General features: G+C 34.8%; 40 protein-coding genes (2 of these 40 only partly in view). 15 read left to right on the plus strand and 25 right to left on the minus strand.

Annotated elements, in window-relative coordinates:
- Positions 1-981, plus strand: partial view of a COG1470 family protein gene (locus tag NLG42_RS17665; protein WP_257681740.1) — the 3' portion only. It extends 1,812 nt beyond the left edge of the window; the window shows 981 of its 2,793 coding nt (coding positions 1,813-2,793); the start codon falls outside the window, past its left edge; its stop codon occupies positions 979-981.
- 113 nt (positions 982-1,094) lie between these two features.
- On the opposite strand, the gene NLG42_RS17670 is transcribed toward NLG42_RS17665, so the two are convergent.
- The 5 genes from NLG42_RS17670 to NLG42_RS17690 all read right to left on the minus strand — a co-directional run bounded on the left by NLG42_RS17670 (position 1,095) and on the right by NLG42_RS17690 (position 6,287).
- The gene (locus NLG42_RS17670; protein WP_257681741.1) at positions 1,095-1,934 is read right to left on the minus strand and encodes a DUF4249 domain-containing protein; all 840 of its coding nucleotides are present in this window, start codon (positions 1,932-1,934) and stop codon (positions 1,095-1,097) included.
- Between the two features lie 4 nt (positions 1,935-1,938).
- On the minus strand, positions 1,939-4,551 hold the full coding sequence (locus NLG42_RS17675; RefSeq protein WP_257681742.1) for a TonB-dependent receptor: 2,613 nt from the start codon (positions 4,549-4,551) through the stop codon (positions 1,939-1,941).
- A gap of 99 nt (positions 4,552-4,650) precedes the next feature.
- Positions 4,651-5,496, minus strand: coding sequence for a FecR family protein (locus NLG42_RS17680; protein ID WP_257681743.1), 846 nt, complete (start codon positions 5,494-5,496; stop codon positions 4,651-4,653).
- A 12-nt stretch (positions 5,497-5,508) separates the two neighbouring features.
- Positions 5,509-5,718 (minus strand): hypothetical protein, encoded by a 210-nt coding sequence (locus tag NLG42_RS17685; protein WP_089055026.1) that lies wholly within the window; start codon positions 5,716-5,718, stop codon positions 5,509-5,511.
- 47 nt (positions 5,719-5,765) lie between these two features.
- Entirely contained in the window at positions 5,766-6,287 is a 522-nt protein-coding gene (locus NLG42_RS17690; protein ID WP_099718437.1) for an RNA polymerase sigma factor, read from the minus strand.
- 375 nt (positions 6,288-6,662) lie between these two features.
- Here NLG42_RS17690 and NLG42_RS17695 point away from each other — a divergent pair, with 375 nt between their 5' ends.
- A complete protein-coding gene (locus tag NLG42_RS17695; protein WP_257681744.1) occupies positions 6,663-9,287 on the plus strand; it encodes a phosphatidylglycerol lysyltransferase domain-containing protein in 2,625 nt (874 codons plus the stop codon).
- 352 nt (positions 9,288-9,639) lie between these two features.
- Here NLG42_RS17695 and NLG42_RS17700 read toward each other — a convergent pair whose 3' ends face one another.
- Positions 9,640-10,383: a polysaccharide deacetylase family protein gene (locus NLG42_RS17700; RefSeq protein ID WP_233206976.1), complete on the minus strand. Its 744-nt coding sequence runs from the start codon at positions 10,381-10,383 to the stop codon at positions 9,640-9,642.
- Between the two features lie 233 nt (positions 10,384-10,616).
- On the opposite strand from NLG42_RS17700, the gene NLG42_RS17705 reads away from it, so the two are divergent.
- The 12 genes from NLG42_RS17705 (at position 10,617) to NLG42_RS17760 (ending at position 23,938) form a co-directional block, all read left to right on the plus strand.
- A complete protein-coding gene (locus NLG42_RS17705) occupies positions 10,617-11,534 on the plus strand; it encodes a bestrophin family protein (protein ID WP_257681745.1) in 918 nt (305 codons plus the stop codon).
- Positions 11,535-11,568: 34 nt separating this feature from the next.
- Complete coding sequence (locus NLG42_RS17710; RefSeq protein ID WP_257681746.1) at positions 11,569-12,261, plus strand: response regulator transcription factor; 693 nt, start codon at positions 11,569-11,571, stop codon at positions 12,259-12,261.
- Positions 12,251-13,618, plus strand: a complete 1,368-nt coding sequence (locus NLG42_RS17715) for a sensor histidine kinase (RefSeq protein ID WP_257681747.1) — start codon at positions 12,251-12,253, stop codon at positions 13,616-13,618. The genes NLG42_RS17710 and NLG42_RS17715 overlap by 11 nt, the downstream gene beginning before the upstream one ends.
- 294 nt (positions 13,619-13,912) lie before the next feature.
- Positions 13,913-17,128: a TonB-dependent receptor gene (locus NLG42_RS17720; protein WP_099718443.1), complete on the plus strand. Its 3,216-nt coding sequence runs from the start codon at positions 13,913-13,915 to the stop codon at positions 17,126-17,128.
- 222 nt (positions 17,129-17,350) lie between these two features.
- Positions 17,351-18,478 carry an NAD(P)/FAD-dependent oxidoreductase gene (locus tag NLG42_RS17725; RefSeq protein WP_257681748.1) on the plus strand — a complete coding sequence of 376 codons (1,128 nt, stop codon included), beginning with the start codon at positions 17,351-17,353 and terminating at the stop codon, positions 18,476-18,478.
- Positions 18,479-19,192: a methyltransferase domain-containing protein gene (locus NLG42_RS17730; protein ID WP_257681749.1), complete on the plus strand. Its 714-nt coding sequence runs from the start codon at positions 18,479-18,481 to the stop codon at positions 19,190-19,192.
- Entirely contained in the window at positions 19,189-20,241 is a 1,053-nt protein-coding gene (locus NLG42_RS17735; RefSeq protein WP_089056326.1) for a type III polyketide synthase, read from the plus strand. Before NLG42_RS17730 ends, NLG42_RS17735 begins: the two co-directional genes overlap by 4 nt.
- Positions 20,242-20,491: 250 nt before the next feature.
- Positions 20,492-20,929 carry a 3-hydroxyacyl-ACP dehydratase FabZ family protein gene (locus NLG42_RS17740; RefSeq protein ID WP_089056327.1) on the plus strand — a complete coding sequence of 146 codons (438 nt, stop codon included), beginning with the start codon at positions 20,492-20,494 and terminating at the stop codon, positions 20,927-20,929.
- Entirely contained in the window at positions 20,926-22,197 is a 1,272-nt protein-coding gene (locus tag NLG42_RS17745; RefSeq protein WP_257681750.1) for a beta-ketoacyl-[acyl-carrier-protein] synthase family protein, read from the plus strand. The genes NLG42_RS17740 and NLG42_RS17745 overlap by 4 nt, the downstream gene beginning before the upstream one ends.
- A 69-nt stretch (positions 22,198-22,266) precedes the next feature.
- Complete coding sequence (locus NLG42_RS17750) at positions 22,267-22,521, plus strand: acyl carrier protein (protein ID WP_099718453.1); 255 nt, start codon at positions 22,267-22,269, stop codon at positions 22,519-22,521.
- Positions 22,518-23,015, plus strand: a complete 498-nt coding sequence (locus NLG42_RS17755; protein ID WP_257681751.1) for a 4'-phosphopantetheinyl transferase family protein — start codon at positions 22,518-22,520, stop codon at positions 23,013-23,015. The genes NLG42_RS17750 and NLG42_RS17755 overlap by 4 nt, the downstream gene beginning before the upstream one ends.
- A 233-nt stretch (positions 23,016-23,248) precedes the next feature.
- Positions 23,249-23,938, plus strand: coding sequence for a VIT1/CCC1 transporter family protein (locus tag NLG42_RS17760; protein WP_099718456.1), 690 nt, complete (start codon positions 23,249-23,251; stop codon positions 23,936-23,938).
- 111 nt (positions 23,939-24,049) lie between these two features.
- Here NLG42_RS17760 and NLG42_RS17765 read toward each other — a convergent pair whose 3' ends face one another.
- The 3 genes from NLG42_RS17765 to NLG42_RS17775 all read right to left on the minus strand — a co-directional run bounded on the left by NLG42_RS17765 (position 24,050) and on the right by NLG42_RS17775 (position 29,943).
- Positions 24,050-25,180: an efflux RND transporter periplasmic adaptor subunit gene (locus NLG42_RS17765; RefSeq protein WP_257681752.1), complete on the minus strand. Its 1,131-nt coding sequence runs from the start codon at positions 25,178-25,180 to the stop codon at positions 24,050-24,052.
- Between the two features lie 4 nt (positions 25,181-25,184).
- Positions 25,185-29,564: a CusA/CzcA family heavy metal efflux RND transporter gene (locus NLG42_RS17770; protein WP_257681753.1), complete on the minus strand. Its 4,380-nt coding sequence runs from the start codon at positions 29,562-29,564 to the stop codon at positions 25,185-25,187.
- Positions 29,565-29,649: 85 nt separating this feature from the next.
- A complete protein-coding gene (locus tag NLG42_RS17775; RefSeq protein WP_244281205.1) occupies positions 29,650-29,943 on the minus strand; it encodes a hypothetical protein in 294 nt (97 codons plus the stop codon).
- A gap of 471 nt (positions 29,944-30,414) precedes the next feature.
- On the opposite strand from NLG42_RS17775, the gene NLG42_RS17780 reads away from it, so the two are divergent.
- The gene (locus NLG42_RS17780; RefSeq protein ID WP_257681754.1) at positions 30,415-30,933 is read left to right on the plus strand and encodes an endonuclease V; all 519 of its coding nucleotides are present in this window, start codon (positions 30,415-30,417) and stop codon (positions 30,931-30,933) included.
- Positions 30,934-31,202: 269 nt separating this feature from the next.
- Here NLG42_RS17780 and NLG42_RS17785 read toward each other — a convergent pair whose 3' ends face one another.
- The 16 genes from NLG42_RS17785 to NLG42_RS17860 all read right to left on the minus strand — a co-directional run.
- A complete protein-coding gene (locus NLG42_RS17785) occupies positions 31,203-33,530 on the minus strand; it encodes a glycoside hydrolase family 20 protein (protein WP_257681755.1) in 2,328 nt (775 codons plus the stop codon).
- A gap of 119 nt (positions 33,531-33,649) precedes the next feature.
- The gene (locus tag NLG42_RS17790) at positions 33,650-35,284 is read right to left on the minus strand and encodes a beta-N-acetylhexosaminidase (RefSeq protein ID WP_257681756.1); all 1,635 of its coding nucleotides are present in this window, start codon (positions 35,282-35,284) and stop codon (positions 33,650-33,652) included.
- Positions 35,285-35,541: 257 nt separating this feature from the next.
- Positions 35,542-36,396 carry a fumarylacetoacetate hydrolase family protein gene (locus NLG42_RS17795; protein WP_257681757.1) on the minus strand — a complete coding sequence of 285 codons (855 nt, stop codon included), beginning with the start codon at positions 36,394-36,396 and terminating at the stop codon, positions 35,542-35,544.
- A gap of 59 nt (positions 36,397-36,455) precedes the next feature.
- On the minus strand, positions 36,456-37,040 hold the full coding sequence (locus NLG42_RS17800; protein ID WP_257681758.1) for a LutC/YkgG family protein: 585 nt from the start codon (positions 37,038-37,040) through the stop codon (positions 36,456-36,458).
- Between the two features lie 19 nt (positions 37,041-37,059).
- Complete coding sequence (locus NLG42_RS17805) at positions 37,060-38,433, minus strand: lactate utilization protein B (protein WP_099718468.1); 1,374 nt, start codon at positions 38,431-38,433, stop codon at positions 37,060-37,062.
- A 2-nt stretch (positions 38,434-38,435) separates the two neighbouring features.
- Positions 38,436-40,691 carry a glycoside hydrolase family 95 protein gene (locus NLG42_RS17810; RefSeq protein WP_257681759.1) on the minus strand — a complete coding sequence of 752 codons (2,256 nt, stop codon included), beginning with the start codon at positions 40,689-40,691 and terminating at the stop codon, positions 38,436-38,438.
- A 77-nt stretch (positions 40,692-40,768) separates the two neighbouring features.
- Positions 40,769-41,506: a (Fe-S)-binding protein gene (locus tag NLG42_RS17815; protein WP_257681760.1), complete on the minus strand. Its 738-nt coding sequence runs from the start codon at positions 41,504-41,506 to the stop codon at positions 40,769-40,771.
- Positions 41,507-41,512: 6 nt separating this feature from the next.
- Positions 41,513-42,277, minus strand: coding sequence for an SDR family NAD(P)-dependent oxidoreductase (locus NLG42_RS17820; protein WP_257681761.1), 765 nt, complete (start codon positions 42,275-42,277; stop codon positions 41,513-41,515).
- 294 nt (positions 42,278-42,571) lie between these two features.
- Positions 42,572-44,227: a UxaA family hydrolase gene (locus NLG42_RS17825; RefSeq protein ID WP_257681762.1), complete on the minus strand. Its 1,656-nt coding sequence runs from the start codon at positions 44,225-44,227 to the stop codon at positions 42,572-42,574.
- A gap of 16 nt (positions 44,228-44,243) precedes the next feature.
- Positions 44,244-45,533 carry an L-fucose:H+ symporter permease gene (gene fucP / locus NLG42_RS17830; protein ID WP_257681763.1) on the minus strand — a complete coding sequence of 430 codons (1,290 nt, stop codon included), beginning with the start codon at positions 45,531-45,533 and terminating at the stop codon, positions 44,244-44,246.
- Positions 45,534-45,665: 132 nt separating this feature from the next.
- Positions 45,666-46,571, minus strand: a complete 906-nt coding sequence (locus NLG42_RS17835) for a metallophosphoesterase family protein (protein WP_099718479.1) — start codon at positions 46,569-46,571, stop codon at positions 45,666-45,668.
- A 231-nt stretch (positions 46,572-46,802) separates the two neighbouring features.
- Positions 46,803-49,061: a GH92 family glycosyl hydrolase gene (locus NLG42_RS17840; protein WP_257681764.1), complete on the minus strand. Its 2,259-nt coding sequence runs from the start codon at positions 49,059-49,061 to the stop codon at positions 46,803-46,805.
- A gap of 305 nt (positions 49,062-49,366) precedes the next feature.
- On the minus strand, positions 49,367-51,550 hold the full coding sequence (locus NLG42_RS17845) for a glycoside hydrolase family 3 N-terminal domain-containing protein (protein ID WP_257681765.1): 2,184 nt from the start codon (positions 51,548-51,550) through the stop codon (positions 49,367-49,369).
- A gap of 393 nt (positions 51,551-51,943) precedes the next feature.
- Positions 51,944-53,236: a glucosidase family protein gene (locus NLG42_RS17850; protein WP_257681766.1), complete on the minus strand. Its 1,293-nt coding sequence runs from the start codon at positions 53,234-53,236 to the stop codon at positions 51,944-51,946.
- 264 nt (positions 53,237-53,500) lie between these two features.
- Positions 53,501-55,891 carry a GH92 family glycosyl hydrolase gene (locus NLG42_RS17855; protein WP_257681767.1) on the minus strand — a complete coding sequence of 797 codons (2,391 nt, stop codon included), beginning with the start codon at positions 55,889-55,891 and terminating at the stop codon, positions 53,501-53,503.
- A gap of 366 nt (positions 55,892-56,257) precedes the next feature.
- On the minus strand, positions 56,258-57,671 hold the 3' portion of the coding sequence (locus NLG42_RS17860; RefSeq protein WP_257681768.1) for a glycoside hydrolase family 38 N-terminal domain-containing protein. Its footprint extends 1,931 nt past the window's final position; the window shows 1,414 of its 3,345 coding nt (coding positions 1,932-3,345); its start codon lies beyond the right edge, outside the window — the gene reads right to left on this strand; it ends in the stop codon at positions 56,258-56,260.

Below are 57,671 nucleotides of genomic sequence, written 5' to 3' on the forward strand. Positions count from 1 at the left end.
TTTAAAACCAATTTCATTTACAGCTGGAAATTCTTTAATCTTCTGGCCTTCTATCAATACAATAACTTTTATCTAGGAGAAATCATTGCCAACTCACAGTTAGGCATCAAAGATACATACACCAATTTAACCATCTCTCCTACTTTACAGCACAAGTTTTTTAATGATAAACTGAATGTTAATGTTGGAATGGTTTATTCTAAAAACAGCGTAATAAGTGAATCACTTCAGTTTAACGGACGTTTGGATTATGATGTAACAAAAGATTTTACCATTTTTCTTTACAATTATTACAGCGATTTTTCGACTAGTATAAACACTTTAAATACGATTCAAGTTGGACTTACAAAGCGTTTTAATCCTATAAAAATTGATAACTCAAGAAATGAACTTGAAGTTTATGTTTACTATGAAACGGGAAACAAAAATGAAACAACTGCTAAAAATACACCAGCTGTAAACCAACTTGTAATTATTGAAGGAAAAGCGTTTAGAACTGATAGTAATGGAATTCTAAAATACAGATCGTTACCTGCAGGTTCATATTCTATAAAACCTGTTAATACAAATGAATGGTATGCTGACGAAGTAAAAGTAAATGTAAATGAAGACACTAAAATTGCTATTGGCTTAAATAAAACAGCTGCTATAAAAGGATCAATAACTTATATTACAACTGACAAAAGCTTTGATATAACAAAGAAAAAAGGCGGTCTGCCGCTTATTGCTATTGGCGATAATGGTAAAGCATTTACAACCAAAACAGATGAGAACGGGAACTTTGTGTTGTATGTGCCAAAAGGATCATACACCGTAAGTCTTGAAAAAACGGGTCTTTCAGAATATGTTGAGGTTGAAGACAATAATCAGATTGTAAATGCCGAACCTAATACTATTAAAGAAATAAAATTTACTTTAAATATTAAGGAGAAACGTGTAGAAACAAGAAAATTCAGTTCCAGCGGTTTTAAAAAACAGTAGATTCCTTAAATCAAACTAAAAATTAATTGTTGCGATTTATTGCAAAAAAAAATACACCTGACATTCTATTTAAATGTCAGATGTACATACAAATCAATCTTAAAAACTAATTTTTATTTTACGGTATAGGTCATTCGGTTTGCTTCGCAAACCCTGAAATAACCAAGTGCAAAATTGTTTGCGTCAGTGGTATTAATAATATTTCCTCTTATATTACCCGGTGCCGCAGCAAACGGATTCGAATTTGTTACTTCCAGAATTAAACTCATATAATTAGAGAAGTTTTTAGAAATACCGCGATGTGTAATATTTAAAACTTTTCCCGGCTTTAAGTCAGTATCTGTAAATTTTTCATTTATTTCATTTCCGTTAATAAATTCATCACTTGTAGAAGTATATTCCGGAAAAGGCAGAAAATCAGTTTTATAATCTGTCAGATAATAATTTGCCTGATCAGCAGGGTCCTTATAATAAAATGTTACCACAATAAGGTCTGGTCCTGTAATATCGGCCATAAATTCCTGATCTATTTTGTCAATTGGCGGTACACTAATTAATTTTTCAGTCGCTGTTAAACTCTGTCCATCGACGTCTACAAATAATTTATATTCCATATTAATTGCAGGAACAAAACTAGTACAGACATATAAACCCGGCTCAGATTCATTGAATTTAAAAACAACTCCATTGCTATTCTCCACTCTTACCTGCGCTCCAGAAACCTTTGGCGTAGTGGCACTGTAATAAGGAGCCATTCGGGTTATTTTTATCGATTGCTGGCTGCCGTCAGTTCCTTTTTCCCAAATGATTTCGGCATCAATTACTATTTTCGGATCTCCTGTTTCTAAATCAAGTTCCACAACCTTATCACAAGATGAAAAAAGTAAAACAAAAAGAAGACTGAACAGCGTAAACGCTTTACTTTTAAAATTGTATTGTTTTAATCTCAGCATACTATTAAAATTTAAAATTATAAGAAACTCCAGGAACTAATCCGTAAATAGACAATTGTCTTGACTCGTTCATTCCTGTATCATTATTTTGTGCAAACGTGATCGACGCCGCATTTTGCCTATTGTAAAGATTGTAAATACTAAATACCCAATAGCTTTGCCATCCTTTCTTTTTATCTGGTTTAGGAGTATAAGTTGCGCCAATATCTAAATGATGATAAGTTGGAAGTCTGTTTGAATTTCTCAACGTATAGTTAGGTATATTTCTTCCGCCAAATTCATAATAACCATTTGGATATGTTACAGGCTGACCTGATTGTAAACTGAAATTAGCATTGAAAGACCATTTAGGATTGAATTCGTAATTTGCTGTAATATTCAAATTATGCAATTTATCATATCCAGACAAATACCATTCGCCATTGGCAATACCTGGTTCTTCAGGTGTTCTTCCAGGTGTTTTTTGTTCTGCTTTAGACAAAGTATAAGAAACCCATCCTGTAAAACGACCGGTATTTTTTCTCAATAATAACTCCATACCATAAGATCTGGCTTTTCCATTCAAGATATCTTGTTCAATATTATTGTTGCCTAACAAATTTGCTCCATCAATGTAATCAATACGGTTTTGGATCTTTTTATAAAATAATTCACCTTCAAAAGAGTACTCTTGTTCCTTAAAATTTTTAAAATATCCTACCGCATATTGATCCAGCAATTGTGGTTTTGTAAAAGGTCCGCTTGGCGTCCAGATTGTCATAGGCAAAGGAGCACGAGTATTAGACAACATGTGGATATATTGCGCCATTCTGTTGTAGCTCGCTTTTACAGAAGTTTCGTCATTAAAAGCATATGATAATGCCAATCTTGGTTCAAAATTAGTAAAAGTGCTAATGGTTTTTCCTTTTCCGTAATAAGTACTTCCAATTGGAGTTCCTTCTTCATAAATATGATATAACGGATTATAAACTACTGCTTCTCCATTTTCATAAATATTGATACTTTCGCCTCCCAAACGATTAAACATACTGTAACGAAGTCCGTAACGAAGATTCAATTTTTCTGTAATCTGATTTTCGACATCCAGATATGCAGCAGTTTCTAAAGCATATTTTTTATCTAATTGATTGTAATTATACTGCGAATCAACACCATACGGCTGTACCGTTCCCGGATTAAAATCATAATACAAACCCTCTACACCATAATTAAGTTTAAAATTGTCTGATATTGTGTGGTTCCAATTGTATTTTAATCCATAGTTGGTAATCTTACTATCCCATTCAAGTTTTTGAAAGGGTATTTGCAGATTAAATTTGTAATCACTGTAAAAAAGAGAAAGATTTGTATTTAAGTTGTCCGAAAACCTATGTTTCCAACTAAACGTTCCCATAGTATTGCCGTAGGTACTGGCAAAAAAATTATTAATATCAAATAAATCATTTCCCATATAACCAGAAAAAGCAATAGAATTATTTGTTCCTAAACGATAATTTAACTTGGCATTAATGTCATAAAACATAACAGAACTTTTAATATCAGTAAGTTTTAAAAATAAATGCGCATAAGAAGCACGTCCAGCAATAATAAACGAACCAACATCTTTTTTTAATGGCCCTTGCACTAAAAGTCGGCTTGAAATAAGACCAATGCCCCCGTTTACTTTATAATCAGTAAGATCTCCCGTTTGCTGGCTTACATCAAGAACAGAGGAAACACGACCACCAAATTTAGACGGAATACCTCCTTTATATAAATCTAATCCGCTAACGACATCTGCATTAAAAATAGAAAAGAAACCAAACATGTGTGAATCTCCGTATACCGGAGCGCCATCCAGAAGAATTAAGTTTTGATCAGCGGCACCTCCACGCACGTTAAAACCAGAAGAAGCTTCTCCCGCATTTGTAACACCCGGTAAAGTCAATAGTGATTTTAAAGGATCCGGTTCCCCCATCGCCGTTGGTAATCTTTTAATCTCGGCCATCGAAAGCTTATTAACACTCATTTGCGTATTCCTAACATCAACAGCTTTGTTTCCCGTAATTACAACCTGCTCCAGCTCGTGACTATCTGGCTCCATATTGAATCTTACCTTAGTGTCATCAGAAACAGTAACTTGCTTTTCCTTATTTTTAAAACCAACATAACTGATTACAACCGTATACGTGCCTTTATCCAAATCTATAGAAAACATTCCGTTTGCATCTGTCGAAGCACCTGCAGCAATCTCTTTAATGTAAACATTAGCACCAATAACAGGTTCTTTGTCTTCATCAAGAACTTGTCCTGTCAGCTTATTTTTTTTTTTAGTTGTTTTTACAGCTTTATGTTTTACGAAAATATTATTCCCTACAACCGAAAATTGAACCAATGCAGTCTTATTAAGCTGATTGATAACCTCTTTTACTTCAACATTGTTATAAACACCTTTTTGAGTAAAATATTTCTGATTGGTATTTATCTGATCCGTAAAGGCAAATTTATAATCCGTTTGATTTTCAATTTGCTTAAAAAACTCTTTTAATGTTACTGTCTGATCTACAGTTACGCTTATGTTTTGGGCACATATACACCAACTGAATAAAAAAAAGCATGCTGAAATTATACACTTCATGAAATTTTGTATTTTTGAATATTATTAAATAGACAGCTCCGTGCTGTCTTGACTATGGGAAGGATGTTTAGTTTCGCGGCTAGGACATCCTTTTCTTTTCTACTGAAAAGTAATTTGCTTTAATTTCTCATTTACTTCAAAGTTTAGGTTATACATTTCTGATATTAATTGAACAATTGTTTTTAAATCTTCCTTTTTGTTTATTCGTACTGTAATTCTCTGGCTGCGGTATTCCTCTGGAATAGTCACTTTATAACCATAATTTGTTTCTATATAAGTGCAGACAACGCTGAGTTTTTCGTTCTCAAAATCCGTAAACCTGTTAAAATGAGATACTGAAGCTGTTGTTTCTCCATAAGTAAATTTTTCACCCGGTTTAAGTATCCATTTTTTATCTTGGTTTTTCACACTCATCTCAACACTTCCTTCAAAAAGCTCAACAGTCACTTCTTTTTTAGTATATCCCTCAACTGTAAAAGAAGTTCCTAATACCGTAGTTGTCGTTTCGTTACAAAAAACCTGAAAAGGATGTTTCTTGTCTTTCTTAACTTTAAAATAAGCCTGACCAGTAACTTCAATTTTTCTGTCAACAGCAAAATTATTGGCATACACAATTTTAGAATTTGGGCTCAATTCTACACTTGAACTGTCCGGCAAAGCCACAATTTTTAATATTGAAGTCGAGTTTTCAATTGTAATTCCGGCAAGATTTACAGCATTACCCGTAACATCTTTATTAAAGTAAATTCCAGTACCAATGAAAATAAAAACCAGCACCGCTGCCGCCGCTGCATAATAACGCCATGGCTTAAACTTTTTTACTTTTGAAGGAAATGTTTTTGCCTGAAATGCTTCCCAAGAAGCTTCTTTTTCACTGTCAGAATGCGCAACAGGAGTTTCGTCCCATATTTTTTTCAATTCTTCCTCTAATTTCTTTTCATCCATATCTTTTGAGCGCTAAAGTTTTTGACAATGAAATCCTTGTTTATTAAAAACGCCATAAACCATTTCTTTTATTTCTCTATTGGTTTCAATTCGCAAAATTTTATTAGAATCCTCCAAATCAAAATTCATGATACAATCAGAAATGATAAACTGCAGAAGTGCAACCATAAAGCTTGCATCTTCCTTGCTTTTTACATCTGTTTTATAAGATTCAATATGCATTTTAAGTTCTCTTTTTTTATATATAACAAACGAGAACAGAAAAGTTCCTAATGATCTTCTATTTTTTTTCGAATAAATTTACTGGCGAGATAAATATGATTAGCAATAGTCTTTTCAGAAAGATCTGTAAGCTCTGCAATCTCCTTATAGCTAAGGTTTTCCAGTTTATGTAGTGTAAATATTTTTTGCTGCTGTTCAGGAAGCTGATTTATGAAGTTGTACAGCTTTTCTTTTCTTTCTTCAAAAACTGTGGTATCAGTATCTTCCTCTTCAAATTCAAATCGCAGAGAATCAAGTTGAACTACTTTGTTTTCTCTGTTTACATGATTAATAATAATGTTCTTGCATATGGTAAACAATTGCTTATCAAATAAAACATCTTCATGGAGCAATTCTCTCTTATTATAAAGTCTTAAGAAAGTTTCCTGAATAAAATCCTGCGGAGTAAGAACTGTAAAATCAAATCGTTTTGCAATACTTATCAGCTTATCGTAGTAACTTAGATATGCTTTCTTAAAAGCCTCCTCATTACCATTCTTTAAACTTAATATAAACTTTCTATTGTCCATAATGCAAATACGATAATTAGTCTTAACTCAATGTCTAAAATAATATTGTATCTTAAAATTGGCATCAAAGACTTTTTTACTTAGTTCCTTAAGCTAATCTTAAGCTGCAAAGTACAGGAATTTAATTCGAAAAATGAGCAGACAGAAAAGAAAATAGTACAAAAAAAGTATTCTTTTCAGCTTTATTTATGCTGATAATCCCAAAAAACACAAATTTTTATCTTACAAAAAATAAGCGTATTTTTAACTGTTATTTTCTTTTTAAAATTCAGTTTTACAATTGACAATCATTCTTTAAAAAAAATCGTTAAAAAATACAGAATACAGAACTTATAAATTGTTTTTATAATAAATAAAGTAAATAAGTCCTTTTCTATGAGAGAAATAAACCAAACCGAAACTGCGCTGCACTCGCTTCAAAAAAGAATTGTTGCTTTTTTCTCGAAAAACGGGAAATTGTTAGGTCAGATTACCTTGACTTTAATTTTCTTGACAATTGTTTTTTGGTTTATAAAAGAAGAACAAAGTGAATTGTATCAAATAAAAAACAGTATTGCCACAGCACAGCCAAAATGGGTTCTGATTGCTTTGCTTGTCACAATTCTATATATTTTTCTGCAAGGTTTGTTATATGTAGTTTCATTTTCTGCTATTGGAGCAAATATCAGCTGGAAAGATGCGAATGCTTTATTCATAAAAAGAAACTTTATTAGTGTATTTCTTCCTGCCGGCGGTATCACCTCACTTTTATTCTTTACAGAACGTTTGTCAAAAAAAGGAACAACAAAAACGGAAATTCATTTAGCCTCCGCCCTATACGGATTTGTTGGAATTTTATCAGTTGTACTTCTTGCAATACCTTTGTTTCTTTTTTCTCTATTAAAAGGAAGTATTGGCTATAGCGAATGGCTGGTTTTAGCACTTGTTATCTTTATTCTGCCATTACTTTTTGTTTTAATTAATTCGATAATTCAAAAAGGAAGTTTCTACAAGTTTCTGCTGAAAAGTTTCCCAAAAACAGAACCTTTTATCACCGATTTACAGCAACATAAAATCAATAGAAAAAGCTTTCTTAAAATTGTACTTTGCTCTTTATTAATTGATCTTACAGGAATTATACATATCTACATCGGCATGAAAGCCATACAGCTCGAGGCTTCTATCTTGGCAGCTTCAATTGCATATGTAGTTGCTGTAATCTTTTTAATAGTTTCTCCTTTATTAAGAGGTCTTGGCGCTGTCGAAGTCTCAATGAGCTATATTTTAATTAAATATGGTTTTAATAATATGGAAGCCGTTGCGATAACACTATTTTACCGCGTTTTCGAATTTTGGCTGCCTTTGCTTGCCGCCGTATTTTTGTTTGCATCAAGAATACAAAAACTAATTTTGCGAATAGTCCCTGCACTGCTTTTGTTCATACTTGGTGTTATAAATATTATTTCGGTTGTTACGCCAGCCATTCACAGCAGGCTTTTAACGCTTAAAGATATCCTTCCTATTGAAGCGATACATACCTCAAACTATTTGGTACTCACCACTGGTTTATTTTTATTAGTAACAGCAGCTTTTATGCTGAAAGGACTCCGAATGGCTTGGTGGTTTGCCGTATTATTATCCATAATTTCATTGATTGGAAACCTTACAAAAGCAATTGATTTTGAAGAATCGACTATTGCTTTTTTAGTACTTTGTGTTTTAATTGCAACGCGAAAAGAATATTATATAAAAGCCAACCCAAAACTTGGACTTATTGGCTTACAAACCTCACTATTAAGTATACTTGCTGTCTTAATTTACGGAGTGCTTGGCTTTTATTTCTTCGACAAAAAACACTTTAACATTGATTTTAGTTTTATTGAGTCTGTTCGATATACTCTTCAAAATTATTTTCTAATTAGCAGTGATAATCTGCATCCAACAGGAACATTTGCGATGCATTTTTTACTATCGCTCAAAATCAGCGGATTTCTTTCTTTCGCCTTCTTAATTTTCACATTAGTAAAACCTTCGATTCTAAAAAACACAGTCACTGCACAAGAAAAAGAAATTGCCTCTGCACTTTTAGAAAAATACGGTAATTCAAGTTTAGATTATTTCAAAACCTATTTTGATAAAATGCTTTTTATTTCAAAGAATCAAAATGCGTTTCTTTCTTATAGATTGTCAGGAAACTTTGCAGTTGTACTAGAAAATCCCGTTGGACGTGATGAACAAGAAATCCGTTCCTGCATTCTTGAATTTGACCAATATTGTTATGATTATGGATTAAGAAGCATGTTTTATCGCATACCAGAAGCAAACTTAAAAATGTACACGCAAATGGGCAAAAAATACTTTTTTGTCGGGCAGGCTGCTGTTGTAGATCTTCAGGAGTTTCATCTTGAAGGACAAAACAGAAAATCCTTGCGCAATTCAATAAAAAAGATCACAGATTTAGGTTTGCGCGCTGTAATAAACGAGCCGCCAATAAAAGACAGTTTATTGCAGCAACTAAAAGCCGTAAGCGATCAATGGCTTATTGAAACTTCACGAAAAGAAGTGCTTTTTTCTCAAGGAATTTTTCTTTGGGAGGAACTCAAAAAACAAACCATTATTACAGTAGAAAATAACGAAGGTAAAATTCTTGCGTTCTTAAATATCATTCCCGATTATAAGAAAAATGAAAGCACATACGACTTAATCCGAAAAACAAATGATGCGCCAAATGGTATTATCGATTTTATGATGGTAACACTTTTCAATCATTTAAAAGCACAAAATGTTTCCTTTGTAGATCTTGGTCTTGCGCCAATGAGCGGAATCGAAAATCCGCAGACTATTCAAGAAAAATCAATGAAATACGCTTATGAAAAACTAAAATCATTTTCGCATTACAAAGGTCTTCGAGATTTTAAAGACAAATTCTCTCCTTCATGGCAAAATCAATATATTGTTTTTAATGACGATTATGACCTGCTTCAAATTCCGCAGGTTTTAGCAAAAGTAATTAAAAGTTGAGTCGGAAGTCTTAAAGTTGAAAGTCTTAAAGTCGAAAGTCATAAAGTCATAAAAAAGAAATTATTGGGATTAAATTATATCTTATTCTTTTAAAGCTGTTACTTCTTTGTTTTGTTTACTCGTTGTATTTTTTACATTACTTAAATTGCCTCCAGTTTTAACTGGAGGAGAAAAATAAGTCATAGATTCAGGCTTTAGCCAAATTTAATCTAATACGATTTGACTAAAGTCATTCTCATAATTTACTATTCACATCCAGATAAAGCTGGACGCTATTCATTTTCTTTCTTCTTTTCAAAGTGCCAAAGGACTTCCTTGAAATCTGTGGCAAAAAACAATACTATAATATCTTTTATTTCTTAGGAAGAAGATCATCTAAATCAGACAATTTATAAAATTTAAGATCATTCAGTTTCATGTACTTGCAGATAAACTCTAAAGTTTCAATTTTTACCTGATAATTTTCAGTTACATTTTTCACTGGTTTATGACCGCATAAAAGCAAAATTTTATTGTTTTTCTTTGCATAATCAAGCAATTCTAAAACATATGGAATACTAAAATGTATGTGGCTGTTATCGATATCAAAAGCAAAAACTATTTTAGAATTATTAAAATAGCTATTCTGTTTTTCTGGAACTTCGCCGCCAAAAGATCTTCCTCTAATAATTTTAAAATCGGCAGATAACGCTTTATCAAGCGCATCAGATCTTAAACCGTAAGGATATGCAAATGTAGTCACCTTAAAAGATTTATTTTTCATGGAAACAATCATTGGATCAATTTCCTGCTTCATATATTCATCGATTCCGTTTTTCTTTACAAACTTTACCGCATTATAATGATGATAACCATGACCTGCAATTTCATGACCTTCTTTTTGAAGCTGCAGCAATTTTTTTAGTTCAGGAGCTCCTATAGAATCGATTCTGCAAACATTAAAAGTAGCTTTCCATCCATATTTTTTCAAAGCTTGATCCGCCTCAAACCATTCATCGACATAAGCATCATCAAAAGATAAAATTACGCCTGCTTCATACGGCTTTGGTTCCGGTTTTCCTTTTTTGCTGTCGCAGCCCAAGAAAGTAAGAAACATTAAAAACACCATTATTTTGATAAAAAAAAGCTTCATAAACCGCGATCAATTAGTTAACAGTAAAGTTTTGATTGTTTTGTTGAATGATAAAATTAAGAGTCAAATATAAACTTTTTTTGAAATCATTTACTTACACTAGACATAAATAATATTCTCTCATATTCTCTATTATTTTTCTTGTAACAGGTTGTACTTTTAACTATTTTTATAGTCAATAATTTCTCCGCTTTCAGATGATTATAAAGAAAAAAGACACTTGGTTTAAAATGCTCTTTGAATGGAAAGGTTCTGTTCTGCCTCAGCTCCTTCCCAGACTTCTATTATTACTGTTGTTCTCTTTTACAGTAGTTTATTTTAAGCCATATCTTATACAATACAACTTACATATTAATCCTGCCATTTTTACTTTGTTTGGTATCGCGCTTGCTATTTTCCTTGGATTTAGAAATAGTGTAAGTTATGACAGATTCTGGGAAGGCCGAAAACTTTGGGGCGCACTTCTTAACGACACTCGATCTCTAGCCAGACAAAGCATTACTTTGATCAATGACAATGCTTATGAAGCAAAACGTGATAACTTTCTTAATTTACTAATTGCATTTGTTTACAGTCTGAAACATCAGCTTAGAGAAACAGATTCGGCACAAGACATGACGCGACTGCTTCCAAAAGAACTTACAGAACAACTTAAAGAAGTACAATTTAAACCTGTGATCATTTTACGTGAATTAGGAATTTGGGTAAAAAATGCCAAATCTGAAAACAAGATTGACAGCATTACTCAACTTGCATTCGAAGAAAACCTAAACAAACTCTCCGATATAGTTGGCGGCTGCGAAAGAATCGCGAGCACACCAATTCCGTATACTTATAGTGTATTACTGCATAGAACCGTTTATATTTATTGTTTTTTATTGTCTTTTGGCTTTGTAGAAACAATGGGATGGATTACACCATTTATAATTGTGTTTATTGCATATACTTTTGTAGCACTTGAAGCAATTGCTGATGAATTGGAAAACCCTTTTGGACTTCAGCCCAATGATCTTGCTTTGGACACAATGTCGCAAATGATAGAAAATACACTTTTAGAATTGAACAATAAAAAAGTAACTCCAATAAAAAATTCAAATGACTATTGTATCTTTTAACTTACAATAGCCAGCATTACAATTATATTTAATTATGAATAAAGTATTATTAGTTGAAGACGATCCAAGAGTTGCTTCCTTTATAAAAAGAGGACTTGAAGAACATCTTTATGAAGTTAAAACAATAGCAAAAGGTTTTGAAGCCATAAAAGAAGTTACCGAAAATGAATATAATATTATTATTCTAGATATTATGCTTCCTGATATTGCAGGATTTGAAGTTTGCGAAGCCTTAAGAAGCAGAAAAATAATAGTTCCAATTCTCATTCTAAGCGCACTCGACACACCGCAAGAAAAAATAAAAGGATTACAAGCCGGCGCCGATGATTATCTCTCAAAACCGTTTATGTTTGAAGAACTGCTGGCAAGAATAAATGCTCAGCTTCGTCGTGCGGAATTTAGCAGCGGAATTCTAGATTTTCAATCCTATGCAGGAGTCGAAATTAATATGAAAGAACAAAGTGCTTCAAGAGACGGAAAGGAATTAAATCTTTCGTCGCGAGAGTTAAAGCTTTTAATATTTTTTATGAAGAATCGGGAAAAGGCTTTATCTCGAACTGCAATTGCTCAGGCTGTTTGGAGTATCGATTTTGATTCGACATCAAACACGGTAGACGTTTACATTAATTATCTGCGAAATAAAATAGACAAAAACTTCGCAGTCCCATTAATTCATACTATAAAAGGAACGGGATATATGCTCAAACAAAAGAGTCATGAATCTTAAAAACAAACTATCTTTAAATTCTACTCTGCTTTTTGCCTTTACGGTGGGACTTCTTATGGCGGGTGCTTTTTTCTTGTTTAGAAGTCACATGAAAGATTTGTACATCGATACGTTGGAAGATCACGCCATGACTACTGCCCTTTTTTACTTTGAAAAAGATGAAATTAAGGAAATCAACAATGAACGTTATCGACAGATTGAAATTCAATACAATAAAATCGACAACGAATCTATTCGCGTTTACGATGCCAAAACAAAACAGCTTTATGTACGCGACAATATTAATATGGATTTAAATGATCAATATTTAGATCATATAATCAAAAACAAAATGGCGTCGTTTACTATAAATGACCGACAATTTGTTGGGTTATTCTATAAAGACAACCAAGGAGATTTTATAATTGTTGTTTCAGGAATTGATCGCGCCGGCAACAGACAGCTTGAAACATTGGGACTGATGTTCTTACTGTTCTATTTAATTGGCATACCTTTAAATTACTTTTTAGGAACTTTTTTGTCACGAAAAACATTTCGCCCTTTTGAAGAAGTTATTGCCAAAGTAAATACCATAACTACAGAAAATCTTCATTCTAGATTAGAAATTCCGCAAACCAGCGATAAAGACGAAATTAAAGAACTCGCGACCACATTCAATTATCTGTTAGAAAGATTAGAAAGTGGTATTATGATTCAGAAAAACTTTCTCAAAAATGCTTCTCACGAATTAAAAACACCGCTTACTATTATTATTGGTGATATTGATGTTTCACTTCAACAGCCAAGAACAAACGAACAATATCAAGATATTCTAAAATCGCTTCGAAATGATACTTTACACTTGAAAGCTACATTAGAAGGTTTATTAGTATTATCTGGACTTGAACTTTCTGAGCCGCAGCAAATGGAAACGGTGAGAATAGATGAAATTCTGTGGAATGTTCTGGAGAAAAAAGCGATTGAATATCCTGAATCTAAAGTTTCTGTAAATTTAAATGCCGTTGCAAATCATGAAGATCTTCTTTCTGTTTACGTCAATAAACACATGATATTTATTGCCTTGTACAATATTTTAGATAATGCCATTAAATTTTCATCACCTGCACAAGTAACTGTTTTTGCGTCTGCAGAAAATGATAAACTTCTAATAAAAATTACAGATCAAGGACCTGGAATTTCAAATCATGATAAAGAGGCTATTTTTGATCTTTTTTTTAGAAGCGATAATACACGTCATATACAAGGACAAGGATTAGGACTTTTTATTACCATGCAAATACTAAAACTTCATAATATAAAAATTACGGTAGATTCTGAGCTCCAAAAAGGCACTTCATTTTCTCTTTTGTTTCCTTAAAAAATTCTTCATTTTTAAGGAAACCAGCATTAACTTACTTCACTCTTTTTTGCAATCCGTAACACTAGCTTAACACTCTAATCTTTTTCTAATCTACTTTAAACCTAACTCTAATCTATTAATTTTCATTGTTTTACATAAAGCATTGATTTTAAAGAGTTAAATCATTTTCATTAATATAACACCTTAGTAATTTTAAGATAACACTGAATAGTTTTATGATTTTAAGTTAACAAAAGCGTTAAATCCGATCGAAACAAACTGAGTTTCTTTGTCAAATAAAAACTAAAAATAATGACAAAACTAAAACTCTTTTTTTCGGCTTTAATGCTCCTTACCGTAGGAAACATTTTTGCTCAAATTACAACTTCATCTTTAACTGCAAAAGTTAATGACGGAACAGGTCCTTTAATTGAGGCCGAAGTTACTCTTACTCATTTACCTACAAACTCAGTTTACAAAGCTGTAACTGACAAACAAGGCCGATTCAGTTTCGAGAATTTAAGTGCTGGAGGTCCTTATGAATTAGAAATTAAAAGTGCAGACACTAAAGATTATTCAAATGCAAATATACATTTAGCTCTTGGTGACAACGATTTACCTGCTATTGTGGTAAATAAAGCAGATAATACTGTATTGGCAGAAGTTGTTATTACAAGCTCAAAACCTTCTTCTAAAAATAACGGAACTAATATTAACGAAAAACAAGTAAATGGTCTTCCGTTAATCAACAGAGGAATTCAGGATGTTACAAAACTAGTTCCTCAAAGTTCAAACAACTCATTTGCAGGAACCAATTTTAGATACAACAACGTAACTATAGATGGTTCTATCAATAATGATGCAATTGGTTTCAGTCCATCATTAGGCGGTCAATCTGGTACTTCTGGTATGCCGGGAAGCAGTACACGCTCAAACTCAATAAGTTTAGATGCAATACAAGATATTCAAGTTTATATTGCTCCTTATGATATTAAACTAGGAAACTTTTTAGGAGGAAGCGTAAATGCCGTTACTCGCAGCGGTACAAATACAGTAAGCGGATCTATTTACAGCTACGGAAGAAGCGCCGCAATCACGGGACCTAATAATGCAGGCGACGGCTCAAAAATGCCAAGTGCTTTTGGAGATTACCAAGTTGGTTTTAGATTAGGTCTTCCAATTGTAAAAGACAAACTATTCTTCTTTACCAATATGGAATATGCAGAGAGAACTGATCCTTTATTTTACAATGCAGGACAAACAGATGCAAACGGAAAAGTAACTTCGTTGATCGATAATGCGACCGCAGAACAAATATCAAATTTTGTTAAAACCAATTATGGTTTTGATCCAGGAACATATGGTTCTTACAACAACTTTTCTAAAAGTCAAAAATTCTTCAATAAATTAGACTGGAAAATCAGCAATAAACACTCTCTTTCATTAAGAAATAATACAGTAGTTTCTCAAGCTTCAAACCTAGAACGTGATGCGGCAAACTTTAGATTCTCTAGTATGGATTTTACACAAAAAAATCAAGCTGTCAGTACTGTTTTAGAATTCAAAAGTCATTTCAACAGCCAATGGTCAAACTCCTTCATTGCAAGTTATTCAGCTATTAAAGATTATCGTGATCCAAAATCAAGCAATATTATGTTTCCCCAAACAGAAATTGGTTATAATGGAGGAACAATATTCTTAGGAAATGATCGTGAAGCGACTGTTTTTAATATGAAACAAAACACAACTGAAATTACTGACAACCTAACGTACAAAACAGGAAATCATACTTTATTGTTTGGAACACACAACGAATTCTACGATATTAACTACGGTTTTGTAAATGCTCTTAACGGAAGAGTTTCTTATAAATCTCTTGCAGATTTCTATAACAAACTGCCTACTCGTGTTCGTGGTACTTATCCGTTCGACGGTTCAACAAGAGATGAGATCTTTAATAATCCTTATGCAAAATTCAAAGTAAACCTTTACAGTGTTTATGTACAAGATGAAATTAGAATTGGAAGTAAATTAAAAGTTACTCCAGGAGTAAGAGTTGATTATACAGATATGCCGACTAAGCCAAACTTAAGCCCGCAAGTTCAAAACTCTCCTGCCGATCCAAACTATGGAACTACATATTCTTACACGCCTTTAAGTCAAATAAAAAACAACTTCTTCAGCACAGCATTAATTTCGCCAAGAGTTGGATTTACTTATAATGTAGACGAAGACAAAACTCTAGTTATAAGAGGTGGTTCTGGAGTATTTACAGGAAGAGTTCCTTTTGCATGGTTAGGATATGCTTATTATAATGATGGTGTAGGTTACGGAAGCTACGATAAAAACAATCTAACTCCAGCTCAGGTAGCTGCTGCAGGAGATCCTTTAAAAGCTAATGGTTTAAACGGTTATCACGATGCAACACCAAAAGTACAAGCAGATTTAATTGATAATAAATTTAAAATGCCTGCAGTTTTAAGAAATACACTTGCAATTGATAAAATTATCGACGGTTATAAATTTACTACTGAAGGAATGTATACAAAAGTAATTCGTGACCTAGAGTTTCAACAAGTAAATAAAACAGATAATCCGTATTATTTCTCATACGATACAAATCATCAAATGCCTATTTACGCAGCAAACATCAATCCTGCATTTTCAAATGCTTACTTACTTTCAAATACAAGTAAAGGATATCGATACAGCATTACTGAAATGATTACAAAAACTTACGACTTTGGTCTTAACTTCATGGTAGCTTATACTTACGGAGATTCTAAAGATGTTACAAACGGAATTCGTAACTCAATGGAAAGTAACTTTCAAATGAACCAATCATTAACGCCAAATGATCCACAATTAGCAACTTCGAATTTCAATATTAAACACCGAATTGTTTCTAATGTTGGATATGCTGTAAAACTTGCTGATAATAATACTTTCTCTGCAAACGTGTATTTTAATGCACAATCAGGAAATCCATTCTCTTGGGGATTTGTAAACTCTACAATTGCAGGAACAGGACAAGCAGCAGGATTGGCTTATATTTTTAAAGATGCAGCGGAAGCAGCGAAATATATTGGAGTAAATGCAGCAGGAGTTCCTTCAGCTACAGCGGCACAGCAAGTTGCAGACTACGAAGCTTTCATTAACGGACATGATTATTTGAAAAGCAGAAGAGGAACATTCACACAAAGAAATGGCGATACTACACCATGGAACATTCAAGCTGATTTGAAATTAATGGACGAAATCAAAGTTAACAAAGTTGGTACATTCCAAATTTCTTTCAGCATGGCAAACGTTGGAAATCTAATCAACAAAGATTGGGGAAGAAGCTATTTTGTTCCAAATACCTATAATTCAACAGCAAGTCTTGGGTTAACAAAATCAGGAAATATTGGCGGAACTGCTACTGGCGATCCTACTTATACTTTCCAAAAACCTACGTCAGCACCATATACTGTAGATCAATTAGCCTCAAGATTCCAAGGACAGCTTGGACTTAGATATTCGTTCTAAAAGATTTTGTTTGATTTTTTTTGATTATCCTTCAGTTCCACCTTTAATGGAACTGAGGGATTTTTTTTTATCTAAATATGCGTCAAATTGAAGTAATCATTTAAAATACGTTTCAATCAGCGTTTTTGCGAAAGCGAATCAGTATTATCAGCTTCTAAAGTTAAGTCGAAATAAATTTAACACCTCCATCATTATTTAAGATTTAATGCTTAAATTGGTGATATGGAAACAAATCCGGATGTACTCATTATTGGCGGCGGACTAGCCGGTTTGACTGCGGCTATACATTTGTCTCAAAAGAAACTAAGAGTAATCTTGATCGAAAAATCCAGTTATCCTAGACACAAAGTCTGCGGTGAATATATCTCTAATGAAATCCTTCCCTATTTGCAATGGCTTGGCGCCGATGTTTCAGAACTAAATCCCACCAGCATTTCAAAATTTGAATTTACTGCCAGTAACGCGAAAAAAGCTTCTGCACCACTTCCACTAGGAGGTTTTGGCGTAAGCCGATATACACTCGATAATTTCTTATATCAAAAAGCATCAGCCCAAAATTGTACTATTATTAATGAGACTGTTACTAACGTATCTTTCAACGACGATACATTTACTATAAATACTTCAAATCAAACTTTTAATACTAAAATAGTTTTAGGTGCTTTTGGAAAAAGATCAAACATAGATCAAGTTTTGACAAGAAGCTTTATTCATAAAAAATCGCCTTGGTTAGCTGTAAAAGCACACTATTCTGGAAGTTTAGACGATGATCTTGTTGCGCTTCACAACTTTAAAGGAGGTTATTGCGGAGTTTCTAAAGTCGAAAATAACGTCATAAACATCTGTTATCTGGCAGATTATAAAACCTTCAAACAATACAAAAACATTGACGATTATCAGCAAAATGTACTTTATAAAAACAAACATCTTAAAGCCATTTTTGAAAACAGTAAAATACTCTTTGACAAACCGTTAACCATCAGTCAAATCTCGTTTGATAAAAAACAAGCTGTTGAAAACCATATTTTAATGATTGGCGATACAGCCGGACTTATTCATCCGCTTTGCGGCAACGGAATGGCGATGGCAATTCACAGTGCCAAAATAGCATCAGAATTAATCTTAGAATATTTTTCGGGACAGCAGATGTCTCGTGAAATATTAGAAAAAAAATATACCAAAGAATGGAATATTCATTTTGGAAAAAGAATGCTTTGGGGCCGATTTCTAGCCCAAATCTTAACTCATAAAACGATTACAAACATACTTGTTACAATAGCTGCAACGTTTCCTAAAGTAATATCAAGAATAATAAAACAAACACATGGCAAAACAATAGCAATTCAGTAAATGGCCGTAAGCACTCAATATAGAACACTCGCTCCTGAGATTATGGATGATTTTTCTCTTCAAGGAGAAGAACTTCAAGCTGCACTTGACCAAATTGCACGTATAAATCAATTGCTTGGCGGCAACAAACTTACTCTTCACGGAATAAAACAATTGCTAAAAAAAACGGATACTGCCAAAACAATAACAATTGCTGATATAGGCTGCGGCAACGGCGATATGCTGAGAATGCTGGCCAAATTTGGTAAAAAAAATAATCTCAAATTTAAACTTATCGGCATTGATGCAAACGCTTTTACAATAAAATATGCCCAAAATTTATCTAGAGAATATCCTAACATCCAATATTCCTGCGAAGACATTTTCAGTCCAGAATTTAAAAATTTAAAATATGATATTGTATTATGTACCTTGACTTTACATCATTTTACCAATGTCGAAATATTAAATATAATTACTACCTTTAATAATAATGTTGAGGTTGGAATTATTATTAACGACCTGCATCGCAGCAAACTAGCTTATCACCTTTTTGAATTGATCTGTGTTCTTTTTAGTTTGAATAAAATGTCGCGTGAAGATGGACTAGTATCTATTTTAAGAGGATTTAAAAAAAGTGATCTGGAAGAATTCTCAAAAAAACTAAACTTAAAAAACTATACCATAAACTGGAAATGGGCCTTTCGCTATCAATGGATAATTACTAAAACATGAGTGTAAAAATAGTAACAGTTGCCAAGCAGCTACCGCAATATTCAAGAGAAACGTCCGAAATAATTCCAATGCTGGAAAGTTGGCTTCACGGACAAGACGAACGCTTCATCAAAAAAGTCAAAAAAATATTTGAAGGCGCCGCCGTAGACAAACGTTACTCGATAATGGATCCTGAATCCGTTTTTACAGCAACCTCGTTTGAAGATAAAAATGATATCTATAGTCGGGAAGTTATTATACTGGGCGAACAGGTTTTGCAAAAAGCACTCAAAAAAGCCAATTGGAATCCCGAAACTTTAGACTATATCATTACAGTAAGCTGTACCGGAATAATGATTCCGTCTTTAGATGCGTATCTTGTCAATAAAATGAAATTAAGGCAAGATATTGTACGTCTTCCAGTAACCGAAATGGGTTGTGCGGCGGGAATATCTGGAATAATTTATGCTAAAAATTTCCTGAAAGCCAATCCCGGAAAACGTGCTGCAGTGATTGCTGTAGAATCGCCAACAGCAACTTTTCAGCTTGATGATTTTTCAATGCCCAATATCGTTAGCGCTGCTATTTTTGGCGATGGAGCAGCTTGTTGTTTATTGTCCTCCTACGAAGAAGATTCTGGTCCCGAAATACTCGATGAAGAAATGTATCATTTTTATGATGCTGAACATATGATGGGATTTAAACTCACAAATAATGGTTTAAAAATGGTTCTCGATATAGAAGTACCTGAAACTATTGCCTCCCATTTCGAAGATATTATTCATCCGTTTCTACAAAAGAATAATTTAAAAATTGAAAATATAGATCATATGATATTCCATCCTGGCGGAAAAAAGATCATTAATAAAGTGGAGTCACTTTTCTCAGAATTAGGAAAAAACATAAACTCAACTAAAGAAGTACTTAAACAGTATGGCAATATGTCGAGTGCTACAGTATTATACGTTTTAGAACAAATTATGGACGAAAATCCGCAAGCAGGAGAAAAAGGATTAATGCTCAGTTTTGGTCCAGGATTCTCGGCACAACGAGTTTTATTGCAATGGTAATATTGTATAAAACTAAACGCGGATTTTACTGATTCGCTTTCGCGAAAACACAGATTTAAACGGATTTTAAAATTGAAAAACGTTGATTTTTTATTCTAATTTAACTGTAAACAGAAAATTATAAACATTGCCCAAGGTTTCAACCCTGGGCTATAGAATAAAAAAAAATCTGTTTTAACCCGCATCTTTACGAAGTAAATCCGTAAAATCCGCGTTCAATCAAACATCAAATCATTAAAAAAAATAAATCATGATCTTAGAGAATATTATAGCACAGTTACCATACAGTAAACCTTTTCTATTTGTAGATGAATTACTTCAGGTCGATGAAAATAGTGTTATTGGAACTTATACTTTTAAAGAAGATCTTGATTTCTATAAAGGTCATTTTAAAGATAATCCTGTAACTCCGGGAGTAATTCTCACCGAAACGATGGCGCAAATTGGCATGGTCTGTCTTGGTATTTACCTCTTAGGGGATAACTTTAACAAAGACACCGTAATTGCTTTTACATCAGCTGATATGCAATTTTTAAAACCTGTTTATCCAAACGAAAAAGTAACAGTAACTTCTCAAAAAACATTTTTCAGATTTGGAAAATTAAAATGTGATGTAGTAATGACAAACGAAGCCGGGCAAGAAGTTTGTAAAGGCGTTTTGGCTGGTATGATTACAAATAAATTATGAGCAAACGAGTTGTAATAACAGGATTAGGCGTTGCCGCTCCAAACGGAGTTGGAATCACCGAATTTAGTCACGCCATAAAAAACGGAATATCAGGAATTCGGCACGATACTCAGTTGGAAGAACTTCAATTCTCTTGTCAGATAGCAGGAAAACCTGATATCTCTGAAGAATTAAAGGCGCAGTATTTTACAGAACTAGAACTTCGTGGTTTTAACAGCACAGGTATTTTGTATGGTGTTATTGCAGGTATCGAAGCTTGGAAAAATGCAGGATTAGCTATAGAGATTAACGAGGATCCTGATTGGGACAGTGGAATCATTTTTGGCTCTGGTACATCAGGAATTGATAAATTTCGCGAAAGCATTTATAAAATTGATGAACTTGAGGTTCGAAAATTAGGCAGTACTGTTGTGGCTCAAACCATGAATAGCGGTATTAGCGCTTATCTTGGCGGTAAATTAGGACTTGGTAATCAGATTACCACAAATTCGTCTGCCTGCTCAACAGGAACCGAAGCTATTTTAATGGCTTACGACCGCATTCAATCTGGACAAGCAAAACGTATACTCGCGGGAAGCACTGGCGACAGCGGACCTTATATTTGGGGCGGATTTGATGCGCTTCGTGTTTGCAGTTCAAAATACAACGATAATCCTGAGAAAGGATCACGACCAATGAGCGCCTCAGCTGCAGGGTTTGTACCTGCAAGTGGTGCAGGTGCATTAGTAATTGAAGATTTAGAAAGTGCCTTGGAACGTCGCGCGACTATTTATGCGGAAATATTAGGAGGGAATGTAAACTCAGGCGGTCAACGCGGTAACGGAAGTATGACAGCTCCCAACAGCACAGCTGTACAACGCTGCATAAGCGCCGCAATTAATAATTCTGGAATCTCTGCAGTTGATATTGATGCAATAAACGGACATCTTACCGCAACTACAAAAGACAGTCTTGAAATTGAAAATTGGACCAAAGCATTAGATCGAAAAGGAAATGATTTTCCGTATATCAATTCCTTAAAAAGTATGACCGGACATTGCTTAAGTGCCGCAGGAAGTATCGAAAGTATTGCCGCAACATTGCAAATTCATGAAGGCTTTATATTTGGAAATATCAATTGCGATGATCTTCATCCCGAAATTACTGCATTGATTGATCCATCTAAAATACCTTTAAAAACAATCGAAATTAGTCCAACTATAATTGCCAAAGCCAGTTTTGGTTTTGGTGATGTAAATGCCTGTATAATCCTTAAGAAATTTTCATAGCAGATTACAAATTATAGTAATAATTCAAATTCATTTGAAAAAAAACATAACCCAAAACTAAAAACCAATATGAACAGAGAAGAACTTATCGCTAAACTAAAATTGATTATAAAACCATATACAACCAATACCGAAGCGTATGACGACCTTAATGAAAATACTGATTTCATTAAGGATCTAAATATCAATTCGGCTAACTTGGTTGATATTGTGCTGGATATCGAAGAAAACTTTGATGTAGTAATTGATAATACCGATATGGAACGTATGCTTAATGTAAAAGCTGCCGTAGAAATCATAGAAACTAAGTTATCCGAAAAATGATTGGCAATGATGTTATAGATATTCAACAATCGCGACAGGAAAGCAACTGGCAGCGTAAAGGTTTTATACAAAAACTATTTGCACTAGACGAACAATTGCTCGTTTCAAATGCACCAAATCCAGAAATTATGGTTTGGCAGCTTTGGAGCATGAAAGAAGCGGCTTATAAAATTTATAACCGACAAACCAAAATAAGGGAATACATCCCGCAAAAACTCGTCTGTTCGATCACATCACAAAACCAGAATACTATTACAGGCATTGTTACTTGTTTTGAAAATGTTTATTATACCAAAACAACGCTTTCTAAAGACCATATTCATACTATTGCAGTCAATATTTTAGAAAATCTAAATGATGTGACAGAAATCGAAAGAAACTCTATTCTAAAAGATAAAAATGGTATTCCCTACTTGCTCACTTCTCAAAATACAATTCAGAGCGTATCAATAAGTCATCACGGACGATTTGAAAAAGTGGTGACTATTCTTTAAAGACAAATAAAAAGCTTTATTCTTTGCGATAAATATTTCACTTCTCTGAAGCTTATAAAAAACATTCCTTTTTAGATAATTCAGATGTACGATTCTAAATCATAGAAGTTTAAATATATAGTTAATTACCCCAAACAAAATTTATAAAATTTAGAATCATTCTAATAGCTTTTATCTATTTACCAAACGCTTTTTGAAGTAACTTCATAATGAAATAACTAAAGGCGTGCTATATGGAAGCTGAAAATCATTATATCAACAGAAGCGGCTGGCTTAGAGCAGCTGTTTTAGGTGCAAACGACGGAATTTTATCTACAACCAGTTTAGTTATTGGTGTTGCCGCCGCTACTACCACACGAGAGCCTATTTTGCTTGCTGCAATAGCAGGATTAGTAGCTGGAGCCCTTTCTATGGCAGCAGGAGAATATGTTTCTGTAAGCTCGCAATCTGATGTTGAAGCAGCCGATTTAAAAAGAGAAAGTCATGCTCTAAAAACCATGCCCGAAATTGAACTTGAAGAACTAACCGATATTTATGTACAAAGAGGATTAAGCAGACCTTTAGCACACCAAGTTGCTTTGGAACTAACTGCTTATGATGCTCTCGAAGCTCACGCCAGAGATGAGCTGGGAATAAACGAAATCACACAGGCAAATCCATTAATGGCCGCTTTTGCATCGGCAGTTTCCTTTATTGTTGGAGGATTACTTCCTGTTTTAGTAGCTATTTTTGCTCCCATACACGATATGGTATTTTATCAATATGCCTTTTCAATACTCTTTCTTGCTTTCTCAGGAATTTTGGCCGCTAAAGCAGGAGGTTCAAACATATTAAAAGCAGTACTTCGTATTTGTATTTGGGGAACTTTTGCAATGGTAATGTCGGCACTTGTAGGATATATTTTTGGTGTTCAGACTACTTAAAAGAAAAGAGCAGCCCAAATCTGGACTGCCCTCTTACCAACAATTAACTAAATAACTCTTTTAATCAATATCAATCTTTATGACTTTTTGACTTTCAAACTTTCGCCTTACTTATTCATCTCCGCCATTCATAAAAGTCATTAAAAGTGTGTAAGCATTCTTAATCACAATTTTTGAAGATTTATCAATAGCCGAAGATTTAATCTGACGGAAACCATCAGTCGTAGTTCCCGGTTCTACTGCAGCCATTTTGTATTGATTATTTCCGCTTAAAGCGAAAACAAAAAACTTGCCCTGCCATCTTACCACAGCATCTTCTGGAACTGTAATGGCTTTTTCGTTTTCAAATTCTGCTTCAGCATTAATAAAAAGCCCTGGAATTAATGCGCTATCATATTGGTTTACTTTACAAATAACTTCGGCCGCACGATCATCGTTAAGACTGCGATTTATATACGCGATTTTTGCAGGGAATTTCTTTGTAGGATTGGCATTCGTAAAAGCACTTACCGTTTGTCCTACTGAAAGCAAATGAATATCTTTTTCAAAAGCATTCATTACCAATACAATATCACTCATTTCCATCAATTCAAAAAGCATATCTGTTGGAGCAATATATTTACCCACATTTACATTTATCTTAGATACGACACCATTTATTGGCGAAACAATTGAAACCGTTTTACTGATATTTGAAGCTGAAAGCGTTTTTACATTAATCCCTAATAAAGATAATTTTTGTGCCAATGACGACATATATATACGCTGAGTCTGCATTTCTGTAGCCGTTTGTTCGTACAATTTATCACTGCTTGCCTTCTTCGCATTTAGTTCTTTTTGTCGGTCGTACTCGCTTTTAGCCAACTGAAACTTTTCTTTAGCCGTAAGATAATCTTGTTGCAGTTGTATGTACTGCATATCTTCGACAACCGCTAATAATTGCCCTTTTCGAACATGCATTCCTGCCATTAAATCTGTTTTTTTAATATAGCCGCCAAGCGGAATACTAACCGAAACAACACTTTTTGGCGGAACCGTCACAGTTCCCTGAAGCTGTAATATTCCTTTTACCGTTCTTTCTTCTGGATTTCCAACGACAAGTCCGGCATTTTTAATCTGTTCGCTGCTTAACTGAATGGTATTTTCTTGTTTTTGTACTGTTTCCTTCTCTTGATTCTTTTTATCACTGTTACAAGAAACCAGCAACAAAAGACCAAAAATCGTGATGATATATGTTTTCATTATGTTATAAATTAATGAGAGTTTGAAGATTTATGATCGCTTTATTGTAATCGTTGATTCTGTCTAGATATTCATTTTTGATGGTAATCGCCTGATTTACGACCAAAACCCATTGTAAATAATCAATATCTCCATTTTCCAGTTGGCTGTTTGCCGCATCAATAATAACAGTCGCATTTTTAAGTCCTTCATTCTCGTAATAATTAAGACTTTCTTTATACTTTTCGGCTTCACTAACTGCGTTAGCGATTTCTGTTGTCATTTCAACTTTTACCGATTCTGCCATCATCTTGTAATTTTCATATTCAATTTTTGCCGCTTTATTGCGTGAAGACTGACTCGAAAAGAATAACGGAATCGAAACTCCTAAATTCACATAACTAAACCTGTGACTGCTGTCATAATAAACTTCCTGTCCTGCATTACTTGTTTGCGTGCCAATAATGCTTAAATTATTATATCCTACAGTAATATCCGGCATTAGCTTAGCCTGTTCTGCTTTCCATTTCCATTTTGCAGCTTCTGCTTCATGATTCGAAAGTTGAATTTGTGGAAGTTCAGCTGTATTTATTTTTTCGTTTAATGAAATAGCAAAATCATGTTTGATGTCTGCCGAAATAGGAACATGCACTACACTATCCTGCAAGATTGTATTAAAAGATTTCAGCGTAATCGCAATATCTTTATTGACCATCGTAAGCTGATTCGTGTAAAATTGCCTTGCCGATTGAGAAGCGCTTTTTTCTAATACATTGGTTTCTCCTGCTTTATAACGTAAATCTGATTTTTGCTCCATTAATCTGTAAATAGAATCGGCGTAAGCCAATAATTCTTTTTTACTGTTGAGCCAGATATAGTAATAAAACAAGCTTCTCACATTCGATTTAATCTGTTGCGAAGTCAATTGCGAAGTTGCTTTGGCAGCATTATAATTTTCTTGCAGCGCTTTTTTCTGATTGCTGTATAAAGTAGGGAAAGCAAAAGTCTGACTCACGCCAAAACGAGAATCATTAACAGCACTGTTAAATTGACCATAATCAGCATCTAAAGCCAATTTTGGAATATCATAAGCTGATTTCTGCAATTGTTCTTTGGATTTTTCGTTAAGCTGAGCCGATTTAACTCTTCTGTTATTCTGAAGCGCAATCGACAAAGATTCGTCGAGAGAAACGGGCTTTTGCTGCGATTGCACTGAAGCCGTAACCAATAAAGCGACAAGTAATAAAGTCAGTTTATCCATTTTGTTTTTTTTGATTTTTTTCGAGAATACTTTAGTGTGATACGTCATTAAATAAATGGCCGGAAGTACAAAAAGAGTCAGCAAAGTAGCCGTTATCAATCCGCCAATAACTACTGTTGCTAATGGGCGTTGAACCTCTGCTCCTGCTCCATTACTTAGAGCCATTGGCAGAAACCCTAAAGAAGCTACCGCAGCCGTCATTAATACAGGACGTAATCTGTTTTTGGTTCCTGTAATGATAATATCAAACGGATCTGTAATTTCACCTTGTTTCTGTATTCGGTTAAATTCAGATATTAAAACAATTCCGTTTAAAACTGCCACTCCGAAAAGAGCAATAAAACCAACTCCCGCCGAAATACTAAAAGGCATATCACGCAAAGCCAAACCAAAAACACCACCAATTGCCGACAACGGAATTGCGGTAAAAATGATAATTCCTTCTTTAAACGATCTGAAAGCAAAATACAATAAAGCCAAAATCATAAACAAAGCTGCCGGAACCGCAACTCCTAAACGTGATTTTGCCTGTTGCAGATTCTCGAAAGTTCCGCCATATGTAATGTAATATCCGGGATCAAATTTGATCTGGCTGTTGACTTTTTTCTGTAATTCTTCTACAATCGATTCTACATCGCGGCCTCTTACATTAAACCCAACAATAATTCTTCTTTTCGCATCTTCACGCTGAATTTGGTTAGGTCCTTCTACTTCTTTTACCGAAGCTACCTGATACAACGGAATCTGCATTCCGGAACGCGTAGAAATTAATAGATTTCTAACATCCGAAATGTCTTTTCGTCCGCTCGCTTCAACTCTTACCACCATATCAAAACGTTTTTCGCCTTCGTAAATGCTTCCCGCTACAGCGCCTGCAAACGCAGCATTTACGGTTTGATTGATATCGGAAACATAAATTCCGTATTTCGCCATTTCTGCCCAATCATAATCAATTACGATTTGAGGCATTCCAGTTACTTTTTCGACATACAAATCTGTTGCACCTTCGACTGTTTTACTGATTGAACCTAATTTCTCCGCATATTCAGCAAGCTTGTTTAAATCTTCTCCGTAAATTTTACAAACCAAATCTTGTTTAGCTCCGGTCATTAATTCATTAAAACGCATTTGCACGGGAAACTGAAAACCAGTTGTAACTCCCGGAGCTGTTTGTTTTACAGTTTCAGTCATTTTATCTGCCAGTTCAGGAAATGAAGAAGCGCTTGTCCATTCTGATTTATCTTTTAACACAATAATCATATCTCCGCCTTCAATCGGCATTGGATCTGTTGGAATCTCCGCACTTCCAATTCTCGAAACTACTTTTTCAACTTCAGGATATTCTTTTTTAAGTGTATTCGAAATTTTCTGAATGGTTTCTGTTGTCGTCGAAAGATTAGTTCCTAACAACAATCGGGTTTCTACTGCAAAATCTCCTTCTTCTAACTGCGGAATAAATTCTCCTCCCATTCGGCTGAAAAGCAGTAAAGCAATTCCAAACAAAACAAAAGCCGAAATGACAATTCCTTTTTTCATCTTTAAAGCTTTGGTCAGCCAGTTTTCATAAAGTCCTTCCAATTTTGTCATAATTCGGTCAGAAAGATTGGGTTTATGACTAACTTTTTTGCTAATGAATAAAGCACTTACCATTGGAACGTAAGTAAGCGAAAGAATAAATGCTCCCAAAATAGCAAAGGCAACAGTTTGTGCCATTGGTTTAAACATTTTACCTTCAATTCCTTCAAGAGATAATATTGGGAGATATACAATCAGAATAATGATTTGTCCAAATACTGCAGCATTCATCATTCGTCCTGCAGAACCTGTGACTTCTTTGTCCATTTCTTCCTGCGAAATGGTATCAATTCCTTTGTATTTTTTGGCACTATGAATATGATGTAAAATCGCTTCAACAATAATAACGGCACCATCGACAATTAAACCAAAATCGAGAGCACCAAGGCTCATTAAATTTCCGCTTACGCCAAAGGTGTTCATCATAATAATGGCAAACAGCATGGCTAACGGAATCACAGAAGCTACGATAAATCCAGCTCGTAAATTTCCTAGAAAAAGTACCAGAACTAAAACCACAATCAAAGCACCTTCGATCAGGTTTTTCTCCACCGTACCAATCGCATTGTCAACCATTTTGGTACGATCTAAAAAAGGTTCTATTTTTAAACCTTTTGGCAGAATCTTTTCAATTTCGGCAACACGTTTTTTTACATTAACGATAACATTATTGGCATTTTCGCCTTTCAGCATCATCACAATTCCACCAACAGATTCGCCAATATCATCTGTTGTTAAAGCGCCGTAGCGTATCGCTGAGGACATTTTTACTTCGGCAATATCTTTGATTAAAATTGGAGTTCCTGCCTGCGTATTTTTGACAATAATATTTTGAATGTCTTTAATATTTCGCTTCAATCCAACACTTCGGATATACAATACAGTTGGTCCTTTTTCGATATAAGCTCCACCTGTATTTTCGTTATTACTGCTTAAGGCAGTAAAAACTTCTTTTATTGTCAGGTTTTGTGCTTTTAATCTCGACGGATTTACGGCAATTTCGTATTGTTTCAGCTTTCCTCCAAAAGTAGCTACATCAGCGATTCCGGGAGTTCCTAAAAGCTGTCTTCTAATTGTCCAGTCTTGAATAGTACGCAAATCTTCAAGTGAATATTTGGTTTCGTATCCAGGTTGCGGTTTTAAAACATATTGGTAAATTTCGCCCAAACCTGTTGTTGCGGGAGCCATTTCGGGAATACTGGCATTCTCTGCAATTTCTACTTTTTGCAAACGTTCTGCCACTTGCTGACGCGCCCAATACACATCGGTATCATCAGCAAAAACAATGGTTACAAGCGAAAGTCCGAAACGGGAAATACTGCGGCTTTCTTTAAGCTGCGGAATGTTGCTGATCGCTTGTTCAATCGGAAAAGTGATTAAACGTTCTACATCTTCTGCGCCCAAAGACGGAGCGGTTGTAATAATTTGAACCTGATTGTTGGTAATGTCAGGAACGGCATCAATTGGTAAACGGGTAACTTCAAAAACACCGTAGATAATCCACAGCAAGGTGAAGACACCAATCACCAGTTTATTTTTAACTGAAAATTGAATGATCTTATTGAGCATAATTTGATTTAATTTTTTAGAAATAATAATGTCATGGTTAAAACATCAAAATGTCTTAACCACAATAAAATCTTGGAAAATTAAATTATGCCAAAGGAGGTCTGAATACTGCAAATAATGCAGGATTAGAATAAAGGTTTGAAGTAAACGGAATTATGTCTGACGCTGAAAAATCAGCATTAAAAGGAATATCAAAAATGTGTTTTTCTGCGGGAACAAATACAAGCTGAAACGAAGCGCTCGAAATATGCTTAAACGGAAGCTGCATATCGCGGTCAGAATCATTATCGTTGATGTCTTCTCCCCAATAATGCATTTCTAAAAAATCAATAAAACTTACATTGTGTCTTTGCTGATGTTCATTGTAATGTTCAATCAATATGGGCAATTTATAAAACTGCTGAAAGAACCCAATATTGGATACAATGAGAAAGATGAATATGTAGACTATGATTTTTCGCACCACACAAATTTAGGCTATGTAATAAAATAATCCTTAACCTTAAGTAAGATCTAAGAAAGTTTTACCATTTTATAAGAATTCACTAATAGAAATTTAATTTATACCAGCATAATTTGTAAAATTATAAAATATTATCAATTTCGAAATACTTTTTTTTAGTTGTTATAGTACATTAATCTCTTTTTTACTTTGGATTTACCTATTCTGTTCTAAATCAAATTGAAAAAAATCTTATTCTCAGAATCTTAAATAGTGTTTGAATAATTTATTTCTGAACCTAAAATTAATTCTATATTCGCATTTATAAAACCAATGAAACATTACACAATAACGGATTGTTTATTTTCAAAACTAAAATAAAAATACTACCACAACCCAAAAAAAACTATGACCCACAAATCTAAAATACTGGCTTTTGATACTTATTATTTTGATGGAAAAGCCAAAACCGTTTGTCTTGAATTTTTAAACTGGAATGAAAGTAAAAATTATAAAGTTCACACAGAAATAATCGAAAATGTAGAGGACTATATTCCCGGAGAATTTTACCGCAGAGAATTACCTTGCATTCTTAGTTTGCTAGATAAAATTGATTTAAAAACGGTTCAGGTAATTATTGTAGACGGTTTTGTTTATCTAGATGATGATAAAAAGTATGGTTTAGGCGGACATTTATATGAAAAACTAAATAGAGAGATTCCAATTATCGGCGTTGCCAAAACTAATTTTGCTTCTATTGAAAATGATAAAAAAGCTTTGGTAAGAGGTGATAGCAAAAAACCATTATACGTTACAGCCATTGGTATTGACTTAGAAGATGCTTTCGAAAAAGTCGAAAGTATGGCAGGTGAATTTAGGATTCCGACTCTGTTGAAAGAAATGGATCGATTGACAAAGGAAATATAGAAAACTGGGCAGAAAATCAGCGAAACTGAGAAAACTCCAACAAAGGATTAAATCAAATAAAACAAAAAAGAGGTCAAATTTTGCGGCTTGCAAAACTGACCTCTTTTTTATACATCATTCAAATATAAAAGTATTTCTACTTTTTATAAGTAATAATCACATTATAATGTCGTGTTTTAAAATTAGAGAAAATGAGCAATACTTCGATTTTAATTATTATTGACCTTTTGACATTACGACTTTAAAACTTTCGACTTAGTTCCTATCACTTACTCTACCATAATTTCATCAACAAACAGCCAAGCCGATTGTCCTTCGCCTGGATGACCTTTAGGACACTGCCCTAAATTCTTGGCTGTAACGCGGACAAACTTAGCTTTTTGCTCTGCAAACTTAGCTGTAAAATCTTTTATTTGAATGTCCTTTTCAGAAGCTGCAATAGAGTTCGTCTCTGTTTTTACTTCTTTAAAAGTAACGCCATCTTGAGATATTTCAAATTTTACATATTGCGGCAGGAATATCCATTGGCTCCAATTTTGAATACATCCCAAAGTAATACTGCTTATTGATGTACTTGCTCCCAAATCTATGGTAGCTATTAGATCATTTTCATTGAAACCATGCCATTGTTTACCAATATCTTTTGTTCCTCTAAAACCATCAATTAATGTATTAACTCCGTTAGCACGATAATGACTGCTGTTGGCATTTGTGTAACTTATTGTTTTTCCAGTTGCTTTATTGAAGGTAAAAGATTGTTCTGCAGGTTTTGCACTCACTACTTTATTATTTATAACCGTGATTGCTTTTACGGTCATAGAACTATTTACTACAAATGGTTTTTCATATTTAATGCTGTTTGTAGATGGTGCGCTTCCGTCGGTTGTATAATAAATTACAGCCTCTATTTGATCTGTATCGAGTGCTATAAAAAGTTTATTGTTTTCGACTACAGGTTTAATATCTACTTTAAAATTTCCTTTTGAATAACGGATTCCTCTTTGCTCAAAACCTACTAAATGAGGTTGTAAACGTTCAGCAAAATTTTTCCAATCACGCTGCTCTTTTTTAGACCACAATACTTCAGCTAATGCAAGCATACGAGGCAGAATCATATATTTAACATGTTCTGCAGTACTTATATATTCTGTCCATAAATTGGCTTGTGCACCCAAAACACGTTTAGCTTCTTCGGTAGTTAATTCTACAGGAATTGGGTCATAATTATATACTTTTTTCAGCGTATTAAATCCGCCAATTGCAAGAGGCTCTGTTTCAGGATCACCTTGATAATGGTCAAAATAATATGGAGAACCTGGTGTCATCACTACATCATGTCCCATTTTTGCCGCTTCGATTCCGCCTGCCTCTCCGCGCCAGCTCATAACAGTAGCTTCTGGAGCCAATCCGCCTTCAAGAATTTCATCCCAACCAATCATTTTTCTGTTATTCGAAACCAAGAATTTTTCCATTCTGCGAATGAAATAGCTTTGTAATTCTTTTTCGTCTTTCAATTGTTCCGTTTTCATTCTGGCTTGACATTTAGCACAATGTTTCCAGCTCGTTTTGTCTACTTCATCTCCTCCAATATGAATATATTTTGAAGGGAAAATTGCCATTACTTCTGTTAATACATCTTGCAAAAAAGTAAAAGCCTGATCGTTTCCTGCACAATAATTACTTTCGACTTTACTGGCTAAGAAATTACCTGATTGTGCAAAATTATTCTTAGAATTACACGAAAGTTCTGGATATGCCGCCATTGCAGCTTCTGAGTGACCAGGCATTTCAATCTCTGGCACAACTGTAATATTTCTTGTTTTAGCGTAAGCTACAATTTCTTTGGCTTGTTCTTGAGTATAATAACCACCGTAAGTCGATTTGCGTCTGTCAGCATTAAACTCTATTTCAGCCCAATTCCATGATTTTCCCCAATCATCAACTCTCCAAGCGGCTTGTTGGGTAAGTTTAGGATACTTTTTAATTTCTAAACGCCAACCTGCTCCATCGACTAAGTGCCAATGAAAAACATTCATTTTGTAAGCTGCCAGTAAATCAATAAATTCTTTTACCAATTCTGGAGAAGCAAAATGACGGCTGACATCAAGCATCATACCTCTCCACTGAAAGCGTGGATAATCTTTTATTTCCATACTTGGAATTTGAACCAAATCATTTGTACGGCTAAAAGGCAGTGTTTGCAGTAAAGATTGCACGCCGTAAAATAATCCTTTAGACGTATTGGCTTTGATGTGAATTACTTTTGGATTTACAGAAAGTAAATATCCTTCGTCTCCAATTTCTTTGATTTTTTCGATACTAAAAACAATCTCTTTTCCACTTGTTTTAGTACTGTTTAATTCAAATCCTGTAACTCGTTTTACATATTCTTTAAAAAAGTGAACTACTTTTTCGGCAGCTGCATCTTTCTTATCAACTTTTATAAAAGTAGAATTATCAAAGGAAAAGCTGCCTTGTTTGATTTCTAAACTTACGGGTTGTGGTATTATATGAACGGACTCCTGCGCCTGCAAATGCATTGAAAAGCTCAATACAATTGCTAAAATTAAGTTTGTGGTTATTTTTTTGGTTTTCATTACTTGATATAATTAGCTAAAAGTTAATTTTTGAAAATCAAATTTCGTTTTGATCTTCGAAGTTGGACAAATGACAAAAGACAGCCCAAACTGAGCTGTCTTTTATTGATTGCGCATTATTATTGCTCTTTAAAATAATTTGCTCCCCACATGGTATAACGTTTTTTCATGGTTTCAATTTTTGTTTGAAATTGAGTCCAATCTTTTTTATCTTTTGGAGACCATAAAACTTCACTTAAGGCACTCAAACGTGGGAATATCATGTATTCTACTTTGGCAGGATTTGCCATATATTCTGTCCACACATTTCCTTGCGCTCCCATAACGTATTTTGCTTGCTGCTCATTCAACTCTTTAGGAATTGGCTCGTAACTGTATACTTTTTCTAATGGCAAGAAACCTCCAATGGTAACTTCTTTTTCGTTTTTAGTTTGCGAATGATCTAAATAAACATGGCTTCCCGGCGTCATAATAACCTGATGATTTTCTTTTGCTGCAGCGATTCCGCCAGCTTCTCCCTGCCAGCTCATAACGATAGCATTTGGAGCTAAACCGCCTTCTAAAATTTCATCCCAGCCAATTATAGTTCTTCCTTTTCCGTTCACATATTTTTCGATACGTTGAATAAAATAACTCTGAAGACCGTGTTCATCTTTTAAACCTTTTTCTTTTATCATCTGCTGGCAAAATTCGCTTTTTTTCCAAGCGTCTTTTGGAGCTTCATCACCGCCAATATGAATGTATTTTGAAGGAAATAAAGCAATTACTTCATCCAACACATCTTCTAGGAATTTAAAAGTGTTTTCTGTCGGAACAAAAATATCAGCATGTACGCCCCAAGTTTCTTGAACGATCTTATTTCTTCCGTTCGCCATTTCTTGCTTACTCTTATCCGAAATCATATTAGCAGGAAGATTGGTTTTCTCATTTGGAAAACAGCTCAACTCAGGATAAGCAGCAATTGCAGCACTGCTGTGTCCCGGCATTTCAATTTCTGGAATTACTGTAATAAATCTATCTGAAGCATATTTTACAATATCTTTTACTTCTTCTTGTGTATAAAAACCTCCTTCTGGTGTATTATCACTTCCTTTACCTGGATATCTGCCAATAATACTTCCGTTTCTTTTTGAACCAATTTCAGTAAGTTTAGGATACTTTTTAATTTCAATTCTCCAACCTTGATCTTCGGTTAAATGCCAATGAAAATAGTTTAATTTATGCAATGCTAAATAGTCAATGTATTTTTTAACGAATGCTACTGAGAAAAAATGACGTCCAACATCCAGCATAGCACCCCTGTACGCAAAACGTGGTTCGTCTTGTACATTTACTGATGCAATAGCAAGATTACTGCTTTTTTCTGCTGGCAGTAACTGAATAAGGGTTTGAATTCCGTAGAAAGTTCCAATAGCCGAATTTCCTGTAATTTCGACACCATTTTTATCAGATTTCAAACTATATCCTTCACCTTTAAGACCTTGAATATTCTTAAGACTTGTTAATTTGATATAATTCTTGGTTGCTTTTTTAACTACTGGCAATACAAAACCATAGTAATCAGATAAATAACCGTTAAAAAAAGCTACCGAAGCATTATCTTCTTTATTGGCAGCGACCAAACTTGTTTGTGCATTAATCACAAAACTTCCAGTGTTTTTAACAACTTTTACTGGTTGCGGAATAATATTTACTTCTTGTGCAAACGACAGTGTGCAGCATAACAGAAGCGAAAAGAGAAATGACTTAACCATATTTACTATTTTTTAATTATTTTAAAACTATAAATTCTCTGTGTGTACGATAACACTTTTTAAGCAAATCATAATAAATTTATCTAATTATTATAATCCCGATCTCGAAAAATCGGGACGGAATAAATTTTAGACCAAAACCGGTCAGCTAATTTTTGTCATTTCGACGAAGGAGAAATGACAATATTGTGTTTAAACTTTGTTCCCGAAGCTTTAAGCTTCGGGACTAAGTGTTATAATTAACAAGCTGCGTTACTCTATTTCGTATAAGCTACAGCATGTTGTTTACTGCTGCCTAAACCATCCATTCCTAATTCAATCACATCTCCTGCTTTGATGTAAATAGGTTCTGGTTTAATTCCTAAACCTACTCCTGGAGGAGTTCCTGTACTGATAATATCACCAGGAAGCAATGTCATAAACTGGCTTAAATAATGCACTAAAAACGGAATTTTGAATACCAAATTTGAGGTATTACTGTTTTGGAACTTTTTCCCGTTTACAGTTAGCCACATTGGTATATTATTCACATCTGCAATTTCGTCCTGAGTTGCCAAAAAAGGTCCAAGCGGCGCAAATGTATCGCTTCCTTTTCCTTTTGCCCATTGTCCGCCTCTTTCAATCTGAAAAGCTCTTTCGCTGTAATCATTCAATAAAGCATAACCTGCAACATAATCTAAAGCATCAGCTTCTTCGACATAACTTGCTTTTTTACCCACTACAAAAGCCAGCTCAATTTCCCAATCTGTTTTTTCGCTGTTCTTTGGAATAATCAAATTATCATTTGGTCCGCACAGTGAAGTTGTCGATTTAAAAAAGATAATTGGCTCTGCCGGAATCGGTGCATTGGTTTCTAAACAATGATCTACATAATTTAATCCAATACAAATTATTTTTGAAGGTCGTGCCACTGGAGAACCTAAACGTACATTTGAATCTACTTCTGGTAAAACAGGGTTGTTTTCTAATGCTTTTTTTAATTTCTCTAGTCCGTTTTCTTCAAAAAATGCTTCATTATAATCTGTTACTATTGAAGATACATCAAATCTCTTTTCATCTATTAAAATACCTGGTTTTTCTTTACCGGCTTCTCCAAATCGTATTAGTTTCATTTTATTCTTATTTAATATATTATACTTTGTCTTATTTGTTTAAAAATTATTCTTGCCGTTTATTCAATTACATAAATCACAGCACTTCTAGCTCCATGCGCTCCTATTACCAATGATTGTTCAATGTCGGCTGTTTTAGATGGTCCTGCTATAAAAGCACCGAATCCTTCTTTTGATACATCTATTTTTTCATAAGCTTGATGCAAAGTGTCAACAATATTTTTTCTATCGATTACTAAAACCAAATGCTGACAAATAAAAGGAACTAGTCTGTTTATCATTTGACTTTCATAAATCCATACAGCTCCATTTTCGGCAACTCCAATTGTTCCTTTAACATAAGCTTTTTCTACTTTCTCTAATTCAGATGCTGCTAAAAAAGCGGCTTGTTCATCTACTTCACCAAGTGCAGCGATTGTATTTACAACAAAAATTCCATTCTGCTTATCAGCTTTTAATTGATCTTTCAGCATTGTAATATCTGTAATCAATTCGGTTTTCCCGCCAATACTTTCTAAAACTGTTTTAAACTGCGCATATACATCATCATACTGAATTACAACGCTGCTGTCAACAACAGGAATCTCAATAAATTCAGGCTGATTCATTGCTATAGCATTCAATATGTTTTCTCTTGCGCTCATTTCTTTATTATCTGATATTTTAATTTTGGCTTTTCTTATTCTTTAAATACCAATCTCTAAAAGATTCCTTTGGAGGAACTGGCATTTCTCTTTGCTTGAACCAAACATTTAGTTTATTATTTACCATAAAAGGGAATAGCTGCATACTCTTTCTCCCAACTTTTCCCATCAAACGATAGATTTTAGGATTTGAAAACAGGAAATTCATTCCTTTCATGCTTATTTTTTTACTTGTCGCAGCATAACCTTCGGAAACAATCACTTGTCTCCATTTCCATAACTGTTCATGAATATTGATTTTTACCGGGCATACATTAGTGCAGCTTCCGCATAAAGTTGAAGCAAAAGGCAGATCGGCATTGGCTTTCATATCTAAATTTGGATTCAGAATAGAACCAATAGGTCCTGCAACAGCTGTATGATAACTATGTCCACCGCTTCTGCGATATACGGGACAAGTGTTGAAACATGCGGCGCAGCGAATGCATTTTAAGGAATTTCTAAAATCTTCTCTTCCCAGTTGTTTACTGCGGCCATTATCTACAATGACAATGTGCATTTCCTGATTGGGTCTTGGTTTATGAAAATGGCTTGAATACGTTGTAATAGGCTGACCTGTGGCGCTTCTGGCTAGTAATCTCAAAAACACAGACAGATGCTCTGCTTTTGGAATTAATTTCTCAAAGCCCATGCAGGCAATGTGTACAGGTGCTGTGTGTGCTCCCATATCGGCATTTCCTTCATTGGTACAAACTACAAAACCGCCTGTTTCTGCAATAGCAAAATTAACGCCGGTAATCGCTAAATCAGATTCTACAAACTTATTTCGCAAGTGTTGTCTCGCTGCCTCGGTTAAATATTGCGGATCATTATTTCCCTTTTCTGTTTGTAAATGCTCATGAAAAGTAGCACTTACATCTTCTTTTTTTAAGTGAATTGCCGGCAGTACAATATGACTTGGCGGTTCTTTCCTGAATTGAACAATACGTTCTCCAAGATCTGTATCCACTACTTCTATTCCGTTATGCTGCAAATATTCATTCAAATGACATTCTTCGGTAAGCATGCTCTTGCTCTTCACAATTTTCTGAATACCGTGTTTTTTGATGATTTTATGAACGATTTCATTGTGTTCTTTGGCATCTGACGCCCAATGAACTTTTATACCATTTGTAGTGGCTTTTTCTTCAAATTCTTTTAAATAATTGGAAAGATTAGAAAGTGTTGCGTTCTTAATCTGCGATCCCCATTCACGCAGCTGCTCCCATTCGGGCAAACCATGCGCAGCTTTGTCTCGTTTTTCACGAACAAACCACAAAGTTTCGTCGTGCCAATCGGTTCTTGGCTCGTCTGCTATAAACTTTTTTGCTAAATCAGCATGGGTTGTTTTCATAATTACTTTTTACTAATCTCTTTCAATTCTGCATTAAACGTATAACTTTTACCAGGCTGTGTCGTGATTTCAATATTGTTATTACCGCTTTGCACTTTACAAACTCCGCCAACTTTTGAAAGTACTTTTGCACTCACCAACTTACCTTCGTCCCATTTCATATCTACTTCAAATCCGCCTCTAGCACATAAACCTTTTACTTCTCCTTTTTCCCAAGTCTTTGGAAGTGCTGGAAGTAACTGAATTTTATCTGTTTGGCTTTGAATAAGCATTTCAGCCATAGCAGCAGTAATTCCAAAATTACCGTCTAGTTGAAACGGCGGATGATTGCAAAACAAATTTGGCAATGTATTGTATGTCAGTAATCCGCGAATCATAATGGCTGCACGGTCGCCTTCGCCTAAACGCGCCCAAATTGCGCAACGCCAAGGCCAAGTCCATGAGCGGCGGCTGTCACCAACAGTAGATTCAACTGTAAAAGGTGTCTTTTCATTTTTTCCAAAATTTCCACTTCTGCTGCGCAATGAAAGAATAGCTCCATTGGCCAGTTCCGGCGTAGTAGAAATACTAATTTGACGTCCTGGATATACCGCAAAAAGATGCGATGTATGGCGATGCTCGTCATTTGGATCATCACGATCTGTTTGCCATTCCTGCAATTGTCCCCATTTTCCAATTTTATTTGGAGCTAAACGGGCTTGCATATCCGCTACTTTCTTTTGATAATCATTATCAATGCTAAGTGCTTTGGCTGCGTCCAGATAGTTTTGGAACAAATCCCAAACCAACTGCTGATCCATCATTACTCCATCTTCACGCGGACCATGCTCAGGCGACCATCCATTTGGAACCATTAATTGTCCATTTGGCATCGTTTTTAAATTGTCTTCCCAATATTCACAAACTTCTTTAATAATAGGATATGCCGTACGACGTAAATACTCATTATCCTTCGTAAATGCCCAATGTTCATATACATGTTGTGCATACCAAGCACTTGCATGTATATTCCATTCCCAGCCATTTCCGCCAAATATATTTTGACTGGTTCGAGCTGTCCAGCCGCGTGTTTTTTCTCCAAAAGCTTTGCGAGTAGCAATACGACAAGGTTCTTGAGCTGCAACGATAAAATCAATCAATGGCAAATGGCATTCTGATAAATTAGTCGATTCGACTCCCCAATAATTCATTTGCACATTAATGTTATTGTGATAATCACTTGCCCAAGCAGGTGTATTACTATCATTCCATAAACCTTGCAAATTAGCTGGCAAGCCTCCACGACGTGAACTGCTTGCTAATAAATAGCGCCCATATTGAAACATCGTTTCTTCTAAATCGGGATCAACTCCACCTGCCGTGTATTTTTTTAATCGTTCATCTGTTGGCAAAGTTGAAGTAACTGCATCAGAGCTTCCTATATTGAGGTAAACGCGCGTTAGTATCGAACTCAAATCTTTTAAATGAGCTGCTCTAAGTTTTTCATAACCTTTGCTTTTTGCAGCTGATAATTCTTTTTCAATAAGCGGCATCGGATCTTCTCCTCGCCAATTTGATTTATAATCGGGTTTATAATTTGTTCGGGCATCCAAAATCAATGTCAATGAATTACAGTTTTCAAAGATCAAGTTTGCTCCTTCATAACGTATTTTCCCTCCTTTATTTTGCACTAAAAGTTTGGCTGCATATTTTAGATTATTTGGCATTTCTCCTATAAAACTTATACTGCTCATAGCAGCTTTGCTTATTGCTCCTTGAGCTGAACTAAGAGAAATCGTTCCTGAAAAACCATTTTTCGCATTAGCTTTATATTCAAAAACCATCACTTGATCTGGATAACTGGCAAAACCTTCCCGTCTGACTTTTATTTTATTCTGAATAAATTCAGTTTGATGGATTCCATTCGAAATATCTAGTGAGCGAGAATAATTAGAGAAAGCACTTTTGTCTGTAAAATCAATTGTGATTTCTCCAAAATTGCGATATGAACCAAATCCATGATCACCTGTTTCATATTCTCCATCCCAGTTGTTATCACCCGACCAAAGGCTTTGTTCGTTAAACTGAATAACTTCTCGTTGTACTCCACCAAAAAACATAGCTCCCAACCGTCCATTACCAATAGGTAAAGCTTCAGCAGACCATTTCACTGCCGGCTGTTTATACCATAGTTTTATAGGATGATTCTTCTGTGCCAGACAAACGGAATCAACAAATAATACAAGTACTAAAAGCGTAAATAATTTAATTTTATTCATTATTTTGAATATGCAATTAATGATGAATATATCATTTACTCCTTCGATTTAAGTCGAAGAAATTTTCTAATCTCTTACTATAAACTATTATTCAATATTTCGGCGATATGAATGGTTTTTACTTTACTTCCGTTTCTTTTCAAAATACCATCTAAATGCATTAAACAGCTGGTGTCTCCTCCAGTAATATAATCTACCTTATTGTCTTCGTGTTCTTTTACTCTGTCTTTCCCCATTTTCACACTAACTGCCTCTTCAAATACGCAAAAAGTACCTCCAAAACCGCAACATTCATCATTTCGTTTTGGCTTACTTAACGTAATTCCGTTTACCATTTTCAGTAATTGCTCTGGTTTTGAAAATTCAGGCAGCACTCTTTCTGTCATTGACGAAAGATGTAATCCTCTTTGTCCGTGACAGCTGTTGTGTAATCCCACTTTAAAAGGAAAATTGGCATTAATGCTTTCTACTTTTAGAACATCTGTTAAAAACTCTGTAAGTTCATAAACCGAATTACGAATGTGTAGCGCAGTTTGCGGATTTTCTAAATCCTGCAAATGTTCTTTTACATGTAAAACACAACTTCCTGATGGGGCTACTATATAATCGAATCCTGCGAAATTTTTAACAAAATTCTTATCACAGCCTTTACTTAAACTGGCAAAACCACTATTAGCCATTGGCTGACCGCAGCAGGTTTGTTCCAAAGGAAAAGTAACATCACAACCCAGCTTTTCTAATAGTTGCAAAGCAGCAATACCCACATTGGGGTAAAACTGATCTATATAGCAGGGCATGAATAAGGCAACTTTCATTATAATTTAATTATTTAGTTTTATAAAACCTCCGTCTATAGGATAATCGCAACCGGTAACAAAACCAGATTCATCGCTGCATAAAAACAAAGCTAAAGCTGCAACTTCATCTGGTTTTGCCATACGTCCGATAGGCTGAGATTTTGATAATTTTTCGAACATTTCTGCTTCTTGACCCGGATAGTTTTTGGCAATAAATCCGTCTACAAATGGTGTATGCACGCGTGCAGGTGAAATTGAGTTACAACGTATATTTTCGCTCATATAATCTCTGGCTATTGACAAGGTCATTGCCATTACGGCACCTTTGGCTGTAGAATATGCAAATCGATCTGAGATTCCTACCCACGCTGCAATAGAAGCCATATTTACAATTACGCCTCCTCCAGAATTTCTAAATTGTGGTATTGAAGCATGTAAACAGTTGTATACGCCTTTTACATTCACACTCATCACTCGGTCAAAATCGGCTTCGGGAGTTGTGTCTACTTTACCTACGTGAGCAATTCCTGCATTGTTTACCAAAATATTGATATTTCCTATTTTCTCAAATGTTGCTGTTACTTCTTGTTGGTTCGCAACATTACAAGCGTGTGAGAATACTTTTCCTCCATTAGCTTTTATTTCATCGACAGCGCTTTTAGCACTTTCTTCTGTTAATTCAACAATATGAATTTCAGCTCCTTGCTTTGCAAATAAAACCGAAATGGCTTTTCCTATTCCGCTTCCGCCACCGGTAACAACTGCTTTTTTGTTTTGTAATGAAAACATATGATTTAATATTTGATTCGTTGGCTTTAATTAATTTAACACATAGAAACATAGATTTTTATAACTTTTTGTCAGGCTGAGTGAAGTCGTTCTCAGGCTGAGCGGAGTCGAAGCCCACGCACCAATTGGAGCGCTCTTCGACTTCGCTCAGGGTGACAATTCACAAAGCCAATTATGTGAAAGAAACAAATTTCTTTTTTGTATTCTTTTATTGATCATTAAAATCTATGTTCCTATGCGTTAGATTTTTTTTAATTATACCCAAACAATTTAGTTTATACTTTTTTTATTCTTTTACAATGATACTCCTCGTTTCCACGGAATAAAATCGTCTTGATTTAACAATACTGCTTTTGGAATAATTTCACCGCTGGCTGCTTTGATACAATATTCTAAAATATCTTCTCCCATTTCTTCAATGGTTTTTTCGCCGCTGATAATTGGACCACAGTCAATATCTATAATGTCGCTCATTTTTTTAGCTAAAACCGAATTTGTAGCTACTTTGATTACTGGACAAACTGGATTTCCTGTTGGAGTTCCTAATCCTGTTGTAAACAATATTAATGTTGCTCCAGATGCTGCTTTTCCTGTTGTTGCTTCGACATCATTTCCTGGTGTGCAAACTAAACTTAAACCTGCTTTTGTGGCTGGTTCTGTATAATCCAATACATCAATTACAGGAGCTGTTCCACCTTTCTTAGCTGCTCCGGCACTTTTTATAGCGTCTGTTATTAAGCCGTCTTTAATGTTTCCCGGCGAAGGATTCATATGAAATCCAGAACCTACTTTATGGGCTAAAGCATCATAAGACTGCATTAAATCGATAAACTTTTTTGCTGTTTCTTCGGATGTACAACGATCAATAAGATTTTGCTCGACACCGCACAATTCTGGAAATTCAGCTAATAATACTTTACCGCCCAAAGCCACCAGCAAATCTGATGTATAACCTACTGCTGGATTTGCCGAAACACCGCTGAAACCATCGCTTCCTCCGCATTTAACTCCTAAACATAATTCGCTTAAAGGTGCCGGAGTTCGTTCTTGTTTGTTTATTTCGATTAATCCTTCGAATGTTTTTTTAATGGCATCTGCGATTAATTGTTCTTCACTTTTTGATTGCTGCTGCTCAAAAATGAATAATGGTTTATCAAAAGATGGATTTTGTTTTTTGACATCGTTTGTAAAATCCTGTACTTGCAAATGCTGACATCCTAAACTAAGTACTGTTATTCCAGCAACATTTGGATGATTTGCATAAGATGCTAATAAGGCACTTAAGGTAGCCGAATCTTGGCGCGTACCTCCGCAGCCTCCTTGATGATTTAAAAATTTTATGCCGTCTACGTTTTTAAAAACTTTGTTTGTATAAGGTTCTGGAGCCAACTGAACGTCAATTGAATCCAGACTTTTTCCATTTTTATAAGCTTCAAGTAAAGAATGAGTATACTGAGTGTATTTATCACTTACAGAATATCCTAACTCATTATGTAAAGCTTCACGTATTACATCCAAATTTCTATTTTCGCAAAATACTGTTGGTACAAATAACCAATAATTAGCAGTTCCTACTCGACCGTCATTTCTTTTATATCCCTTAAAAGTTCTGTCTTTATATTTTGAAACATCTGGCGCCTGCCATTCAAAATCAACATCACGATATTTATAAGGTTCTGCTGCATGTTTAAGGTTTTCAGTCGTCATTAGACTTCCTTTAGCAACATCAAATTGTACTTTTCCAACCAAAACGCCGTACATAATAATTTCATCTCCCGCTCTCAAATTGGTTGTATAAAACTTATGCTTTGCCTTGATTGTGTCCTGTAATAGGAAAGTTTCATTCTCAAAAACTACACTTTCTCCTTTAGACAAATCTGTTAAAGCCACCAGTACATTATCATCTGGGTGCATTTTTATAACCAATCTTTTACTTCCGTTTTCTAACATATTATATAAATAGAATTTATGCTTTATTTGTTTTATGTCCGTTAAATGCAAACAATAGAATTACCGAGAAACATGTCAATGGAACAACATAACCATATTGAATACTTCCCGTAATATCCGAAATCAATCCTAAAACTGGAGGAAGCAATGCACCTCCAACAATTGACATTACGATTAATGAGGAACCAATTTTTGTGTTATGTCCAAGTCCCTCAATTCCCATTGAAAAAATAGTTGGGAACATGATACTCATAAAAAATGCTATTGCTATTAAAGTATAAACCACTAACATTCCCGTTCCTGTTATGGCTAATATGGATAAGCCAATATTAATAATGGCATAAATGATTAATAATTTTCTTGGTTCTATGTATTGCATGAAGAATGTACCAGCGAAACGTCCAAGCATAAATGCTAGTCCAAAAAATCCTAAATACTTTGCTGCAACACCTTCTGCAAGTCCTGCAGAAGTAGTCGCCATTTTAATAAAAAAACTTCCCACACAAACTTGTGCTCCTACATAAAAAAACTGTGCTAATATTCCCCAACGCAAACGCATTGATTTTAAGGCTCCGGCAAAACTTGCTCCGTCTGCTCCTTCTTTATCTTCGTCTTTTACATCTGGTATATTGGTAAAATAAAACAAAACTGCAACTGCTAGAATAATTAGTCCTAAAACTAAATACGGCATTTTTACACTTGCTGCTTCTTCTAAAACATAAGCGTGCAATTCGGCAGGAGCCATAGCGTCCATTTGAACTTGAGTTAGATTTTTACCTGATAAGATCATTGGACCAATATAAGCCGGAGCAATAAAAGCAGCTAACCCGTTGAATGATTGAGAGAAATTTAATCTTTTGGTAGCTGTTTCTGCTGGTCCTAATATTGTCACATATGGATTTGCTGCTGTTTCTAAAAAAGTAAGTCCGCAGGCGATAACAAATAAAGCGCCCAAAAAGTAAATGTATTGCAGTGAATTGGCGGCTGGAACAAACAAAATGGAGCCAATACCAAATAGAACCAATCCAATCATAATACCTGACTTATAACCGTACTTTCGCATGATATATCCCGCAGGCAAAGCCATAACAAAATAGGCAATAAAAACTGAAGAGTCTATTAAAGACGATTCTAAGTCTGTTAGATTAAATGCTTTTCGTAAATGTGGAATTAGTATTGGATCTAGATTGTGTACAAAACCCCAGAAAAAGAATAAACTGGTAACTAATATAAAAGGAAAAAGCCATTTCTTATTTTCTTTTGTACCAGTCTCTTTTTGAACATCCAACTGCGTTATTAATGCCATATGCTTTTTATTAAAATTATACTTTTTTACGATTATAAAAATATAATACTTAAAGTATAATTATTAATTCAATATTACCCTTGTTTAATTATTAATTGTCTATTATGATAATTTTAAACAAAAAAGATGCATTTAAAAGGAATGCGGGTAATATTGATTTACAACTGATCCATCTTCAAACAGATCAATAATGGCGTATCCTGGAGGTGTTTGTTTGTAAAAAGTTTTCCCTGCCGAATCTTTGTCTCCCGGTTCCCACCAAAAACCGCTCAAAGCACCGTTACAATAATAATGTACATTGTTGTAAACGGCTTCATCTTTTAAATGAATGTGTCCACTTAAACACGTGATCTTTTTATCTTTATGTTTATAAAAAAGATCGCTGATGTATTTTGAATCGGTGTGGTTTCCTCCGTCAACATGCGTACAGACAGCAAGAATGGGAAAATGACTCATGCAGACAACTGGCGTACCAGCAGGTATACTTTGTAAATCTTTTTCGAGCCATAAACGCTGTTCATCATCTAATGAACCGCCGCCGTTATTACTGTCTAATATTACAAAGTGCCATCCTTTTTTATCAAAGCTGTAATAGCGGTTTGGGATTCCTAATTGTTTTACTACATAGTCTTTCCCATACATAGTATCTTGTTTGTTTGGCGCTGCCCACCACATATCATGATTTCCGAGGCAGCTGTGCAATTCAAAACCGCTGATTCCTTTTGTTGTATCGCTCCAAATTTTCCATAGTTCATTTACTCTTTCGCGAGTAATATTATCATAGTCTGCTGCAAAAATGGAATCTCCGCCATTGAGAAAAAAATCGACTTTGTGTTTCTTGATTTCTTCTAAGCATTTTATAAATCGATCTGGAGCATTTTCTTCAGGTCGAATATGCACATCTGTAATATGCGCAATTCGCAAAACTCTTTTGGACTTAGTACTTTTCTCTGCTGCAGAAATAATAGAAGTTGAACCTGTTAAGGCTACAGTTCCGGCAGTTAAACCAATATATTTTAATAAATCTCTTCTTTTCATTTTACAATTTAATATTATAACTATCCGTTACTCGAACTAATGATCTAATAAAACACATTTATGACGCGGATAAAACGGATTTACTTCGTAAAAACGCAGATTAAGACAGATTATCAACTTAAATTTTTAGATAAATAAAATCCATTTTAATCCGCGTCTTCGCGTTAGCGAATCTGTATAATCCGTGTCTGATTAGAAAAACTATAAACTTCAACTTTTGATTCGGATGAACTATTTCACAGAATAAGGTCTGTCTTTTGCCGCAACTCCCCACGTTTTAGAAGGTTTATCACCCATTGTAAAAATTAACTCGCCGCCTTTCATAATATCCGAATGAAGAATATAACTTTGAGTATAAGGCTTTCCGTTTAAAGTTGCTTTTTGAATGTAGATATTCTTTGCATTGTTGTTTAACGCTTTTACTGTAAAACTTTTTCCATCTCCTAAATTCAATGTTGATTCGTCCATACTTGGGCTTCCGAAAACATAAATTCCGTTGAATGGATTTACAGAATACATTCCCATTGCGCTCCAAATATACCAAGCCGACATTTGTCCGACATCTTCATTTCCACACAATCCATCTGGTTTATCACTGTATAGATTATCAACAATGTAACGTACTTTTTCGGCTGTTTTCCAAGGTTGTCCTACGAAATTATAAAGGTATGTAATATGATGGCTTGGCTCGTTTCCATGCGCATACTGCCCAATCAAACCTGTAATATCACTAGAAGCTTCTGCTCCCATATCGCCGGTAATTGTAAACAAAGTATCTAATTTTTTAGTGAATGATTTTTCACCGCCAAGCATAGCAATTAATCCTTCTACATCATGAGGAACTAACCAAGTATACTGCCATGCATTTCCTTCGGCAAAATCATCTTTCATGTGTGCTGATTTAAACGGATCAAAAGGTGTTCTCCATTGCGTATCACTTACTTTTCCACGTACAAAAGTTGTCGAAGGATCGTAATATTTTTTGTAGGCTTTTGAGCGATTAATGAAATAATTATAATCTTCTGTTTTGCCCATTTTTTTTGCCATCATTGCAATTGCTCCATCTGAGATAGAATATTCCATACCAATAGCTACTGATTCTCTTAAACTATCTGCAGGAATGTAGCCTATTTTTTTTACGAAATTCAGTCCGCGGTCGTCCTGCATTGCTGTTGCTTTTACAGCTTCGAAAGCTAATTCTCCGTCAATTCCTTTTATTCCTTTTAAATATGCATCAACAACAATCTGAATTGCACTGTTTCCAGGCATACAATAGGTTTCATTCCCCATTAAATGCCAAACCGGAAGATGCCCTGTTTCTTTATAAATCGCGAGCATCGAATTAATAATATCCGAAACTTTATCCGTTTGTGTTAGCGTAAGCAAAGGATTTGCACCACGATAAGTATCCCACAACGAAAATGTAGTTAAATTGGTAAATCCTGCTGCTCTATGCACTTGTTTGTCTGAACCGTAATAATCGCCATTACTGTCGTTGTAAGTTGATGGCGCAATCATGGTGTGGTATAATGCTGTATAAAATGTTCTCATTTTAGCAATATCTTTCGATTTTACTTCAATTTTATTCAACTCTTTATTCCATTTTTCATCTGCTTGAACAGCAACTTTTTCAAAATTCCAGCCTGAAATTTCTTTTTTAATATTCATTAAAGCGTTTTCTGTACTTACTGCCGAAATTCCCACTTTAATTTTAATCACTTCATCTTTTAAAGTTGAAAACTGAAGCACTGCTTTGGCACTATCTCCTAAAACCACTTTATTGATCATCTCTTTTGTATTGTTGTACAATTGGATTTTCTTAGCTGGTTTTGACAAAATTGCTGCAAAATAAATACGTTGATCCGGCGCCCAGCCTTTCGAAAAACGATATCCTTCAATCAATGTATCATTTTTTACTCTGATATAAGTATCTACTGCTTTGTCCCATCCAATTCCTTCTACTAAATCTAGAACGATATGTGATTTATCTGAAGCAGGGAAAGTATACTTCTGAAATCCAACTCGCTCTGAAGCCGTCATTTCCGCTTTGATTCCGTTTTTCTTTAAAATAACAGAATAATAACCCGGTTTTGCAACTTCATCTTTATGATCGAAACCTGAGATATAACCGTTTTCCATGTCCTTGGCAGTTCCTTTTTTCAGATTGATTTTACCAACCGCAGGCATAAAAAGTAAATCCCCAAGATCACCAATTCCAGTTCCGCTTAAATGTGTGTGTGAAAACCCAATAATTGTTGGATCAGAATAATGATAACCAGAACACCAATCCCAACCTTGCGAGATATTAACCGGTCCTAACTGAACTGCTCCAAAAGGAACATTTGCTCCCATAAAAACGTGTCCATGAAATCCTGTTCCAATAAACGGATCTACATATTGCGTCAAATTTTGTTTCCCAGTCTGGCTATGCATTTGCAGGCAGCAAAGTCCTAAAATTGCAAAAAATGTTGATTTTAAATTTTTATTCATATTTTTTTTAATTTGATATATCTATTGTAATCTGAAAAGTTTTTTTGCCACGAATTACACGAATTTTCACTAATCTCTAGCGGAGCAAACCTGAGCTTCTTTACTCTATAATCTTTACACTATAATCTTTACTCTATAATCTTTACTCTTTCCTCTACACTCTTTCCTCTACACTCTTTCTTCTACACTCTTTCTTCTACACTCTTTCCTCTACACTCTTTCTTCTACACTCTTTCTTCTACACTCTCTCCTCTACACTCTCTCCTCTACACTCTTTCCTCTACACTCTTTCTTCTTACTTATCTCTACTTCACAATCTCAAAACTACCTTCCAACATTGTATCTCTTGAATTCGATCCGATTTTCAATGTGTAGTTTCCTTCATAGATCTTAAATTGTTTTGTAGTCTCGTCCCATTTTTGTAGCTCTTCCAATGGAATTTGCAATGTGATTGTTTTTGATTTTCCTTTAACCAACGAAACGCGTTTAAAAGCTTTGAGTTCTTTCAACGGCATTCTATCAACGTTTGGATATTCTACATATACCTGAGCTACTTCATCAGCATCATATTGACCTGTATTAAAAATTTCGATTTGCATTGAAATTTCGTCTGAACTCATTGTGACTCTCGTAGGTCGTTTAACCCAATTGTAGCCAAAAGTGCTGTAACTTAATCCAAAACCAAACGGATATTGTACCTCTTTATCAGAATAGCGATACGTTCTTCCTGCCATTGCGTAACTGTTATAATCTGGTAAATCGCTGAACGATTTGTAAAAGCTAACCGGTAAATGTCCTGATGGAGATACTTTTCCAAAAAGAAGATTTGCCAAAGCAGTTCCGCCTTGCTCTCCAGGATACCACGCAAAAACAATTGCATCTACATAAGGCTCAATTGCCGAAATATCAACCGCACTTCCGCCTGTTACTACTGCTATAAGAGGTGATTTAGTTCCTTTACGAAGCGCTTTTATGTACGCAATATGAGAAGCCGGTAAATCCATGTTTTTTCTGTCTCCTTTTCCATCTGCTAGAAAAGCATCACCTTCTTCGCCTTCATAAACTGGAGTGAAACCAATTACGGCAATCGTCAAATCAGCCATAGAAGCTGCCCAAACACCACCAAAATTCTTTGTATCGGTAAAGTCGCATCCCATATCATATTCTACACGAGTATCAGGATCAACAGCTCCCGCAATACCTTCTACAAAATTTACAGCTTTATCTGTAATTCCGTGATAATTACCTAACAAAGCATCTAGTGAAGCTGCATTTGGCCCAACCACAACCATCGATTTATAATCGTCTTTTTTCAGCGGAAGCAATTTTGTTTTCTTTTCTCCCACTTCACCATTCTTCAACAAAACCATGCTTTGTTCAGCCATTTTTCGGCTTAGGTTTCTGTGATACGTATTTGCAATACTGTCTATGCCATATTTTCTATACGGATTATCTTCTGCTTTGTCGTAAAATCCAAGTTTAAACTGTGTACGTAATGTTGGTGCTAATGCATTATCAATGTCTTTTTGGGTAATTAATTTTTGATTCAAAGCGTTGATAGCATCCTTTTGTAATAATCCGCTGCAATCCATATTTACTCCCGCTTTAATTGCTTCTGCAGCAACAGTTACGCTGTTTGGCAGGGTTTTATGGCTTTCGTAAATATCCTGAAGTGCCCAACAATCGGTAACAACGTGACCTCCAAACTTCCATTCATTTCGTAAAATATCTTTTAATAATGTTTTACCTGTACAACATGGCTCAGAATTTACACGATTATAAGCGCACATTACCGTTTCTACTTTTGCATCAACTAATTTTTTGAAAGCGTACAAATAAGTTTCTCTCAAATCTTTTTCATCTACAATCACATCAATCGAATGTCTGTTTTTTTCAGGACCGCTATGCACCGCAAAATGTTTGGCACAAGCTGCCGCTTTCATGTATTTTGGATCTGTTCCTTGTAAACCTTTTACATAAGCTGTTCCCATTTTTCCAGTTAAAAATGGGTCTTCGCCGTACGTTTCTTGTCCTCTTCCCCAACGCGGGTCTCTGAAAATATTGATGTTTGGCGACCAGAAATTCAGTCCCATATATTGTAAACGACGATCTTTGGCTACAGCCATATTATTTTTAGCTCTGGCTTCGGTTGAGATTGCATTTGCCACTTCATTTAATAAGTTATCATTAAAAGAGGCTGCCATTCCTAAAGCTTGCGGAAAAACGGTTGCTTTTCCTGCTCGTGCTACTCCGTGCAATGATTCGTTCCACCAATTATACTGCGGAATATCTAATCGTTTAACGGCTTTGCTTTCGAATCCTAATAAAGAAATTTTCTCTTCAATCGTCAATTGTTTTAGTAAATCGTCTACTCTTTTATCTATTGATAAGTTTGGATTTTTATAAGGATATGTTTTCTGCTGTGCAGAAGCAATTCCGACACAGAAACAAAAAAACAGTACAAATCGGTAATTTTTTAAGCAATTCATTATTGAGATTTTAAATTTTATTATCGAGTTTCTTTTTTACTAAATCGTTTTATCAATTAAAGCAAATGACTGTATAATTCAGTTAAGCCAATTGTTTTAAAAAAACATAACTTACTTTACTTCAAAGAATAAACATTCTTCATTACTACTTTATTTGAAATATTTCAGAAATTTAAAGATAGAATATCTTTTTGATTAAATAATACTCCGATTTTATCTAAATTTAATTTACAATTGCCCATACTTTATGTTAAAAAATAAAAAAGAGATATTTCTTCCGAAATATCTCACTTACATAAACGCAGTCTTAAGTTAAGGTTATATAAAAACCTACTCCATAAAAAAGGTGAAGTTGATAATTATCTTATCTACTTCACCTTTCCGTGGATTTTCTTATTTATTCAGATTTTCGAACATTACAATTGCAGTGTATAAAACTCCTGCCTCGCCTCTAAAAGTTCCCGATCCTCTCGGCTCATTATTTATCGAATACCATTCGTAGAAACCGTTGTTGTCTTTTACTCGTTTCAGCATTGGCTGCACTTCTCTATATGCTTCTTCTACATATCCGTATTTAATTAATTGCTGAATTGTTCTTGCTCCAAACCAAGTCCAATCGCCGCCGTTTTGATAACTGTAAATTGGATTCATAATTTTGTTTACAAAATAACCATTTGGATATGGCGGATAAAGCGTTAAACCTATAGATGGCGCTCCAGCTTCTTTAACTCTTTTTACCATTTCGTCAAGCGAAGCTTTTACTTCTGCTTTACTCAATAATCCAGCTTCCATTGCAACTGTTGTTCCTCCAAAATAGTAAATATTATTCTCATCAAAATCTGCAGGAAAAGGTGATCCGTTTAAATATAAATGCGGAATATATTTTTTATTTTTAGTGTCCCAAAGATAAGTTCTTGTGTTTTTAGCAACGTCTGTTTTGATTTTCTGCCATTTGTTTTTTGTTGACGGAATCATTTCCATTAAATTATTCAACGCCACAATAAACATAGCATTGTCATAAATATCGCAAGCCATATGCGTATTTCCATCAAGATCAACTCCGTAACCATCTTCTGGCTGTACATCGCCCCAATCTGCTGTTGTTGAACCTGTAATTAAGCCGTATTTTGTGGTATAGCGGTTTTTCATTAAAAAGTCCATAGACCATTCTAACCTTTTTGCAACGGTTTTATCACCTACTTTTTCTGCTAAAATCGATTTATCGCCTGTTAATTGAATATACTTGTAAACGGCTTGCACCAATGAAGTTTCTTGATCTGTTTCAACAGTGTTTTTATGTGCTGCATATCTTGGTTCTAATTTTGAATAAGAGAAATCTGTTTCTCCTGCTCCAATTTGCTCTTTAGGAGTATAGCCGTCAATAATGTTTCCGTCATCACCCTGCATTCTAAAAAACACTAACAGATTCTCTTTTATATCTTCTTTTTTAGTGACTTGTGCAGCTAATTCAATAAAAGTATTATAATCACGAATCCACACTTCACGGTAACCATCTCCAGCATTTACGCCAGTCTTAATTACTTCTAAAGCTTTCTTTTTTACGAACGCCATATTTTGATCGTTCTTGATTTTCTCCGACATTTTTTTGTCAATCGGCATTTTTGGCTGTGCTGTAAGAGTCAGCATAAAAGCAAGTGCCGCTGCTGACGAAAGTATTTTTTTCATGTTTATTTAAATTGGAATTATTGTTTATTGTTTTTAGTTCGTTGCGATTAGTTTTTTTAAACACATAGTCCCGACGCTTCAGGATAGATTTTAATTGTAAATAAAGTGTACAAAAAGAAATACATTTCTTTCACATAATTGCTTTGTGAATTGTCACCCTGAGCGATCCCGAAGCTTCGGGACTATCTGTTAGAAACATGTTTCTTTTTGTATCCCTACTTTACACAACCAAAAAAAGCTATGTTTCTATGTGTTTAAAAAAAATTATGATCCAAATTCACTTGTACTCATTGACGGCGGCGGTGTCTTAGTTCCCCATTTAGTATTTGGTTTTGCTCCCATTTCAAAAAATAAGGTTCCGCCGTCTGTTAGTTTTTTGCGATCAATCCAAGCATTTTCTATTTTCTCTCCGTTGAAAGATGCTGACTGGATATATTTGTTTTTCTTCGAATTATTTTTTGTTTCTATTATCAGTTCTTCGCCTTTATAAAATTTTGAATCGAGTTTAATGGTCACTTTATCAAATAATGGACTTCCAAACTGAAACGTGGGATTCATGGCTGCATGTCCCTGAACATCAAACAACCCCATTGAAGCCATTACAAACCAAGCTCCTAATTGTCCTTGATCTTCATCTTGTCCAAATCCGTAACCATGAAGTGGTTCAGCACCATAAAATTCTTCGCAAATGGCGCGTGACCATTTTTGTGTAAGCCAAGGTTTACCTGAATAATTAAATAGAAATGAATGATGCAGACATGGCTGATTTCCGTGATTGTAAAGCATTTCTAATCCTGAAAAACTATCAATTCCGTTTCCTCCGCCAAAAGTCGATTTTTGACTTTCGTTAAACGTAGTTTCCAAACGTTTGTTGAACAAATCTAAACCTAAAACCTTGATTAACCCTGCAGGATCTTGTGGTACATACCAAGTATATTGATAGGCATTTGCTTCTTGAAATCCTCTCCAAGCCTGCATTGGATTGAAGTTTTCAATGAATTTTCCGTTTTCATACTTTGGACGAATAAACTTGGTTTCAGGATCAAAAATATTCTTCCAGTTTCCTGCTTGTTTTGTTAGTTTTTTATAATCTTCGGTCTTACCTAAGGCTTTTGCAAATTGAGAAACTCCGTAAGAAGTGTACGCAAATTCCAATGTGTGAGAGGCACCAAAATTAAACACCCAGCCATTTGCAAGTGTAGTATCTTTTGCAGGAATATATCCGTCTTTTACAAAATAAGCCAAGTCGTATTTTCCTGAACCAAACGGACGTTTGCTGTAACCTGTTTCATTTTTATAGGCAATTTTATAAGCTTCTTCTACATCAAAATCTCGAATTCCGCTATTATAAGCTGCCGCAATCATCAAACCAAAACAATTTGTTTGTACGCCATTTGCGTGCGCTCCAGCTGCTGTTCCGTCGTGTAACCAACCTGTTTCTTTTGCGAAATCAATATTCGATTGAAGATATTCACTCAAATAATCTGGATATGCCAATGCCCAAAGCTGTCCTAAATTCCAGAATCCGCCCCAGATTCCGTCTGTGTTGTAATGATTGTATTTTGGTTTTCCGTTTCCGTCAAGCGGAATTTTACCAATTTTGCCATCATGTCTCGGATAACTTCCGTTAGCATCACTAGCTAATCCACGTCCTAGAAGAGCGTGATATAAACCTGTGTAAAATTTTACTTTATTAATACTGTCTTTCGTTTCTACTTTAATTGGACCTAACTTTTCATTCCATTTTTCGTGAGCCGTTTCTTTTACGGCATCAAAAGTTTGTTCTGTTGCTTCGGCTTTCAAATTCAATTTTGCATTTTCGATACTTGTGTACGAAAGTCCCACTTGCATCTCGACAACTTCTCCTTTTTTAGTAGCGAAATTGATATACATTCCGTTTCCAATTCCCTTAGTTTCCTTTTGACCGTCAAACGTTTTATCTTCTACAAATGAACCATAAGACTGCGGCGTTTTACTAAGCTGAATTACAAAATACATTTTTACACGCTTTTCAGGATCGCAGAATTTCAAATACTCGGGAAAAGTTTCTATTGTTCCTTCTAATGTATTTTTTCCTGAAAGTTTCATCGTGGCTTCGGTAACACCGCTGCTTTCACCTTGACGATGTCCAATATCAAAAATAATATGTGATGCCGCAGATTCTGGGAAAGTGTAGCGGTGAAAACCAACTCTTTCTGTCGCTGTCAACTCTGCTTTTATTCCATATTCTTTTAAGAAAACAGAATAATATCCCGGTTCTGCATATTCTTCTTCTTTATCAAATAATGATCGATATCCTGTTTCTGGTTTTTCTAAAGTTCCCGGCGTAGTCTGTAATTTTCCAGTTATTGGCATTGCCACCAAACCGCCAATTTGAAACTCGTGAAAATGTCCAAATCCTTCAATCGAATTATGTCTATCGTCATAACCGCAAGGTGCCCAGCTTCCGCCGCTTCCATACGCATTCGTATGCGGAGCCAATTTCGCCATTCCAAAAGGCAGAGAAGCCGGCGTATAAAAAAACCAACGTCCGTGCACGGAACCTATCTGCGGATCGACCCAAGCTGTTGCATTAAAATCATCCTTTTTCTCCGAACAAGAAAAAAGCGAAATGATCATTGCGAACAATAGTATTGTCTTTGAAATTGTTTTCATATATCTTAAATTTAATATCAAGGCATTTTTTTTTATTGCAACGGTTAATTTTTGACACGGATTAAGCGGATTCGTTGTCGCGAAGACGCTGGTTTAAACTGATTTTAACCTGTTGTGTGCAATTATTTCCAACACATAGAAACATAGTTTTTTATAACCATTTGTCAGGCTGAGCGATCCCGAGGCTTCGGGAGAAGCCATGTGCCAATTGGAAAGCCCTTCGACTTCGCTCAGGGTGACAATTCACAAAGCCAACTATGTGAAAGAAACGTGTTTCTTTTTATCTCCTTTTTTTAGACATAAAATCTATGTTTCTATGTGTTGGATTATTATTATTTTTTGCAATTAAACCCAGCGGGGTTGATTTTATATCTTCAGTATAAACTCTGAAACTCCGCTTCCTCTCATTTTAATTTCAACTGAATTTGCTTTTTCTTCACCAGTTGTTTTATCTATTATTGTTTTTGGCAGCAAAGATTTCCATACAAATTTGGTTTGCTGTTCTGATTGTTCTGGATTGAACAAACGCATCAATATTGTACCATCTTGATTTGGTGTTAAACTGGTTACCACGATTCTAGAATTAGTCAATTCGAATAAATTTGCAGGCAGTTTTACATCTTCATTTACAGTCATGGCAATCAATGGCTGTGTAAACTCTGACGCTTCTTTTTCCATTAGTGTTCTATCTGTCGTTTCATGAGGTCGAAGTGCGTATTTAAAATTTACAATGCCGCTCTGATCAGCTTTATAATTGGTGTGCCAATAATTATTCATTACATATGAAAACCATGTAGAAGTTGGTTTCTCCGTTTTTTTCCATTCTTTATAATTAGGCACAACCTCTTTTCGTTCGTCAACCATACTATTTGGTTCGACCAAAGGAGATTCTAAAAGCATCCATTGCACTCCTTTATCTCCTGAAGAAACATCCAGCCATCTTCTTCCATAAAGAAAATCCATATTTGATCCTGCCAATTGATCTTTCAAAAACTCAATTGTTCCGTAACCTGCATCAAGCGTAGTTTTTGTTAATTGCGTATTGAATGGATATCCAAAATGAACGCCTTCTTTGGTACGAATGGCTTTCTTGTCTAAAATATTATGAATCAACACTTGATTACTTCCACTGTAAAGCGAAATAATTCGTTCCAATTTATTAGCCCCTGGTGCATCAGAAGTAATCGAAACTGATGTTACTACAGGTCCGTTTTCCAAAGTTTTTACTTGAACATTTGTATTTGTTTGAACTTCTTCTGGATTTAAACCGGGAACGTACCAGTAACTATTTAAACCTTGTTTATTGAAATCTCCCGCATAGTTATAATCTGAAATCGTTTTTAAATTTGTAATACTTCCGTTGGTTTTATCCCAGCCAAACTCAATTTTTCCGTTAGACAAAGAATGATCTCCTAAAATAAATTGATTGACAAAGTCCGATTTTGCTTTATCTGTAATTTCATAAAATGCAGTTCCTAAAGCTGGAACATCACTAGCAATAAAGGCATATTTTCCGTTGCTTAATTGCTGTAATGGTGTAATTTTTCCGTTTGCATCTTTTACAGATTTTCCTTTTACAGTTGTTTCAATAAGCACTAATCCTGTTCTTTTCCAAGATGATGTATTGAAAACTGCAATTCTCTTGGATTTTGAATTGCTTATGGTTTCAAACAAGTTTTTCTCTAATGCATTGATCTCTGCATCTGCGTCAAGCATAAATTGTTTTTTTATACGCCATTGTTCGGTTACAAAGTGAGAATCTGGGTCAGATATACTATTG

Source organism: Flavobacterium plurextorum (genome assembly GCF_024638035.1).
Lineage (GTDB): Bacteria > Bacteroidota > Bacteroidia > Flavobacteriales > Flavobacteriaceae > Flavobacterium > Flavobacterium plurextorum.

What these genes read in the sequence shown, in the direction of transcription:
- NLG42_RS17710 (WP_257681746.1), top strand. Translation starts at nt 11,569, where the DNA reads ATGAATAAAGTATTATTAGTTGAAGACGATCCAAGAGTTGCTTCCTTT.
- NLG42_RS17680 (WP_257681743.1), bottom strand. Translation starts at nt 5,496, where the DNA reads ATGGATGAAAAGAAATTAGAGGAAGAATTGAAAAAAATATGGGACGAA.
- NLG42_RS17805 (WP_099718468.1), bottom strand. Translation starts at nt 38,433, where the DNA reads ATGAAAACAACCCATGCTGATTTAGCAAAAAAGTTTATAGCAGACGAG.
- NLG42_RS17800 (WP_257681758.1), bottom strand. Translation starts at nt 37,040, where the DNA reads ATGAGCGCAAGAGAAAACATATTGAATGCTATAGCAATGAATCAGCCT.
- NLG42_RS17810 (WP_257681759.1), bottom strand. Translation starts at nt 40,691, where the DNA reads ATGAATAAAATTAAATTATTTACGCTTTTAGTACTTGTATTATTTGTT.
- NLG42_RS17715 (WP_257681747.1), top strand. Translation starts at nt 12,251, where the DNA reads ATGAATCTTAAAAACAAACTATCTTTAAATTCTACTCTGCTTTTTGCC.
- NLG42_RS17755 (WP_257681751.1), top strand. Translation starts at nt 22,518, where the DNA reads ATGATTGGCAATGATGTTATAGATATTCAACAATCGCGACAGGAAAGC.
- NLG42_RS17795 (WP_257681757.1), bottom strand. Translation starts at nt 36,396, where the DNA reads ATGAAACTAATACGATTTGGAGAAGCCGGTAAAGAAAAACCAGGTATT.
- NLG42_RS17720 (WP_099718443.1), top strand. Translation starts at nt 13,913, where the DNA reads ATGACAAAACTAAAACTCTTTTTTTCGGCTTTAATGCTCCTTACCGTA.
- NLG42_RS17815 (WP_257681760.1), bottom strand. Translation starts at nt 41,506, where the DNA reads ATGAAAGTTGCCTTATTCATGCCCTGCTATATAGATCAGTTTTACCCC.
- NLG42_RS17730 (WP_257681749.1), top strand. Translation starts at nt 18,479, where the DNA reads ATGGCCGTAAGCACTCAATATAGAACACTCGCTCCTGAGATTATGGAT.
- NLG42_RS17675 (WP_257681742.1), bottom strand. Translation starts at nt 4,551, where the DNA reads ATGAAGTGTATAATTTCAGCATGCTTTTTTTTATTCAGTTGGTGTATA.
- NLG42_RS17825 (WP_257681762.1), bottom strand. Translation starts at nt 44,227, where the DNA reads ATGTTAGAAAACGGAAGTAAAAGATTGGTTATAAAAATGCACCCAGAT.
- NLG42_RS17785 (WP_257681755.1), bottom strand. Translation starts at nt 33,530, where the DNA reads ATGAAAACCAAAAAAATAACCACAAACTTAATTTTAGCAATTGTATTG.
- NLG42_RS17725 (WP_257681748.1), top strand. Translation starts at nt 17,351, where the DNA reads ATGGAAACAAATCCGGATGTACTCATTATTGGCGGCGGACTAGCCGGT.
- NLG42_RS17780 (WP_257681754.1), top strand. Translation starts at nt 30,415, where the DNA reads ATGACCCACAAATCTAAAATACTGGCTTTTGATACTTATTATTTTGAT.
- NLG42_RS17690 (WP_099718437.1), bottom strand. Translation starts at nt 6,287, where the DNA reads ATGGACAATAGAAAGTTTATATTAAGTTTAAAGAATGGTAATGAGGAG.
- fucP (WP_257681763.1), bottom strand. Translation starts at nt 45,533, where the DNA reads ATGGCATTAATAACGCAGTTGGATGTTCAAAAAGAGACTGGTACAAAA.
- NLG42_RS17750 (WP_099718453.1), top strand. Translation starts at nt 22,267, where the DNA reads ATGAACAGAGAAGAACTTATCGCTAAACTAAAATTGATTATAAAACCA.
- NLG42_RS17790 (WP_257681756.1), bottom strand. Translation starts at nt 35,284, where the DNA reads ATGGTTAAGTCATTTCTCTTTTCGCTTCTGTTATGCTGCACACTGTCG.
- NLG42_RS17670 (WP_257681741.1), bottom strand. Translation starts at nt 1,934, where the DNA reads ATGCTGAGATTAAAACAATACAATTTTAAAAGTAAAGCGTTTACGCTG.
- NLG42_RS17845 (WP_257681765.1), bottom strand. Translation starts at nt 51,550, where the DNA reads ATGAATTGCTTAAAAAATTACCGATTTGTACTGTTTTTTTGTTTCTGT.
- NLG42_RS17700 (WP_233206976.1), bottom strand. Translation starts at nt 10,383, where the DNA reads ATGTTTCTTACTTTCTTGGGCTGCGACAGCAAAAAAGGAAAACCGGAA.
- NLG42_RS17760 (WP_099718456.1), top strand. Translation starts at nt 23,249, where the DNA reads ATGGAAGCTGAAAATCATTATATCAACAGAAGCGGCTGGCTTAGAGCA.
- NLG42_RS17705 (WP_257681745.1), top strand. Translation starts at nt 10,617, where the DNA reads ATGATTATAAAGAAAAAAGACACTTGGTTTAAAATGCTCTTTGAATGG.
- NLG42_RS17695 (WP_257681744.1), top strand. Translation starts at nt 6,663, where the DNA reads ATGAGAGAAATAAACCAAACCGAAACTGCGCTGCACTCGCTTCAAAAA.
- NLG42_RS17850 (WP_257681766.1), bottom strand. Translation starts at nt 53,236, where the DNA reads ATGAAAAAAATACTTTCGTCAGCAGCGGCACTTGCTTTTATGCTGACT.
- NLG42_RS17685 (WP_089055026.1), bottom strand. Translation starts at nt 5,718, where the DNA reads ATGCATATTGAATCTTATAAAACAGATGTAAAAAGCAAGGAAGATGCA.
- NLG42_RS17835 (WP_099718479.1), bottom strand. Translation starts at nt 46,571, where the DNA reads ATGAAAAGAAGAGATTTATTAAAATATATTGGTTTAACTGCCGGAACT.
- NLG42_RS17820 (WP_257681761.1), bottom strand. Translation starts at nt 42,277, where the DNA reads ATGTTTTCATTACAAAACAAAAAAGCAGTTGTTACCGGTGGCGGAAGC.
- NLG42_RS17840 (WP_257681764.1), bottom strand. Translation starts at nt 49,061, where the DNA reads ATGAATAAAAATTTAAAATCAACATTTTTTGCAATTTTAGGACTTTGC.
- NLG42_RS17740 (WP_089056327.1), top strand. Translation starts at nt 20,492, where the DNA reads ATGATCTTAGAGAATATTATAGCACAGTTACCATACAGTAAACCTTTT.
- NLG42_RS17735 (WP_089056326.1), top strand. Translation starts at nt 19,189, where the DNA reads ATGAGTGTAAAAATAGTAACAGTTGCCAAGCAGCTACCGCAATATTCA.
- NLG42_RS17765 (WP_257681752.1), bottom strand. Translation starts at nt 25,180, where the DNA reads ATGAAAACATATATCATCACGATTTTTGGTCTTTTGTTGCTGGTTTCT.
- NLG42_RS17745 (WP_257681750.1), top strand. Translation starts at nt 20,926, where the DNA reads ATGAGCAAACGAGTTGTAATAACAGGATTAGGCGTTGCCGCTCCAAAC.
- NLG42_RS17855 (WP_257681767.1), bottom strand. Translation starts at nt 55,891, where the DNA reads ATGAAAACAATTTCAAAGACAATACTATTGTTCGCAATGATCATTTCG.
- NLG42_RS17770 (WP_257681753.1), bottom strand. Translation starts at nt 29,564, where the DNA reads ATGCTCAATAAGATCATTCAATTTTCAGTTAAAAATAAACTGGTGATT.